The organism is Streptomyces sp. NPDC002730, from assembly GCF_042888805.1.
Lineage (GTDB): Bacteria > Actinomycetota > Actinomycetes > Streptomycetales > Streptomycetaceae > Streptomyces.
The window spans coordinates 181,482-237,582 of record NZ_JBIAQG010000005.1 but is presented as its reverse complement, the minus strand read 5'-3'; the positions used below and the strand labels follow the sequence as shown (position 1 = coordinate 237,582).

General features: G+C 68.9%; 53 protein-coding genes, 1 tRNA gene and 3 pseudogenes (1 of these 57 running past the window's edge). 34 read left to right on the top strand and 23 right to left on the bottom strand.

Translation table 11 applies throughout. The features are described 5' to 3' along the window. Positions 1–249: 249 nt before the first annotated feature. Together ACFYXH_RS14740 and ACFYXH_RS14735 are read left to right on the top strand one after the other, a co-directional pair. Positions 250–783 (top strand): peptidylprolyl isomerase, encoded by a 534-nt coding sequence (locus ACFYXH_RS14740; RefSeq protein WP_389562602.1) that lies wholly within the window; start codon positions 250–252, stop codon positions 781–783. 169 nt (positions 784–952) lie between these two features. Next, entirely contained in the window at positions 953–1,855 is a 903-nt protein-coding gene (locus ACFYXH_RS14735; RefSeq protein ID WP_389562601.1) for a rhomboid family intramembrane serine protease, read from the top strand. 259 nt (positions 1,856–2,114) lie between these two features. Here the strand turns inward: ACFYXH_RS14735 and crgA are convergent, their stop codons facing one another. Then, positions 2,115–2,372, bottom strand: coding sequence for a cell division protein CrgA (gene crgA / locus ACFYXH_RS14730; RefSeq protein WP_327324811.1), 258 nt, complete (start codon positions 2,370–2,372; stop codon positions 2,115–2,117). A 140-nt stretch (positions 2,373–2,512) separates the two neighbouring features. Here crgA and ACFYXH_RS14725 point away from each other — a divergent pair, with 140 nt between their 5' ends. The 6 genes from ACFYXH_RS14725 to ACFYXH_RS14700 are packed head-to-tail and all read left to right on the top strand — an operon-like array spanning position 2,513 to position 6,795. After that, on the top strand, positions 2,513–3,328 hold the full coding sequence (locus ACFYXH_RS14725) for a DUF881 domain-containing protein (RefSeq protein WP_389562600.1): 816 nt from the start codon (positions 2,513–2,515) through the stop codon (positions 3,326–3,328). 56 nt (positions 3,329–3,384) lie between these two features. Continuing rightward, entirely contained in the window at positions 3,385–4,071 is a 687-nt protein-coding gene (locus ACFYXH_RS14720; protein ID WP_389562599.1) for a class E sortase, read from the top strand. A gap of 56 nt (positions 4,072–4,127) precedes the next feature. Continuing rightward, the gene (locus tag ACFYXH_RS14715) at positions 4,128–4,301 is read left to right on the top strand and encodes a hypothetical protein (RefSeq protein ID WP_389562598.1); all 174 of its coding nucleotides are present in this window, start codon (positions 4,128–4,130) and stop codon (positions 4,299–4,301) included. Further along, complete coding sequence (locus ACFYXH_RS14710) at positions 4,298–4,936, top strand: aminodeoxychorismate/anthranilate synthase component II (protein WP_327324815.1); 639 nt, start codon at positions 4,298–4,300, stop codon at positions 4,934–4,936. Before ACFYXH_RS14715 ends, ACFYXH_RS14710 begins: the two co-directional genes overlap by 4 nt. After that, on the top strand, positions 4,933–6,087 hold the full coding sequence (locus ACFYXH_RS14705) for a class E sortase (protein WP_389562597.1): 1,155 nt from the start codon (positions 4,933–4,935) through the stop codon (positions 6,085–6,087). The genes ACFYXH_RS14710 and ACFYXH_RS14705 overlap by 4 nt, the downstream gene beginning before the upstream one ends. 33 nt (positions 6,088–6,120) lie before the next feature. After that, positions 6,121–6,795, top strand: coding sequence for a class E sortase (locus ACFYXH_RS14700; RefSeq protein WP_389562595.1), 675 nt, complete (start codon positions 6,121–6,123; stop codon positions 6,793–6,795). Between the two features lie 103 nt (positions 6,796–6,898). Here the strand turns inward: ACFYXH_RS14700 and ACFYXH_RS14695 are convergent, their stop codons facing one another. The 7 genes from ACFYXH_RS14695 to ACFYXH_RS14665 all read right to left on the bottom strand — a co-directional run bounded on the left by ACFYXH_RS14695 (position 6,899) and on the right by ACFYXH_RS14665 (position 16,225). Further along, positions 6,899–7,960 carry a restriction endonuclease gene (locus tag ACFYXH_RS14695; RefSeq protein WP_389562594.1) on the bottom strand — a complete coding sequence of 354 codons (1,062 nt, stop codon included), beginning with the start codon at positions 7,958–7,960 and terminating at the stop codon, positions 6,899–6,901. 209 nt (positions 7,961–8,169) lie between these two features. Further along, positions 8,170–10,149, bottom strand: a complete 1,980-nt coding sequence (gene pknB / locus ACFYXH_RS14690; protein WP_389562592.1) for a Stk1 family PASTA domain-containing Ser/Thr kinase — start codon at positions 10,147–10,149, stop codon at positions 8,170–8,172. Positions 10,150–10,317: 168 nt separating this feature from the next. Next, positions 10,318–11,781, bottom strand: a complete 1,464-nt coding sequence (locus ACFYXH_RS14685) for a peptidoglycan D,D-transpeptidase FtsI family protein (protein ID WP_389562590.1) — start codon at positions 11,779–11,781, stop codon at positions 10,318–10,320. Then, entirely contained in the window at positions 11,778–13,193 is a 1,416-nt protein-coding gene (locus ACFYXH_RS14680) for an FtsW/RodA/SpoVE family cell cycle protein (protein WP_389562589.1), read from the bottom strand. Before ACFYXH_RS14680 ends, ACFYXH_RS14685 begins: the two co-directional genes overlap by 4 nt. A gap of 25 nt (positions 13,194–13,218) precedes the next feature. Continuing rightward, the gene (locus tag ACFYXH_RS14675) at positions 13,219–14,715 is read right to left on the bottom strand and encodes a PP2C family serine/threonine-protein phosphatase (RefSeq protein WP_362677438.1); all 1,497 of its coding nucleotides are present in this window, start codon (positions 14,713–14,715) and stop codon (positions 13,219–13,221) included. Positions 14,716–14,844: 129 nt separating this feature from the next. Next, positions 14,845–15,360 (bottom strand): FHA domain-containing protein, encoded by a 516-nt coding sequence (locus tag ACFYXH_RS14670; protein WP_389562587.1) that lies wholly within the window; start codon positions 15,358–15,360, stop codon positions 14,845–14,847. 10 nt (positions 15,361–15,370) lie between these two features. Then, complete coding sequence (locus ACFYXH_RS14665; RefSeq protein WP_389562585.1) at positions 15,371–16,225, bottom strand: FhaA domain-containing protein; 855 nt, start codon at positions 16,223–16,225, stop codon at positions 15,371–15,373. Positions 16,226–16,543: 318 nt separating this feature from the next. Between ACFYXH_RS14665 and ACFYXH_RS14660 the strand changes: the two genes are divergently transcribed. Next, positions 16,544–16,627, top strand: a tRNA-Leu gene (locus ACFYXH_RS14660). A 396-nt stretch (positions 16,628–17,023) separates the two neighbouring features. On the opposite strand, the gene ACFYXH_RS14655 is transcribed toward ACFYXH_RS14660, so the two are convergent. Next, positions 17,024–18,130: an isoafricanol synthase gene (locus ACFYXH_RS14655; protein WP_389562583.1), complete on the bottom strand. Its 1,107-nt coding sequence runs from the start codon at positions 18,128–18,130 to the stop codon at positions 17,024–17,026. Between the two features lie 342 nt (positions 18,131–18,472). Between ACFYXH_RS14655 and ACFYXH_RS14650 the strand changes: the two genes are divergently transcribed. The 8 genes and pseudogenes from ACFYXH_RS14650 (at position 18,473) to ACFYXH_RS14615 (ending at position 27,651) form a co-directional block, all read left to right on the top strand. Then, positions 18,473–21,421 carry an ATP-binding protein gene (locus tag ACFYXH_RS14650; RefSeq protein ID WP_389562581.1) on the top strand — a complete coding sequence of 983 codons (2,949 nt, stop codon included), beginning with the start codon at positions 18,473–18,475 and terminating at the stop codon, positions 21,419–21,421. Beyond that, positions 21,418–21,501 (top strand): annotated as a pseudogene (locus ACFYXH_RS14645) (hypothetical protein); the annotation flags it as partial. The gene ACFYXH_RS14650 and the pseudogene ACFYXH_RS14645, both read left to right, overlap by 4 nt. Positions 21,502–21,507: 6 nt before the next feature. Beyond that, complete coding sequence (locus tag ACFYXH_RS14640; protein ID WP_389563031.1) at positions 21,508–21,678, top strand: hypothetical protein; 171 nt, start codon at positions 21,508–21,510, stop codon at positions 21,676–21,678. Then, complete coding sequence (locus ACFYXH_RS14635) at positions 21,675–21,896, top strand: hypothetical protein (protein ID WP_389562580.1); 222 nt, start codon at positions 21,675–21,677, stop codon at positions 21,894–21,896. Before ACFYXH_RS14640 ends, ACFYXH_RS14635 begins: the two co-directional genes overlap by 4 nt. 32 nt (positions 21,897–21,928) lie before the next feature. After that, the gene (locus tag ACFYXH_RS14630) at positions 21,929–22,915 is read left to right on the top strand and encodes a D-cysteine desulfhydrase family protein (protein ID WP_389562578.1); all 987 of its coding nucleotides are present in this window, start codon (positions 21,929–21,931) and stop codon (positions 22,913–22,915) included. A gap of 230 nt (positions 22,916–23,145) precedes the next feature. After that, positions 23,146–25,134 (top strand): APC family permease, encoded by a 1,989-nt coding sequence (locus ACFYXH_RS14625; RefSeq protein WP_389563007.1) that lies wholly within the window; start codon positions 23,146–23,148, stop codon positions 25,132–25,134. A gap of 126 nt (positions 25,135–25,260) precedes the next feature. Then, on the top strand, positions 25,261–26,955 hold the full coding sequence (locus ACFYXH_RS14620; RefSeq protein ID WP_389562576.1) for a sensor histidine kinase: 1,695 nt from the start codon (positions 25,261–25,263) through the stop codon (positions 26,953–26,955). A gap of 36 nt (positions 26,956–26,991) precedes the next feature. Next, positions 26,992–27,651 (top strand): response regulator transcription factor, encoded by a 660-nt coding sequence (locus tag ACFYXH_RS14615; RefSeq protein ID WP_327328406.1) that lies wholly within the window; start codon positions 26,992–26,994, stop codon positions 27,649–27,651. 204 nt (positions 27,652–27,855) lie between these two features. Here the strand turns inward: ACFYXH_RS14615 and ACFYXH_RS14610 are convergent, their stop codons facing one another. Then, a complete protein-coding gene (locus tag ACFYXH_RS14610) occupies positions 27,856–28,470 on the bottom strand; it encodes an FMN-dependent NADH-azoreductase (protein ID WP_389563005.1) in 615 nt (204 codons plus the stop codon). A 122-nt stretch (positions 28,471–28,592) separates the two neighbouring features. On the opposite strand from ACFYXH_RS14610, the gene ACFYXH_RS14605 reads away from it, so the two are divergent. From ACFYXH_RS14605 to ACFYXH_RS14590, 4 genes are all read left to right on the top strand, one after another. Continuing rightward, on the top strand, positions 28,593–28,943 hold the full coding sequence (locus ACFYXH_RS14605) for a winged helix-turn-helix transcriptional regulator (RefSeq protein WP_389563004.1): 351 nt from the start codon (positions 28,593–28,595) through the stop codon (positions 28,941–28,943). Positions 28,944–29,060: 117 nt separating this feature from the next. Then, positions 29,061–30,536 (top strand): DUF2252 domain-containing protein, encoded by a 1,476-nt coding sequence (locus ACFYXH_RS14600; RefSeq protein WP_389562574.1) that lies wholly within the window; start codon positions 29,061–29,063, stop codon positions 30,534–30,536. Positions 30,537–30,569: 33 nt separating this feature from the next. Beyond that, positions 30,570–31,403 carry a J domain-containing protein gene (locus tag ACFYXH_RS14595; protein ID WP_389562573.1) on the top strand — a complete coding sequence of 278 codons (834 nt, stop codon included), beginning with the start codon at positions 30,570–30,572 and terminating at the stop codon, positions 31,401–31,403. 65 nt (positions 31,404–31,468) lie between these two features. Further along, a complete protein-coding gene (locus ACFYXH_RS14590) occupies positions 31,469–31,813 on the top strand; it encodes a rhodanese-like domain-containing protein (protein ID WP_389562571.1) in 345 nt (114 codons plus the stop codon). A gap of 28 nt (positions 31,814–31,841) precedes the next feature. Here ACFYXH_RS14590 and ACFYXH_RS14585 read toward each other — a convergent pair whose 3' ends face one another. The 6 genes from ACFYXH_RS14585 to paaA all read right to left on the bottom strand — a co-directional run bounded on the left by ACFYXH_RS14585 (position 31,842) and on the right by paaA (position 36,763). After that, the gene (locus ACFYXH_RS14585; RefSeq protein ID WP_389563002.1) at positions 31,842–32,999 is read right to left on the bottom strand and encodes an acyl-CoA dehydrogenase family protein; all 1,158 of its coding nucleotides are present in this window, start codon (positions 32,997–32,999) and stop codon (positions 31,842–31,844) included. Positions 33,000–33,166: 167 nt separating this feature from the next. Next, complete coding sequence (locus ACFYXH_RS14580) at positions 33,167–34,222, bottom strand: 2Fe-2S iron-sulfur cluster-binding protein (protein WP_327324849.1); 1,056 nt, start codon at positions 34,220–34,222, stop codon at positions 33,167–33,169. Further along, entirely contained in the window at positions 34,223–34,717 is a 495-nt protein-coding gene (gene paaD, locus ACFYXH_RS14575; protein ID WP_389563000.1) for a 1,2-phenylacetyl-CoA epoxidase subunit PaaD, read from the bottom strand. Positions 34,718–34,797: 80 nt separating this feature from the next. After that, positions 34,798–35,514: a 1,2-phenylacetyl-CoA epoxidase subunit PaaC gene (paaC, locus tag ACFYXH_RS14570; RefSeq protein WP_389562569.1), complete on the bottom strand. Its 717-nt coding sequence runs from the start codon at positions 35,512–35,514 to the stop codon at positions 34,798–34,800. Continuing rightward, on the bottom strand, positions 35,511–35,801 hold the full coding sequence (gene paaB / locus ACFYXH_RS14565; RefSeq protein ID WP_326651202.1) for a 1,2-phenylacetyl-CoA epoxidase subunit PaaB: 291 nt from the start codon (positions 35,799–35,801) through the stop codon (positions 35,511–35,513). Before paaB ends, paaC begins: the two co-directional genes overlap by 4 nt. Then, positions 35,798–36,763, bottom strand: a complete 966-nt coding sequence (gene paaA, locus ACFYXH_RS14560) for a 1,2-phenylacetyl-CoA epoxidase subunit PaaA (RefSeq protein WP_389562566.1) — start codon at positions 36,761–36,763, stop codon at positions 35,798–35,800. The genes paaB and paaA overlap by 4 nt, the downstream gene beginning before the upstream one ends. Before the next feature lie 113 nt (positions 36,764–36,876). Here paaA and ACFYXH_RS14555 point away from each other — a divergent pair, with 113 nt between their 5' ends. Genes ACFYXH_RS14555 through ACFYXH_RS14545 form a run of 3 tightly spaced genes read left to right on the top strand, consistent with a single transcriptional unit; the run spans position 36,877 to position 39,625 of the window. Then, positions 36,877–37,758, top strand: a complete 882-nt coding sequence (locus ACFYXH_RS14555) for a DUF5819 family protein (protein WP_389562564.1) — start codon at positions 36,877–36,879, stop codon at positions 37,756–37,758. Further along, on the top strand, positions 37,755–38,951 hold the full coding sequence (locus tag ACFYXH_RS14550) for an HTTM domain-containing protein (RefSeq protein ID WP_389562562.1): 1,197 nt from the start codon (positions 37,755–37,757) through the stop codon (positions 38,949–38,951). The genes ACFYXH_RS14555 and ACFYXH_RS14550 overlap by 4 nt, the downstream gene beginning before the upstream one ends. After that, positions 38,948–39,625, top strand: a complete 678-nt coding sequence (locus tag ACFYXH_RS14545; protein WP_389562560.1) for a TrmH family RNA methyltransferase — start codon at positions 38,948–38,950, stop codon at positions 39,623–39,625. The genes ACFYXH_RS14550 and ACFYXH_RS14545 overlap by 4 nt, the downstream gene beginning before the upstream one ends. A gap of 91 nt (positions 39,626–39,716) precedes the next feature. Here ACFYXH_RS14545 and paaN read toward each other — a convergent pair whose 3' ends face one another. Further along, on the bottom strand, positions 39,717–41,378 hold the full coding sequence (paaN, locus tag ACFYXH_RS14540; RefSeq protein WP_389562558.1) for a phenylacetic acid degradation protein PaaN: 1,662 nt from the start codon (positions 41,376–41,378) through the stop codon (positions 39,717–39,719). Between the two features lie 141 nt (positions 41,379–41,519). Here paaN and ACFYXH_RS14535 point away from each other — a divergent pair, with 141 nt between their 5' ends. Together ACFYXH_RS14535 and ACFYXH_RS14530 are read left to right on the top strand one after the other, a co-directional pair. Then, a complete protein-coding gene (locus tag ACFYXH_RS14535; RefSeq protein WP_389562998.1) occupies positions 41,520–43,031 on the top strand; it encodes a 3-hydroxyacyl-CoA dehydrogenase in 1,512 nt (503 codons plus the stop codon). Then, positions 43,028–43,621 (top strand): TetR/AcrR family transcriptional regulator, encoded by a 594-nt coding sequence (locus ACFYXH_RS14530; protein WP_389562556.1) that lies wholly within the window; start codon positions 43,028–43,030, stop codon positions 43,619–43,621. Before ACFYXH_RS14535 ends, ACFYXH_RS14530 begins: the two co-directional genes overlap by 4 nt. A gap of 104 nt (positions 43,622–43,725) precedes the next feature. On the opposite strand, the gene ACFYXH_RS14525 is transcribed toward ACFYXH_RS14530, so the two are convergent. Beyond that, positions 43,726–44,253 carry an Lrp/AsnC family transcriptional regulator gene (locus ACFYXH_RS14525; RefSeq protein ID WP_389562996.1) on the bottom strand — a complete coding sequence of 176 codons (528 nt, stop codon included), beginning with the start codon at positions 44,251–44,253 and terminating at the stop codon, positions 43,726–43,728. 228 nt (positions 44,254–44,481) lie between these two features. Here ACFYXH_RS14525 and pdhA point away from each other — a divergent pair, with 228 nt between their 5' ends. The 6 genes and pseudogenes from pdhA to ACFYXH_RS14495 form a co-directional block, all read left to right on the top strand. Beyond that, entirely contained in the window at positions 44,482–45,621 is a 1,140-nt protein-coding gene (gene pdhA, locus ACFYXH_RS14520; RefSeq protein ID WP_327324857.1) for a pyruvate dehydrogenase (acetyl-transferring) E1 component subunit alpha, read from the top strand. Beyond that, positions 45,618–46,622: an alpha-ketoacid dehydrogenase subunit beta gene (locus ACFYXH_RS14515; RefSeq protein ID WP_389562554.1), complete on the top strand. Its 1,005-nt coding sequence runs from the start codon at positions 45,618–45,620 to the stop codon at positions 46,620–46,622. Before pdhA ends, ACFYXH_RS14515 begins: the two co-directional genes overlap by 4 nt. Continuing rightward, a complete protein-coding gene (locus tag ACFYXH_RS14510) occupies positions 46,622–48,022 on the top strand; it encodes a dihydrolipoamide acetyltransferase family protein (RefSeq protein ID WP_389562553.1) in 1,401 nt (466 codons plus the stop codon). Before ACFYXH_RS14515 ends, ACFYXH_RS14510 begins: the two co-directional genes overlap by 1 nt. A gap of 87 nt (positions 48,023–48,109) precedes the next feature. Next, positions 48,110–49,030 (top strand): NTP transferase domain-containing protein, encoded by a 921-nt coding sequence (locus ACFYXH_RS14505; RefSeq protein WP_389562551.1) that lies wholly within the window; start codon positions 48,110–48,112, stop codon positions 49,028–49,030. Then, complete coding sequence (locus tag ACFYXH_RS14500; protein ID WP_389562549.1) at positions 49,027–50,400, top strand: molybdopterin molybdotransferase MoeA; 1,374 nt, start codon at positions 49,027–49,029, stop codon at positions 50,398–50,400. The genes ACFYXH_RS14505 and ACFYXH_RS14500 overlap by 4 nt, the downstream gene beginning before the upstream one ends. After that, positions 50,397–50,614 (top strand): annotated as a pseudogene (locus ACFYXH_RS14495) (hypothetical protein); the annotation flags it as partial. The gene ACFYXH_RS14500 and the pseudogene ACFYXH_RS14495, both read left to right, overlap by 4 nt. 39 nt (positions 50,615–50,653) lie before the next feature. Here the strand turns inward: ACFYXH_RS14495 and ACFYXH_RS14490 are convergent. From ACFYXH_RS14490 to ACFYXH_RS14480, 3 genes are all read right to left on the bottom strand, one after another. Continuing rightward, complete coding sequence (locus tag ACFYXH_RS14490) at positions 50,654–51,646, bottom strand: potassium channel family protein (protein WP_389562993.1); 993 nt, start codon at positions 51,644–51,646, stop codon at positions 50,654–50,656. Between the two features lie 325 nt (positions 51,647–51,971). Further along, positions 51,972–52,133, bottom strand: a complete 162-nt coding sequence (locus ACFYXH_RS14485; protein WP_389562548.1) for a hypothetical protein — start codon at positions 52,131–52,133, stop codon at positions 51,972–51,974. 210 nt (positions 52,134–52,343) lie between these two features. Continuing rightward, positions 52,344–52,628, bottom strand: coding sequence for a hypothetical protein (locus ACFYXH_RS14480; protein ID WP_389562546.1), 285 nt, complete (start codon positions 52,626–52,628; stop codon positions 52,344–52,346). A gap of 230 nt (positions 52,629–52,858) precedes the next feature. Between ACFYXH_RS14480 and ACFYXH_RS14475 the strand changes: the two are divergent. Together ACFYXH_RS14475 and ACFYXH_RS14470 are read left to right on the top strand one after the other, a co-directional pair. After that, positions 52,859–53,533 (top strand): annotated as a pseudogene (locus ACFYXH_RS14475) (potassium channel family protein); the annotation flags it as partial. Between the two features lie 26 nt (positions 53,534–53,559). Then, complete coding sequence (locus tag ACFYXH_RS14470; RefSeq protein ID WP_389562544.1) at positions 53,560–54,549, top strand: NAD(P)H-quinone oxidoreductase; 990 nt, start codon at positions 53,560–53,562, stop codon at positions 54,547–54,549. Positions 54,550–54,645: 96 nt separating this feature from the next. Here ACFYXH_RS14470 and ACFYXH_RS14465 read toward each other — a convergent pair whose 3' ends face one another. Both ACFYXH_RS14465 and ACFYXH_RS14460 read right to left on the bottom strand, forming a co-directional pair. Continuing rightward, the gene (locus ACFYXH_RS14465; RefSeq protein ID WP_327324866.1) at positions 54,646–55,188 is read right to left on the bottom strand and encodes a bacterial proteasome activator family protein; all 543 of its coding nucleotides are present in this window, start codon (positions 55,186–55,188) and stop codon (positions 54,646–54,648) included. 98 nt (positions 55,189–55,286) lie between these two features. Next, positions 55,287–56,101 carry the 3' end of an FtsX-like permease family protein gene (locus ACFYXH_RS14460; protein WP_389562542.1) on the bottom strand. It continues 2,053 nt past the right edge of the window, so 815 of the gene's 2,868 nt are visible here — the last part of the coding sequence; its start codon lies beyond the right edge, outside the window — the gene reads right to left on this strand; the stop codon is at positions 55,287–55,289.

Below are 56,101 nucleotides of genomic sequence, written 5' to 3'. Positions count from 1 at the left end.
TCTGGGGTCTGGGGTTTATCCCCAGTTCGGCACAGTTTCGCCTTTCCACCCGTTTGAAAATCATGCCTGTTGAGTGCCGCCCCGGCATGTGGGGCGGGCATCCGGGTCATGTCGGGAGCTTGTGGACGACAATGCCACGGTTCGCCTCACAACGCGCCGCTCCGGCGGCGACTCGGCGGCTTTTATCCGTAGGCGTCTCTCGCGTGCGAGGATCGTTGGACGTCAGAGAAGACTTACGGAAGGCAGATCGTGGCCGAGCAGCTGTACGCCACCTTGAAGACCAACCAAGGCGACATCGAGATCCGGCTTCTGCCGAACCACGCGCCCAAGACGGTCAAGAACTTTGTCGAACTCGCCCAGGGCGAGCGTGAGTGGACCCACCCGGCGACCGGCAAGAAGTCCACGGACAAGCTGTACGACGGTACGGTCTTCCACCGCGTGATCAGCGGCTTCATGATCCAGGGCGGTGACCCGCTGGGCAACGGCACCGGCGGCCCCGGCTACGAGTTCCAGGACGAGTTCCACCCCGACCTCGCCTTCGACAAGCCGTACCTGCTCGCCATGGCCAACGCCGGCCCGGCCACCAACGGCTCGCAGTTCTTCATCACCGTGTCGCCCACCGCCTGGCTGACCCGCAAGCACACCATCTTCGGTGAGGTCAGCAACGACGCGGGCAAGAAGGTCGTGGACGCCATCGTCGGCGCCCAGACCAACCCGCGCACCGACCGCCCGCTCAACGACGTCGTGATCGAGTCGGTCGTCGTCGAGACCCGCCAGGGCTGATCACCGGGGCTTGGTCCCCGGGTGCGGTCCCAGGCGGCGTCCCGGGCTCGGTTCTGCGCTGATCCTGTGTGTGAACCCGTGCCTGGCCCCCGGGGGGAACCAATTCGCCCCGTCCGTCCGTAAGGATGGACGGGGCGGTGTGTTGAGCTAGGGAGATTGAGGGGACCTCATGGACCAGGCGCCAGGCAGTCCACAGGAGCCACAGGAGCCGCAGGCCGAACACGGCCTGCCGAGCTGCTACCGGCATCCGGGCCGCGAGACCGGCATCCGCTGCGCCCGCTGCGAGCGGCCGATCTGCACGGACTGCATGGTCAGCGCCTCGGTCGGATTCCAGTGTCCCGAATGCGTCCGTACCGGATCCGGTACGGGACACGGCCCGACGGCCAACCAGCCGCGCACGCTCGCCGGCGGTGCGGTGGCGGCCCACCCCCACCTCGTCACCAAGATCCTGCTGGTCATCAATATCGCGGTGTTCATCGCCGCGGCGGCCAGCGACCGCGTGGTCAACGAACTGGCTCTGATCGCACAGTGGCCGCCGGCGCCGTTCGTCCCGGTGGACGGTGTCGCCGAGGGCCAGTGGTACCGGCTCTTCACCTCGATGTTCCTGCACCAGCAGGTGTGGCACATCGCCTTCAACATGCTGGGCCTGTGGTGGCTCGGCGGCCCTCTGGAGCAGGCGCTGGGCCGCGTCCGCTATCTCGCGCTCTACCTGCTCTCCGGACTGGCCGGCAGCGCCTTCACGTATCTGATCGCGTCCCCTAACCAGGCCTCGCTGGGCGCCTCCGGCGCCATCTTCGGGCTGCTGGGCGCCACCGCAGTACTGATGCGCCGCCTCAACTACGACATGCGGCCGGTCATCGCGCTGCTCGCGCTGAACCTGCTCTTCACCTTCACCTGGTCGGGCATCGCCTGGGAGGCGCACGTCGGCGGCCTGATCGCGGGCATCGCCATCGCTTTCGGCCTGGTGCACGCCCCCCGCGAGCGCCGGAACCTGGTGCAGTTCGGGACCTGTGCCGCGGTCTTCCTGGCCATCGCCGTGACCGTGCTGGTCAGGACCGCTTCGCTCACCTGAGCGAGACCTTTCCCCAAGGTTGTCCACAGCGTGTGTCGGATCTTGTGCATGCTGTGGGGAACAAGCGTGCCCCTTGTCGCTGAGCTGGGCTTTTCCCAGCAGGGACAAGGGGCGGGTCGCTTCACCAACATGGCCGATGCAGTCACACCGGCGTCAATGCTGTGAGAGTTATCCACAGATCGTCTGACCTTTTCCCCCGCTTGTGGATAACGCTGGGGATAACCTCAGGGCAGGGCTTGACGGGCGGGCTGCGGAACAGCTACTTCCACTGGGTCGAGACGCCGAAGCCGGCGGCGATGAAACCGAAGCCGGCGACGATGTTCCAGTTGCCGAAGCTCTTGATCGGCAGATCGCCCTCGGTCACATAGAAGAGAACGATCCATGCGAGCCCGATGAGGAACATCGCGAGCATCACTGGTGCGACCCAGCTGCGACTCGTCAACTTGATGTTTGTCGCCTGCTTCGATGCCGGCGGCGGCGTGAAGTCGGCCTTCTTGCGGATACGTGACTTCGGCACGAGGGACTCTCCTGTCGATGCGCTGCGTGACCGCGCAGGGAACTGTGGCTGGCGCCGGGGCTGGAGCGAGGGGGACCACTGCCGCCCCCGGGCGTCCGTTAGCGTAGTGCTTCCGCGGGGCCTGAGGAGATAAGGGTACGTTGAGCAATTCTGCCGACTCCCCCCAAGGGCCGGTTCACCGCTTCGACGGAGAGGAAGAGGGGCGAAGTCCGATGAGGGGTGGTGGCTGGGTGACAGGCGGGACGGTCCGGCTGTTGACGGCTGCCGTATTCGCTCTTGCCGGGCTGATCTTCGTCACCAGCTTCAACACCGCCAAGGGCACCAATATCCGTACGGACGCCTCGCTGCTGAAGCTCTCCGACCTGATCCAGCAGCGCAGCACCAAGAACGGTGCCCTCGACGAGTCCACGGCGGCGGTACGCGCCGACGTCGACGCCCTGGCCCGGCGCGACGACGGCTCCACCAAGGCCGAGGATGTGAAGCTGAACGCCCTGGAGCAGGCCGCGGGCACCAAGAAGCTCAGCGGTCCGGCCGTCACCGTCACCCTCAACGACGCCCCGCCGAACGCACAGGCGGCCCCCGGCTACCCCGAGCCGCAGGCCAATGACCTGGTCATCCACCAGCAGGACCTGCAGGCCGTCGTCAACGCACTGTGGAAGGGCGGCGCCGAGGGCATCCAGGTCATGGACCAGCGGCTGATCTCCACCAGCGCCGTGCGGTGCGTGGGAAACACGCTGATCCTCCAGGGCCGCGTCTACTCCCCGCCGTACAAGATCACCGCTGTCGGTGACCAGAGCGCCCTCAAGAAGGCGCTCACCGCATCCCCGGCGATCCAGAACTACCAGCTGTATGTGAAGGCGTACGGCCTCGGCTGGAAAGTCGGCGAGCACGAGGCGGTGACTCTCCCCGGCTACTCGGGCACAGTGGATCTCCACTACGCGAAGCCCGTTGGGTAGTGCTGGGCAGAGCGGGGCAGGGGCTGGGCTGGGCTGGGCAGTGCTTGGGGGAGCCGGTGTCGGTGCGTCTGATCGTCAGGACCGTCAGCGAACTCTGCATCACCGTCGGCACCTTGATCGTGCTCTTTGTGGTGTACGTGCTGTTCTGGACCGGTATCAAGGCCGGTAGCGCCACGGACGGCCAGATCGATCAGCTCCAGGACACGTGGTCGCAGGGTCCGGTCGCGGCCCCCGGGCCCGGTCGCACCGCGACTCCCGTCCCGAAGGCGTACGAGGACGGAAAGCCCTTCGCGGTCATGTACATCCCCCGCTTCGGCAGGAGCTGGGACTGGCCGGTTCTGCAGGGCACCGAGGCGCGCACCCTCCACAAGGGCCTCGGCCACTACATCTCCACCGCCGCGCTCGGCGGCAGCGGCAACTTCTCGGTCGCCGGCCACCGCCGCACGTACGGCGATCCGTTCAAGGACTTCCCGAAGCTGGGGCCCGGGGACGCGGTCGTGCTGACGGACGGTACGACCTGGTTCACGTACCGCATCGACAAGAAGCCGTACCGGACCGTGCCGAGCGATGTCGGCGTCCTCGCCCCCGTCCCGAGCAAGTCCGGATTCGACGGCCCGGGCCGCTATCTGACGCTGACCACATGCGATCCGGAATGGGGCAGCAGCCACCGGCTGATCGCCTGGGCGCATCTGGACGCCACCCAGCCTGTGACCGACGGCAAACCGGAAGCTTTGCACAGCTGACCCATGTGCCCCTGCCGCCCTTTAGTCTGGTGCGGTACCGAACGGAAAGGGACAGCATGTACGGCTGGATCTGGCGGCATCTGCCGGGCAACGCATGGGTGCGGGTTTTCATCTCGCTCGTGCTCGCTCTGGCGGTCGTCTACGTGTTGTTCCAGTACGTCTTCCCGTGGGCGGAGCCGCTGCTTCCGTTCAATGATGTGACGGTCGACGGAGCGGGGGCGGCCCGATGAGCGCACGCATCCTCGTCGTCGACAACTACGACAGCTTCGTCTTCAACCTCGTCCAGTACCTGTACCAGCTCGGCGCCGAGTGCGAGGTCCGCCGCAACGACGAGGTCGAACTCGCGCACGCGCAGGACGGTTTCGACGGCGTACTGCTGTCCCCCGGTCCCGGAGCGCCCGAGCAGGCCGGTGTGTGCATCGACATGGTGCGGCACTGCGCGGACACCGGCGTTCCGGTCTTCGGCGTCTGTCTGGGGATGCAGTCGATGGCGGTGGCGTACGGCGGTGTGGTGGACCGCGCGCCCGAGCTGCTGCACGGCAAGACCTCGCTGGTCACGCACGAGGGCAAGGGCGTATTCGCCGGGCTGCCTTCGCCCTTCACCGCGACCCGCTACCACTCGCTGGCGGCCGAGCCGGCGGATCTGCCGGACGAGCTGGAGGTCACGGCGCGGACGGCGGACGGCATCATCATGGGGCTGCGCCACCGTGAACTGGCCGTCGAGGGCGTGCAGTTCCACCCCGAGTCGGTCCTCACGGAGCACGGCCATCTGATGCTCGCCAACTGGCTGGAGCAGTGCGGCGACACCGGGGCGGTCGGCCGTTCGGCGGGGCTCGCACCGGTGGTGGGCAAGGCCTTGGCGTGAGTCCCGTGGGCCCTGAGGACGAGTACGACCCGCTGACGGGCCCGCTGCCGCCGAGGGGGCACGGCTCGCCGTGGTTCCAGGCCCCGAGCGTTCCGGAGGCGGAGGAGCCGCAGCCGCAGCCTCAGGAGTGGTCCGGGTACGGCCAGTACGCCGTGGACGATCCTGAGGGCTATCAGCGGGACTGGTACGTACAGCCGGAGCCGGTTCCCGAGCCGCAACCCATGTCCGCGCCCGCGCCGATACCGGTGTCCGAGCCGATACCCGTACCGGACGACGAGACCGTCGCGCTGCGTACGTCGGACACGCGTCGCGCCGCGGAGACCCCTGCAGGTCCGGGGCGGGCCGAGCGTCGCAAGGCGGCCAAGGGCGGCCGGGGCCGTAGGCGTGCTCAGCCCGCTGCCGCCGCCTCGGCCGGGGCCGACGCCGGGCCCGCCAAGCCTCTTTCGCGCGTCGAGGCCCGCCGTGCTGCGCGTGCGCTCAAGGACAGCCCCGCCGTCATCGCCAGCCGCGCCATCGGGGAGCTCTTCATCTCCTTCGGCGTGCTGATGCTGCTGTTCGTCACGTACCAGCTCTGGTGGACGAACATACGCGCAGGTCAGGAGGCCGGCCAGGAGGCGAACAAGATCCAGGACGACTGGGCGAAGGGCCGCAAGCCCGGTGCGTTCGAGCCCGGGCAGGGTTTCGCCCTCATGTATATCCCCAAGCTGGACGTGGTCGTCCCGATCGCCGAAGGCATCAGCAAGCACAACGTCCTTGACCGCGGCATGGTCGGCCACTACGGCGAGGGCAAGCTCAAGACCGCGATGCCCGCGGACAAGTCGGGCAACTTCGCGGTTGCGGGCCATCGCAACACCCATGGCGAACCGTTCCGTTACATCAATCGTCTCAATCCGGGGGACGTGGTCGTCGTTGAGACTCAGGACGCGTACTACACGTACAAGACGGTGCGTACCCTCCCTCAGACCTCGCCGTCGAACGTGGGAGTGATCGGTCCGGTGCCGCCCGGCTCCGGATTCACCGAGCCGGGCCGGTACATCACGCTGACGACGTGTACGCCGGAATTTACGAGTACGTATCGAATGATCGTGTGGGGCAAGATGGTCGAGGAACGGCCGCGCAGCAAGGGCAAACCCGACGCGCTTGTCGGCTGAACGCTGTGGGACTTCAAGACGGGAACAGGTGCAGTGGCACGTGCGCGTAGCCGGATCGCCGGCGTCATCAGTGTCTTCGGCGAACTGCTGATCACCGCGGGCGTGGTGCTGGCGCTCTTCGTCGTCTACTCGCTGTGGTGGACGAACGTTCTCGCCGACCGTGCGGCCTCCAAGCAGGGCGACCAGATGCGCGAAGGCTGGAACGGCGCTCCTGGCGCGCTCGACACCAAGGACGGCATCGGCTTCCTCCACGTACCTGCCATGAGCAACGGCGAGGTGCTGGTGAAGAAGGGCACCGACACCAAGAGCCTCAACGACGGCATCGCGGGCTACTACGCGGACCCGATCAAGTCGGCGCTCCCCTGGGACAGCAAGGGCAACTTCACGCTGGCCGCGCACCGGGACGGGCACGGAGCGAAGTTCCACAACATCCACAAGCTGAAGAACGGCGATCCGATCGTCTTCGAGACCCGGGACACCTGGTACGTCTACAAGGTCTACAACGAGCTCAAAGAGACCTCGAAGTACAACGTGGACGTGCTGCAGCCGGTCCCGAAGGAGTCGGGGAAGTCGAAGCCGGGCCGCTACATCACACTGACGACGTGCACGCCCGTCTACACCTCGGACTACCGCTACGTCGTGTGGGGCGAGCTGGAGCGTACGGAGAAGGTCGACAAGGACCGTACGCCGCCGGCGGAGCTGCGCTGACGGACCTCCTTGAAGGAGGCCAGTCGGTCTAGGATGACTGGGGCCCGAAGTCGCAACTTACCTTTGCGACTTCGGGCCCTTCCATGCTTCTGTGCCGCGTCGGCTACCTGAGTACGTTCAGCGGCGTGCCCGCGCTCCAGGTCTCCAGCAGCCCTCGGTGTACGGCGGTGATACCGCCCTCGGCTGAGATGTTGAGGGCGTCCCTGGTGAACGGGCACGTCGCTACGTAGAGCGCGACGTCGGCCTTGTGCAGCACCTTGGCGGCCCCGAGGAACTTCTGGATGTCGGGGCTGGTCACGGAGCTGTGGGGCGCGAACCTCTTGCACTGGACGACGAGTGGGCGTCCGTCAGGGGTACGCCCTGTGATATCCACGCCTCGGTCACCATGGCCGCCGCGTACGACGACGTCGGTGCAGCCGTCGCGGCGCAGGAGGTCGGCGACGTGATCTTCGAACTCGTAACCGTTCATGGCGTCGATGGCGCCCATGACTCCGGCGAGTACCCGGTCTTTCCGTGGGCCTTCGAGCCGCCGTAGCTGAGAGTGGTGGTGGCAGAGCCTGCGCTCGACGCGCTGGATGTCCTGGCGTAGGTCGATCAGTTCCCTTCGGTGCTCGCTCGAGGTCTCGATGAGGGCGTTGAACATGGGGACGACGGCTGTGCCGAGGATGTGGGTGATGCGCCGGTCGATGCAGTCGTCGAGGGAGCTGGCGGGGGAGTCGGCGGGGTTGTGGACGGAGTTGTCCACAGGGGCGGTGCGTGCCATGTACTCCATGTCGAGGAGGTATGTACGCACCTGACGTGCGACTTCGCTGTCGCGGAGCAGCATCGCGACGTTGAGGACGGCTCGACGTGGCCAGACGGCCATGCCTGAACGGGGCTGTGGATAACTCTCAGGATAGGAACTCAGTGTGAGTTCCTTAAATTCCTGCAGCTCAGCGCCCCGCAGGACCCGTAGACCATTTACCTCGAGCTCTTCGCGGTGTCGGCTGAGAAGGTTGTTGATCACGGTCTCGGCGACCTCGAAGTAAGCGGCGACCATTGCCGTCGTCACATGCATGCCGTCCGGCAGCAGCGACAGCGTCTTGACTCTGTCAAGCACCTCTGTTCGCGCGACAACACCCTTGCGCAGCGACCTCGACTCCAGCAGTACGGCTTCGTTGATCACGTGCCCGTCCCTGTCTACTCGTGTAATTGGCGGTGCGGCCAGGGCGGAGCCTGAGTCCCCGCCCCATCCGGCCCAACGAGTCGGGACATATGAAGACACGACCGACGGTCGAGAACGTGCGCGAGGTGGTTGACGGCAAAAGCAGAGCCCCGGCACCTTTGGTTGGGTGCCGGGGCTTCTGCCTTACGGAGTGCGGGTGCGGAGGGCTGCTAGCCGCCGCCGAAGATTCCGCCGTTGCCGCCGCCGCCGTTGTTTCCGTTGCCCCCGCCGTCACCGGCGATGGTCTTCACATTGACCGGCTGATTCGGCGTCGCCGGCTGACCGGCCTGCGGGTCCTGGGCGACGACCCGGGCGTTGTCGTCGTTCGGACCGTCGACGGTGCCGAGCTGCAGTCCCGCCTGGGCGAGGAGCTGCTTGGCCTGGCCGAGTGTCTGCGTGAACAGCTGGGGCACCTGGGCGGTCTGCTGCGGTGGTCCCTTGGAGACCTTCAGCGTGACCGTGGCTCCCTTGGCGGCCTTCGAGTTGCCCGACGGGTCCTGCTCGATGACCTCGCCCAACGGCTTCTCCGAGTCGACGTCGCTCCGGACAACCACGAACCCGAGGGTTTCGAGCTGGCTCTTCGCGGCGTCGAACTGCTGGCCCACGACAGGAGGTACGTTGATCTTGGTCTGCTTGGCTACGGTGAGCGTGACCGTCGAGTTCTTTTCGGCCTGAGAGCCGCCCTGTGGGTCCTGCTTGAGGACGGTGCCCGGCTCCCGGTCGGACTCGATCTCCTTGGTCTCGACCTTGAAGACCTTGCTCACCAGGATGTCCGTCGCCTTGTCGACCGGCTTGTCGGTGACGTCGGGGACCTCGATCTTGGGGGCGCCCTCGGAGACGACGACCTCGACCGTCTCCCCCTGCTTCATCTTGCCGTCCTTGGGCGTCTGGCTGCAGATGCTGCCCTTCGGCTGGTCGCATCGGTCCTTGCCGGACTGGTGGATCTTGACGCCGGCGTTGATCACCAGCTGCTCGGCTTCCTGGTACGGCTTGCCCACGAGCAGCGGCACCGGCACGGTGCTGTTGTTGCCGTCGCTGCCGCCGAAGACCGACTTGCCGATCAGTACCGCTCCGACCAGCACCAGGATGCCCGCGAGTACCAGCAGGATCGTCGAGGTGTTCGACTTCTTCTGGCGGCGGCGGTCCGGGCGGTCGTCGAAACCGCCGAAGCCGCCGTCGTCCGGGTTCACCGGCGGGAGCATCGAGGTCTGGCCGGCCGGGTCGGCCTGGCGCAGTGCCGTGGTCGGCTGGTCGTCCGGGGCGTAGCCGCCGTAGCCGACCGCGCCCATCGCCGCCGTTGCCGCGACCGGCTGGCCGTCGAGGCAGGCCTCGATGTCGGCGCGCATCTCGTCGGCCGACTGGTAGCGGTAGTCGGGGTCCTTGACCAGCGCCTTCAGCACGATCGCGTCCATCTCGGGCGTGATCTCGGGGTCGAAGTTGCTGGGCGGCTGCGGCTCTTCCCGTACGTGCTGATAGGCGACCGCGACCGGGGAGTCCCCGACGAACGGCGGCCGGACCGTCAGCAGCTCGTAGAGCAGACAGCCGGTGGAGTAGAGGTCGGAGCGGGCGTCGACCTGCTCGCCCTTGGCCTGTTCCGGGGAGAGGTACTGGGCGGTGCCGATGACTGCCGCGGTCTGCGTCATGGTCATTCCGGAGTCGCCCATCGCGCGGGCGATGCCGAAGTCCATGACCTTGACCTGGCCGGTGCGCGTCAGCATGACGTTCGCCGGCTTGATGTCGCGGTGGACGATTCCGGCGCGGTGCGAGTACTCCAGCGCCTGGAGGATGCCGATGGTCATCTCGAGCGTGCGCTCGGGCAGAAGTCTGCGCCCGGAGTGCAGCAGCTCTCTGAGCGTGGACCCGTCGACGTACTCCATGACGATGTATGGGATCGAGACCCCGTCGACGTAGTCCTCGCCCGTGTCGTAGACCGCGACGATCGCCGGGTGGTTGAGCGAGGCGGCCGACTGGGCCTCACGGCGGAACCGGGCCTGGAAGGACGGGTCGCGGGCAAGATCGGCCCGCAGCGTCTTCACGGCGACGGTGCGGCCGAGCCGGGTGTCGTGGGCGAGGTAGACCTCCGCCATGCCACCACGGCCGAGCACCGAGCCCAGTTCGTACCGGCCGCCGAGGCGACGCGGCTCTTCCATAGCTGTTCCAGCCCTCTCCGTCAGTCCTGACCGCACCCGTGTGTGGTCCGGCGGTGTGCTGTTCGCGCATACGCTACCGGGCACGCCGTGCCTGATCCGCCCGCGACGGTCACCTGATACCCGACCGGTATCGCAATGTGCAGGTATGGACAGTGGACGTGATTCGCGTCACTTCTTGCTCTCCAGTACCGCCTGCATCACATCGCGGGCGATGGGACCGGCGAGACCGCCGCCGGTGATGTCGTCGCGAGAGATGCCGCTGGAGTCCTCGACGACGACCGCTACGGCGACCGGCGATCCGCTGTCGGTCTTCGCGTACGAGATGAACCAGGCGTACGGCCGCTTGCTGTTGTTCTCGCCGTGCTGGGCGGTACCGGTCTTGCCGCCGACCGTGGCCCCGTCGATCTTGGCCTTGCTGCCGGTGCCGTTCTCGACGACGTTCTCCATCATCTGCTGGAGGAGCTGCGCGTTCTTCTGGGAGAGCGGGCGGCTCATCTCCTCCGGCTCGTTCTTCTTGATGATGTCGAGGTTGGGCGTTTCCAGCTGGTCGATCATGTACGGCTTCATCAGCTTGCCGTCGTTGGCGATCGCCGCGGCGACCATGGCCATCTGGAGGGGGGTGGTGGCGGTGTCGAACTGGCCGATGGAGGACAGCGCGTTGCTGGAGCGGTCCATTGTCTTGTTGTAGACGGAGGCGGCCGCACGGACCGGGGTGTCGATCTCCGGGTTGTTGAAGCCGAACTTCTGCGCCGTCTCCAGCATCTTGTCCCGGCCGACCTGGTCACCGAGCTTGGCGAAGACGGAGTTGCAGGAGACCTCGAGCGCCTTCATCAGGCTGGCGTTCTTGCAGCCGTTGGCGTGGTTGACCATCGGCGTGCGGGTGTTGGGCAGGATGTACGGCTCCGGGGTGTCCGTCGCCGCGTTGATGTCGTCGACCTCGCCGTGCTCCAGCGCGGCGGCGGCGGTGACCACCTTGAAGGTGGAGCCGGGCGGGTAGACCTCGCGCAGTGCGCGGTTGAGCTTCGGCTTTTCCTTGTCCTTCTCGAGCGCGACCCATGCCTTCTCGTCCGATGCGCCGTAGCCGGCGAAGGAGGAGGGGTCGTACGACGGGGTGGAGGCCAGCGCCAGGATTTTGCCGGTCTTGGGGTCTATCGCCGCGACGGCGCCCTTCTTGTCACCGAGGCCCTTGTAGGCGGCCTTCTGAGCGGCACCGCTGAGGGTGGTGACGACGTTGCCGCCGCGCTTCTTGTCGCCGGTGAACATCGCCATGGTGCGGTCGAAGAAGAGCTGATCGGAGTTGCCGGTGAGGACGCCGTCCTCGAGCTTCTCGATCTGGTTGGCGTCGAAGGCCTGTGAGGCGTAACCGGTGACGGGGGCCCACATCTCGCCGTTGATGTAGGTGCGCTTGAACTTGTAGAACTTGTCCTTGGTCGCGGTGGAGCCGGTGATGGGCTTGCCGTCGACGATGATGTTGCCGCGCTCGTAGGCGTACCGCTCGATCTGGACGCGTTTGTTGTTCTTGTGGCTGTTGAGCTCCTCGCTCTGCACGTACTGGACCCAGTTGGTACGGATCAGCAGGGCGAGGACGAGCAGGCCGCAGAAGATCGCCACTCGGCGCAGGGGCTTGTTCACGGTCGGACCACCTGGGTCATCTCGGCGTCGGGGGACGGGGCGGGAGCCGGCGCGGGACGGCGCGCGGTGTCGCTGATCCGGATCAGGATGGCGACGAGTGCCCAGTTGGTGATGACGGAGGAACCGCCCTGTGCGAGGAACGGCATGGTCATACCGGTCAGCGGAATCAGGTTGAGGACGCCGCCTGCGACGATGAAGACCTGGAGGGCGAACGCTGAGGACAGGCCGATGGCCAGAAGCTTGCCGAAGGGGTCGCGGGCGGCGAGCGCTGTGCGCACGCCGCGCTGCACGATCAGCGCGTAGATCAGGAAGATCGCCATCATTCCGGCGAGGCCGAGCTCCTCGCCCACGGTGCCGAGGATGAAGTCGCTCTTCGCGGCGAAGTTGATCAGGTCCGAGTTGCCCTGGCCGAGGCCGGTGCCGAGCGTCCCGCCGGAGCCGAAGGCGAACAGCGCTTGCGCCGCCTGGTCGGAGATCAGGCCCTTGGGCCGCTGGTCCGGCGGCAGGAAGATGGCCATCGGGTTGAGCCAGGCCGCCACACGTGCCTTCACATGTGGCTCGAACGTCGCGACGACGACCGCGCCGACCGCTGACATCAGCAGACCGAAGACGATCCAGCTGGTCCGCTCGGTGGCCACGTAGAGCATGACCACGAACATTCCGAAGAAGAGCAGCGAGGTGCCGAGGTCGGTTTCGAAGACGAGGATGAGGATGCTGAGCATCCACACGGCGAGGATGGGGCCGAGGTCACGGCCGCGCGGCAGGTACAGGCCCATAACGCGGCGGCTGGCGAGGGCCAGGGCGTCACGCTTCACCATCAGGTATCCGGAGAAGAAGATCGCGATAATGATCTTCACGAACTCGCCGGGCTGGAGGGAGAGCGGGCCGAGGCGGATCCAGATCTTCGCACCGAAGTTGGCTGAGTCGGCGGGGAAGAACGCCGGGGCAGCGAGCAGGACCAGCGCGACCGCCATCGAGATGTACGTGAATCGCTGAAGGACGCGATGGTCCTTGAGGAACACCAGCACGGCGATGAACATGGCAACGCCCAGCGCCGACCACATCAGCTGGTTCGGTGCCGCAGAGCCCTGGTAGGCCAGTCTCGGTGACTGGTCAAGGCGCCAGATCAGCACCAGGCCGAGGCCGTTGAGCAGCGTCGCCAGCGGCAGCAGCAGCGGATCGGCGTACTTCGCGAACTTGCGGACCACGAGGTGGCCGACACCCGCGAGAAGCCCGAGGCCGAGGCCGTACGACAGCATGCCGGCCGGGAGCTCGCCGCTCAGCGCAAGGCCCACGTTGGCGTACGCGAACACCGGAATGACGACGGCGAACGCGAGCAGCATCAGCTCGGTGTTGCGGCGGCTCGGTGCTTCGATCGCGCCGATCGTGGTGGTGTTGGTGACAACGCTCATGGTGGAGAAGGCCCCCTACGGCCGATTACTGCTTTCCGCAGTTCGAGGCCAGCTTCTGCTCCTCCTCCGAGAGGGTGGGACCCGGAGACGGAGTAGCTGCGGTCGGCTTGGTCTTGGCGTTCTGGGTGGTGGGCTTGCCGGTGGTGCCACCGGCCTCGCCCTCACCGGGCGGTGGAGTGCTCGCGCGGTCGGCGGCGTCGCGGCGCTGCTCGTCCTTCTTGCAGGCAGCGGCCTGGTCGGCGAGCTCCTGGACCTTGGTTCGCGCCTTGTCGAGGCTGTCCTCGGTGATCGTCGCCTCGACCTGCTTGCGCTGGTAGGGCGGGAGGTACTTGAGTTCGATCTCGGGGTGGTCCTTCTGGACCTTCGAGAGCGAGACCCAGGCGAGGTCCTGACTGATGCCCTGGTAGAGGGCGACGTGCTCGTCCTTGGAGCCGACGAAGTACTGGGTCTGGGTCCAGCTGTAGCCGCCGTACAGACCGCCGCCGACGACCGCCAGCGCGAGCACGCTGTAGAGAGATCTCTTCAGCCACTTGCGGCCGCCGCGGGGCTTGATGAAGTCCTCGTCGGTGTATGCGCCGAAGCTGCCCTCGGGCGGCATTCCGCCGTACCCCATGCCGTCGCCGCTGCCGGGCGGGCCGAAGCCGCCGGAGGTCTGCGGCGGGACAGGGCGGCCGAGGCCGGCCGCGCGGCCCGCCGGGGTCTGCATGGCGCCGCCGTCGTTCAGCTGGAGCTGGTTCTCGGCGACCGCGCCGACGACGACCGGGGTGTCGCTGAGCTGCCCGGCCAGGGTGTCGTTGGAGTCGGTGTCGAGGACGTCCGCGACGATGCAGGTGATGTTGTCGGGGCCGCCGCCGCGCAGTGCGAGCTGGATCAGCGCCTGCACCGTCTCCTGCGGACCCTGGTAGTCGGCGAGGGTGTCCTCCATCGTCTGGTGGGAGACGACGCCGGACAGTCCGTCGGAGCAGATCAGGTACCGGTCGCCGGCGCGGACCTCGCGGATGGAGAGATCGGGCTCGACATGGTCGCCGCTGCCCAGCGCGCGCATCAGCAGGGAGCGCTGCGGGTGGGTGGTGGCTTCCTCTTCGGTGATCCGGCCCTCGTCGACCAGCCGCTGCACCCAGGTGTGGTCCTGGGTGATCTGGGTCAGTACGCCGTCGCGGAGCAGATAGGCGCGTGAGTCGCCGACGTGCACGAGGCCGAGCCGCTGGCCGGTCCAGAGCAGGGCGGTGAGCGTGGTGCCCATGCCCTCGAGCTGGGGATCCTCCTCGACCATCAGCCGCAGCTGGTCGTTGGCGCCCTGTACGGCCGTACCGAGCGAGGTGAGGATGTCCGAGCCGGGCACGTCGTCGTCGAGCGTGACGAGTGTGGAGATGACCTCCGAGGAGGCGACCTCACCGGCGGCCTGGCCGCCCATGCCGTCGGCGATGGCCAGGAGGCGGGGTCCGGCGTAGCCGGAGTCCTCGTTGCCCTCCCGGATCATGCCCTTGTGTGACCCGGCGGCGAAGCGCAGAGACAGACTCATGCGCACCTCGCCCGTCGGCTCGGGGTACAGCCGGTCTCGAGCCACACTGCCCACCCTCCGGTCGGGAGCCCGTGCCGGTCCGCTGTCGGGACCGCTGCGGCTCGCTCGCTCCGCTCGCTCATTGTCGTACTACTTCCGCAGCTCGATGACGGTCTTGCCGATGCGGATCGGCGCGCCCAGCGGAATCGGTGTCGGGGTGGTGAGTCGGGTCCGGTCGAGATATGTGCCGTTGGTGGACCCGAGATCCTCGACGATCCACTGGCCGTCACGGTCCGGGTAGATCCTGGCATGCCGGCTGGACGCATAGTCGTCGTCCAGCACGATCGTGGAGTCGTGTGCCCGGCCCAGGGTGATGGTCTGGCCCTGCAGCGCCACCGTGGTGCCCGTGAGGGTGCCCTCGGAGACGACGAGTTTGCTGGGCGCACCGCGGCGCTGGCGGCCGCCGGAGGCCTGCTGGCGCTGCTGTGGTGGCGCAGCGGCCTGGCGCGTCTGCTGCGGACGCGCGTCGGCATTGCGGCGTGAGCCGCGCTGCGTGACGCGCGTACCGAACAGGTCGCTTCGGATGACCTGAACGGCCACGATCACGAACAGCCACAGAACGGCCAGGAAACCTAGCCGCATGACCGTCAGGGTCAGCTCTGACATTGCCCCCGCTTCACCCTTCGGCTTGCCGGTAAACGATGGTGGTGCTGCCCACGACGATCCGCGAGCCGTCGCGGAGCGTAGCGCGGGTGGTGTGCTGCCCGTCTACCACGATGCCGTTGGTAGACCCGAGATCCTGGATCGTCGAGGGCGTTCCGGTCCGGATCTCACAGTGCCGGCGCGAGACGCCGGGGTCGTCGATCCGCACATCGGCGTCGGTGCTGCGACCCAGCACCAGCGTCGGGCGGGAGATCTGATGGCGGGTGCCGTTGATCTCGATCCAACGTCGTACTTGGGTGCTCGGCATCGGTCCGGGACCGGGTGCCGGGCGTCGGTCCGCGACGGGCGCGGGGCCGGGGCGGCCGGCGCCCGGAGGGGGCGCGGCCGGCATGGGAGGTGCGGCGGTGGGCGGGTAGCCGTAGCCGCCGCGGGCGCCGCCCTGGGGGGCGGCGGGGCCGGGGCCTGCCGGAGCCCGTTCCGGGGACTGTGACGTACTCGACGCGAGAGTGCGGCTGCGCACCCGGTACAGACCGGTGTCGAGGTCGTCCGCCTTCTCCAGGTGGACCTTGATGGGTCCCATGAAGGTGTAGCGCTGCTGCTTGGCGTAGTCGCGGACCAGTCCGGAGAGTTCGTCGCCGAGCTGGCCGGAGTACGGGCTCAGGCGCTCGAAGTCGGGCGCGCTGAGCTCGACGATGAAATCGTTGGGTACGACGGTTCGCTCGCGGTTCCAGATCGTCGCGTTGTTGTCGCACTCGCGCTGGAGGGCGCCGGCGATCTCGACGGGCTGGACCTCGGACTTGAACACCTTGGCGAAGGTGCCGTTGACCAGACCTTCGAGTCGCTGCTCGAACTTCTTCAGGACTCCCATGGGGCACCTCCTCCGTCGTTGCCGTCCTGGTACTGCTTACTGATCGTATCCACGCGTCGGGAAATCGGCTGGTTCCCCTTGTCTGCCCCGTCGATGAGTGTCACCTCTCACACGGATCGTAGAGGCGGCCTTATGACAGTGTCCCGCACCCAGGGTGCACCCAGAAGGAGTGGGGGGCTGCCGCCCTCCGTTCCCTCTGTTCGCCGGCCGTGTGCGCCAAACAATCGGATGTGAATCCACCCTGTGCCGCGTGCTAATCTTCTGGAAGTCGCCAGGCGCTCGCACCGAACAGGTGGGGGACGGGCGGCAACACCCAATGCGCGGGTGGCGGAATAGGCAGACGCGCTGGATTCAGGTTCCAGTGCCCGAAAGGGCGTGGGGGTTCAACTCCCCCCTCGCGCACAAAGAGAAACCGACGAAACGGGTCTCTACCAGTGACGAAAGTCCTGGTGGGGCCCGTTTCTCGTTGTTCGGAGCGCGTAACTGTCCGAGCTCGGAGCGGTTCGGGGCGTTTTTACGTGAAAGAGCCCACATCGTGGCATACCTCACGATGCGGACTCTGATCTTCAGATGATTCTCATCCGGTGCGACTGGAGCTGATCGCTGGCCGGTCGGTGCGAGGTAGCCGGTGGGGGTCAGCTGCCCGGTGGAGAAGGCGCTCGTGCCGATCGCTGCGCTGCCCCGTGGGGGTGGCGGCGCCCATCAGTTCCCTCGCAGGAAGGCGGCGGCCTCGTCGGCAGGGATGCCGCATCGGGAAGGCGTCTCAGGCTGAGGCTGCGTCGCAGCCGAAGAGGCTGCTCAACTCTCTGTCCCCGCGTTCCGCGTAACGCGTTCGGCCAAGGACTCGGCTGCCGCGGCGAGGTATGCCCAGGGCCGTTGCCGTCCGCCGCTCACGGCGGCGATCCCGGCCACGTCGTAGCGGGACGTCGCGAGCGACCAGGCGAGGTTGCCCGCCATCAGGTGACCCATGCCCTCCACATAGTGGTCGATGTGCCCGCGCACCTCCGCAGGCACACTCCGTTCGCTCAGCGTCCTGGGAAGGGTGGCGGCGAGCTGGGCGAATCGGGCTGTCCGCGCATTGGCGAGGGCGGCGATGTGCTCGACGGACCGCTCCAGGGAGCAGCCCTCCTGTTCGCGGAGGACGATGACGCTGTTGTTCACATCCCCGGCGGCCAGTTCCTTGGCGAGCGAGACGATGTCGTTGACGAAGATCACCACATCGCCGGTGATCTCACGCATCTCCCGGAGTGGGGAAGAGTCGTGCAGCTCGTCCGGCAGGGTGTATCCGCCGCACCTCTCGGTGAAGTCGAGGCAGGGCTGTACGCCTATGGAGTCCCGCCGGACCTTGAGGAGCTGCTCAACAGAAGGCAGGCGGTCGGCGTTCCGGTGGTGTGCTTCCCCTTGATAGGCGGCCATGTAGGCCTGCCAATGTGTACGGAACCGACGCTGCCAGCCGTACGGAGTCCCGCCGGTGGCCCGGCGCCAGATGTCTCGGAACCCCTGGACGAGCGGTGGGCCCGCCCTGCCGGGCACCATGGGCGTGCCATCCGCCGTCATGGTCCGTACGAGGGTGGTCACCAAATGCTCGATCGCCGCGGGCCGCATCCCCAGCCGACCGTCGAACTGATCATCGAAGATGAAGAACCATGCGTTGAAGTCGGCCGCGAGCTCAAGGTCGTTGCCTGTGGCGTCGGGATAGAAGTACGCCATCAGCCGCTCGAGCCGCAGCGCGTCGTACTCTGCCGTCTCGGCTTCCCCCGTCAGCAAGGCCGTCTCCTGCAGCCACTGCAGTGTGTGTCGTCGTGCGCGCTCCGCGTGCGGGCTGAAGCGGGCAGGGAACGGAATCCTGATGGCCGCGGTGCGCCGGGTCGGGTCCGAGGGGACCGGGTGAAGGCCGGAAGTCATCGTGTTCGCCATACGCACCCCCTGGGTGTCGCGGCGCATCCCACCGGCTCGGCGGTGCAGGTCTGACGCGTTCTCGCCGCCCTACGAGGCTAGGCGCCGCATTACCCGAGCGACCGTGAGCGACGGGTGTCATGTGGCGTGATACCGGCGTACGCGACCGCGTATGCGCCCCCTGGGGAGGCGCATACGGGAGGTTGGGGACAGAGGAACCGCCGTGCGGTTGCCGGTATTACCAGAATCCATTCGTCTCCGCGGGCAAGACCTCCGCTGAGGACTACGGAACGTCTCGGCGGGCGTACGCTTCGCATACTCGGGGACCGACACGCGGCCGAAGGAACGGATGTGGCCTACACGGGAGACCGGCCGGGGCGACCGCGCCGACTGCTACTGGAACGTGACGCGGAACTCGCGGCACTGGATGCCCTGTTGACCGACCTGGGCGCGTCGTTCACCGGGCCGGTCGCACCCTGCACGGGTGGCTTAGTGGCCTTCGCCGGGCCGGCCGGACTCGGCAAGACCACACTCCTCACCGAGGTGCGCAGGAGGGCCGTGGCCCGCGGCTGCACGGTGCTCTTCGCCTGTGGAGGAGAGCAGGAGCAGGGCGTGGCATTCCATGTCGTACGCCAGCTCGTCCAGCCCGTACTTGCGGCAGGTTCCGAGAAGGAACACCGCAAGATGCTGGGCAGTTGGTACGACATCGTCGCCCCTGCTGTGGGTTTGGTGGCGGGGAACGGCAACGTCTCCCCCGATCCGCAGGGGGTGCGGGACGGCCTGGACTGGATCGCCACCCGCTTCGCCGTGCAGCACGCGCCGCTGGTGGTCATGCTGGACGACGCCCACTGGGCCGACGCCGAGTCGCTGGCCTGGCTCACCGGCTTCGCGCCGCGGGTCACCGAACTCCCGATGCTACTCGTCGTGGCCTACCGCTCCGATGAACTCCCCGTCGATGCGGTGGCGTTCGGCAGGCTGGCCGAACGCCTTGGATCGCGCCCCTTCGACCTCATTCCGCTCACCCCCGGCGGGGTCAGCCGCATCGTCCGGGAAACTCTGGGTGAGGAAGCCGATGAGGCGTTCTGCCGTGAGACCTGGGCGGTCACCGGAGGGAACCCTTTCGAGACCGTCGAACTGGTCGCCAAGGTCGCCGATCGCGGGCTGAAGCCGCAGCTCGTACACGTTCCCGAATTGCGGGAGCTCGCCTCCGCGGTGAAGGGCGGCGGACTCGTCGAGCGGCTGGAGCGCCTCGGCACCTCCGCCGTCCGGTTCGCCTGGAGTGCCGCCGTGCTGGGCTCCGAGGCATCCCGGAGCCTGGCCGCGAGCGTCGGGGGACTGGGCGAGGCCGAGTCCGCCGACGCCGTCGCCCGGCTGCGCGAGGCCCGCATCCTCGCCGACGCGGCTCCGGACGCCGCCGAAGACGACCGTCTGGAGTTCTTCCACCCGCTGGTCGCCACCGCCGTCTACCGGGCGATTCCCGCGGCGTTCCGTGTCGCCATGCACGGCCAGGCCGCCGCGATCGTGTCGAGTGCGGGCCTCGGCGCCAGCACAGCTGCCCGGCACCTGCTGGAGATGCACCCCGAGAGCGACCCTTGGGCCGTGCGACAGCTCCGCGAAGCCGCCCGCGAGTACCTCAGGGCAGGTGCTCCCGAGGCCGCCCGGCGCTGCCTCGCCCGGGCGCTCCGCGAGCCACCCGCCCTGGAGGAGCGGGCCGACCTCCTGTTCGAACTCGGCTGCTCCGCCCTGCTGACCGAACCCGCGACCACGGTCAACCATCTGCGGGCCGCACTGGACGAGCCCGTCCTGGACCCGGCACTGCGCGAGGCAATCGTCTACCGGCTGGCACAGGCCCTCGGCCACTCGGACCGGATGGCCGAGGCCGCCGTGACGGTTGCCGAAGCTGCCCGGGGGGCCACCGACACAAGAACGCGGCTGCGCATGCAGGCGGAGCAGTTCATGTGGAACGCCTTCCGGGCCGACGAACAGGACTCGCCCGCCCGCTCGCGCAGGCTGGCCCGGCTCGCCGAGCACCTCACCGGCCGGGGCACAGCCGAGCGGTACATCCTGGGGCTGCGCGCCTGGGACGCCATGGTGCGCGGCGAGCCTGCGGCCACCGCGCTCCACTACGCGGAAGAAGCCCTCGGCGAGGGCCTCAAGTGGACCGACGAGCAGTGGGGTTTCGAGGTCCCGGTCCTGGTCGCTCTCACCTTCATGTACTGCGACCAGCCCGGACGAGCGGAGGAACTCTTCAACAGGGGCATCGCAGAATGCGAGAGCAAGGGCTGGCGCGGCGCCCATCTCTCGTTCGGTTACACGCTTCTGGGCTATATCCGCCATCGTCGCGGACGCCTTGACGAGGCCGAGACCCTGGTCCGCGCCGGACTGCGGATCGCGGACAGGGTCGGGCGCCAGGTGCCCGCACAGTACTTCGCCATCGGCATCCTCATCGAGATCCTGCTCGCCCGCGGCCGCACCCGGGACGCCCAAGAACTCGCCACCACGTACAGCTACGGCGAGGTCGTGCCCAGCGCCGTGGTGTACCCGGACTCCCAGACCGTCTACAGCGAGCTGCTGCTCGCCTTGGGCATGCGGCGGGAAGCTGAGCAGCAGCTCGTCCGGGTCGGCGAGCGGCTCGAACCGCGCGGCATGCGCAACCCCGCCTGGTGCCCCTGGCAGCTCCACCTGGCCCAGGCGCTGGAAGCTTCCGACCCGGAACGGGCTCTCGAGCTCGCCTCCGAAGGTGTTCGCAGGGCTTGCCGATTCGGTACCCAGTCCGCCATCGGGCAGGCGTTGCGTGCCATGGCGTCGGTGACCCACGGTGCGGAGCGGGTCACCCTACTGGCCGAGGCTGTCGTACACCTCGAGCGCTCCCCTTCCGGCTACGAACTGGCGTGTGCGCTGGTGGACCACGGCGTCGCACTGCGCCGTGCCGGGCTGCCGCAGGGCGCCGCCGAGCAACTTCACCGTGGACTGGAAGGCGCCGTGCAGGGCGGGGCCGACGCCCTCGCGGCGCGGGCCCGCGAGGAGCTGGACGCAGCCGGTCTGTGGCCGCTCCAGCTGCGCACCGCAGCCACGGAGTCGCTCACCGCGCAGGAGCGGACAGTGGCCGAATGGGCCGCTCGCGGGTGGTCGAACGCCCGCATCGCCGAGGCACTGGGTGCCCAGGACCAGATGGTGACCCGGCTGCTGTCGGACATCTATCGCAAGGTCGGCTCCGATCAGGCGGGACTGCCGAGGCTGATCGGGATGCAGCGGGGTCCGTCGCCGACACCGCATGGCTCGTCGGCCGCCCCAACGTGACGGGCCTGTGGTCACAGGCAGGTGCCATCGCCCGCTTCGAGCCCTCCGGTGTCCGCGAGGCGGATTGCGCACAGGGCCAGGAGCTCGTGTTCATCGGCACCGGGTTGCAGGCAAGTGCCCTGAACGCCGCGCTCACCGCTCGCCTCTGCGGGGATGACGAAGCGATCCCTGCGGAAGACCCGTTCCCCGCCTGGGGCACGTACGGCATCGACAACGCCTGCGAGCATGAGCACCCCGAACTCGAACGGCTGACGTGAAGACTCCGGGTTGGGCAGTGGTCGCAGCCACGGCACTGTCCAACCCGGTAGACGTGCTGGCGCTCAGCGGGCGGGCGCCTCGCTGCACCGACCTGAGAACGTACGGTGAAGATGAAGAGGGACTTCTCGAGTCGGCCAACGCCGGGCACGACCGGGAAACCCTCGGGCGCAGCGCCGAGCACGCCTTCTCACTCCTCACCCGTTCCGCACCGGTGTGAGCCCAGGAGCATCGCGGAAAAGGTTGGTGACGATGACCTCCGACAGCCGAACCCCGCAACGGGCCACGCTCGGCACGTGGCCGACCCCGCTCGAACCCATGCCGCGGCTGGCCGGTGCACTCGGCCTCAACCCGGACGACCTGTCGATCAAACGCGACGACCTCACCGGCCTGGGCGGCGGCGGAAACAAGATCCGCAAACTTGAGTGGCTCTGCGGCGCGGCACTGGCCGACGGCGCGACGACCCTTGTGACCACCGGCGCGCCGCAGAGCAACCACGCGCGGCTGACCGCGGCAGCCGGCGCCCGGCTGGGGCTCGACGTCGTACTCGTGCTCGCAGGCTCACCCGGCTCGTCGGCCTCCGGCAACCTTGCCCTCGACGGGCTCTTCGGCGCCACGGTTGTGTGGGCCGGTGCCGTCGACGCCGCGGCTCTCCGCTCCGCCGCCCAGCAGGTGGCGGAGCAGTTGCGACGGCGCGGCGCTGTCCCCGCGCTCATCCCCTTCGGTGGTTCGAGCGTGCTCGGTGCGCGCGGGTACGTTGAATGCGGACGCGAACTCCTCACCCAAGCTCCCGACTTGGCGACCGTGGTCGTCGCGGTCGGCTCCGGTGGCACCATGGCCGGCCTGGTCGACGTGCTGGGTCCCGCGCGCGTCCTCGGCGTCCACTGCGGTGCCGTAACCGACCCTGCCCGGACCGTGTCCGAACTGGCCTCCGGCCTGTCCGGCATGCACCGCGCGCCGGAGGAACTCAGGCTCCGGCTCGACCAGGTCGGCGACGGTTACGGTGTTTTGACCGAGCGGGTCATGGCCGCGATGACGCTGGCCGCACGCACCGAAGGCATCGTGCTCGATCCGATCTACACCGGACGCGCGATGGCCGGCCTGATCGCAGCGACCGAAGACGGCGACATCGTTCCTGGACAGCGCACGATCCTTCTGCACTCGGGCGGCCTGCCCGGACTCTTCGGCCACCCGGCGACGCTCACGCAGGCGGAAGCCGCACTCACCGTCGGAGGCTAGTTCTCCCGGGCTTCTCGCAAGGCATTGACGGCCGGTCGCCCGCGACTCCCTGCCCCGGGCGGTCGCCGTGGGATCAATTGCGCCATATGTACGCAGTGGTAGGGAATCCTAACGAGTTCTTGATGCCTGTCCCCCTATCGGAGTCGTGCTGTTGAGCAGGTGGCGCGGCTTACGCTCGCGCCGTGTTCAACGTGACAGGGATTCTCAAGCGGCTGGTCATCGGCCGGGCCATGCGCAGTGAGGAGCTGGGCGGGACGCTGCTGCCCAAGCGCCTCGCCCTGCCGATCTTCGCTTCCGACCCGCTGTCCTCGGTGGCTTATGCCACCCAGGAGATCCTGCTGGTGCTCACCCTCGGCGGGCTGGCCTATCTGCATTTCACGCCGTGGATCGCGGCCGCGGTCGTCGCGCTGATGACGGTGGTGGTGCTCTCCTACCGCCAGGTCGTGCACGCCTATCCGAGCGGCGGCGGATCGTACGAAGTCGCCTCGACGAACCTGGGCCCCTCCGCCGGCCTGGTGGTCGCCGCCTCGCTGCTGGTCGACTACGTGATGACCGTGGCCGTCTCGGTCGCCTCCGGGGTCGACAACATCATCTCGGCCGTGCCCGCCCTGGTCGACCATCGGGTACTGATGGCGCTCATCTTCGTCGCCGCCCTGACCGCGATGAACCTGCGCGGGGTGCGCGAATCCGGCCAGGCGTTCGCCGCTCCGACGTATCTGTTCATCGGCGGCGTGCTGATCATGGTCGGCACCGGCCTGCTCCGCTACCTGCTCGGCGACGCACCGGTGGCCGAGAGCGCCGCGTACGGCATCAAGCCGGAGCCCGGGGACGCGAACCTGGCGGGACTGGCCCTGGTGATGCTCGTCCTGCGCGCGTTCTCCAGCGGCTGTACGGCACTGACCGGTGTGGAGGCGATCTCCAACGGTGTGCCGGCGTTCCGCAAGCCCAAGTCACACAACGCGGCGGCCACCCTGGCCGCGATGGGCATCATCGCCATCACCATGTTCGTCGGCGTCACCACCCTCGCCATCGTCGCCAAGGTGCACATCACCGACGATGCCTGCCGGCTCACCGGTCTGACCGGCGACTGCTCCTCGTACACCCAGCGCACCGTCATCGCCCAGCTCGCGGCCTCCGTCTTCGGCGGTGAGAACAGCGTCGGCTTCTACTTCATCCAGGCAGCCACCGCCCTGGTCCTGATCCTCGCCGCGAACACCGCCTTCAACGGCTTCCCGCTGCTCGCCTCGATCCTCGCCCAGCACCGCTATCTGCCGCGCCAGTTGCACAACCGCGGCGACCGGCTCGCCTTCTCCAACGGAATCCTGGCCCTGGCGATTGTGGCCGGTCTGCTGCTGTGGGCGTACAAGGCGAATGTCACCAGCCTCATCCACCTCTACATCCTGGGCGTGTTCACCTCCTTCACGCTCTCCCAGACCGGCATGGTCCGGCACTGGAACCGTGAACTGCGCACCGAGCCCGACCCCGCCACGCGCCGTCGGCACCAGATGGCCAGGATCATCAACGCCACCGGCGCGGTCATCACCTGCCTGGTCCTGGTCATCGTGCTGGCCACCAAGTTCACCCAGGGCGCCTGGCTGGCGGTGCTCGCCGCGATCGTCCTGTTCGTGATGATGCGGGGCATCCGACGTCACTACGACGCCATCGCGGCCGAACTGGCGGTCACCGACCCGCGCAGTGAGATGAAGCCGCCCTCCCGCGTGGTGGCCATCGTGCTGGTCTCCACCATCCACAAGCCCACCCTGCGGGCACTGGCCTACGCCCGCGCCTTCAGGCCGGACCACCTGGAAGCACTCACCGTCGCGGTCGACCGCGAGCAGGCCAACGCGCTCCAACGCCAGTGGGAGGACTACGAAATCCCGGTGCCGCTCAAGGTCCTCGACTCCCCGTACCGAGAGATCACGCGGTCGGTCGTGGAGTACGTCCGTTCCATCCGGCGCGACAGCCCGCGGGACGTCGTCGCGGTCTTCATCCCCGAGTACGTCGTCGGCCGCTGGTGGGAGGCCCTGCTGCACAACCAGTCCGCACTGTGGCTCAAGAGCCGGCTGCTCTTCACCCCCGGAGTCATGGTCACCAGCGTTCCCTGGCAGCTCACCTCCTCCGCGCACGCCGACCACCCGGCCGCCCGTGCTCCTGGCTCGGTCCGCCGCGGAGAACCCACCAAGCCCCCCGAGAGCGAAGACGTCAGCGCACATCAGTAACCGGGCAGGCATCAGTAACCGAGCCGCACCAGCAACCGGGCAGGCATCGGCTGAGCGACGTTCGTCGCTGCCGCGTGCGACGAAAGTAGGCCGTGGACGGCGGGGTTCGCTGCTTAGGGTTCGGGCGTGGACGCGTCATCGAAGTTCCGGGCCGGTTGGCAGTGGCTGGCGGCGCCCGAGTTGTGGTCGCGGCGGCGGACCGCCGGCGAGGCGGTGCTCGCGCTGGTGCTCGGCCTCATGGCGGCAGGGACCGAGGAACTGCTGGGCAGCGAGGGACTGCGGCTGCTCGCCGTGGGAGTGGCGGCCGCGGTGCTGTCGCTGCTGCGGCGGCGGATGCCCGCGCCGGTGCTGGTGGTGACGAGTGCGCTGGCGTCGCTGCTGAGCGGCTTCGCCCCCCTGCTGATGGTCGTGGGGTGGTCGGCGGGTCGCAGGATCGTGGGCGCCGGACGGACGCTGGCGGCGTTCACCATCGCGTACGTCCTCTTTGACGCCATCGTCCTCCTGGACTCCTGGTCGCAGCAGCCACCGATGAGCCTCGTGCTGTTCACCACCCTGTACTTCCTGGCGACGACGGTCGTACCGGGTCTGGCCAGCCGGTACTGGACGCAGCGCAGGACCCTGCTGCATGCGCTGCAGGAGCGCAATGCCCAGCTGCTGCGTGAGCACGCGATGGTGGCGGGGCAGGCGCGGCTGCGTGAGCGGCAGCGGATCGCGCAGGACATGCACGACAGCCTCGGGCACCAGCTGGCGCTGATATCCGTGCACACCGGGGCGCTGGAGGTGGACCCCGAGCTGACGCTGCGGCAGCGGGAGGCGGTCGGGGTGCTGCGGGGCGCCTCGGTGACCGCGATGCACGAGCTGCGTGAGGTCGTCGGAATTCTGCGGGACGGGGTCGAAGGGCCCCCGCCGGTGGACGAGTCGGGGCGGTCCGCGCGCGGGACGGCCGGGATCGATGGGCTCGTCGAGGCGGCGCGGGTGGCGGGGAACACGGTGGAGCTGCGGCGTACGGGCGAGGTGCGGCCGCTCGCCGCGGCGGCCGACCACGCGGCGTACCGCATTGCGCAGGAGGCGCTGACCAATGCGTACAAGCACTCTCCCGGCGCGCCGATCGGTGTCGAGCTGCGGTATGAGCCGGACTCGTTCGTCGTCGAGATCATCAATGGGGCGGCTGGGGGCGTGGCGCCGGGCGAGGTGGTCAGCGGCGGGCAGGGGCTGACCGGGCTGCGTGAGCGGGCGCGGCTGGTCGGCGGCATGGTGCATGCGGGGCCGGCTCACGGCGGGGGTTTCCGGGTGGCGGGGGTGCTGCCGTACGGGGTGGTGGAGGCGGCGCCGTTCGTTGCCGCGGAGGACGACTTCCGCCAGCAGTCGCCGAAGGCCGCTCTCGGGAACGGTGCTCCGGTCATGGACTGGAGTGTCTCCGAGCGGGAGCTGGCGATGGCCGGCCGCGACCGGAGCAGGGGCGGCGGAATCGCGCTGGGGTGCGGAATCGCGCTGGCGGCCCTGCTGGTGCTGGTGGTTGCCGGTATCTTCGGGCTGTTCTTCCTGGTGGGGGCGGCAAACAACGGGATGATCGACCCGGAAGAGTACGAGCGAGTGCAGATCGGGGCGGACGAGGACGAGGTCCGCGACCAGCTGCCGAGCGGGGACACGATCGCGACGACCGGGCTGGCCGGGTCGGGTCCGAAGGAGCCGGCGGGCTCTGAGTGCCTGGTGCTGATGTCCTCGGAGGTGGGGGACAACTTCGACACCGAGCCGGTGTTCCGGTTCTGCTTCAAGGGCGGCAAGCTGATCGAGAAGAAGACCTACGAGGTCAGCCGGTAGGCGGGGCGAGGCGCAGGGGTGGAAGTGGGGGTGGATGTGACGGGGTCGCCGATACGGGTCGTCGTCGCTGATGACGAGCCGCTGATCAGGGCCGGGATCCGGATGATCCTCACCTCGGACCGCGGGATCGAGGTCGTGGCGGAGGCGGCGAACGGCCGTGAGGCGATCGATCTGGCCCGTTCGCACAGCGCCGATGTGGTGCTGCTCGACATTCAGATGCCGGTGATGGACGGGCTCACCGCGCTGGGGGAGCTGCGCAGGGCTCTCCCCGCGGCACGGGTGATCGTACTGACGACCTTCGGTGAGCGGGAGAACGTACTGCGGGCGCTGGAGTGCGGGGGCGCGGGTTTTCTGCTGAAGGACACGGCGCCCGCGGAACTGATCCGAGCGGTACGGGCGGCGGCTGCGGGCGATGCCTATCTCTCCCCCGGCGCGACCCGGCATGTGGTGGACCAGCTGGCCTCGGGGCGGGCGGCGGCGCGCGGTGAGGAGGCACGGGCGCGGGTGGCAGGGCTGAGCGGGCGTGAGCGGGAGGTGCTGGCGCTGCTCGGGGAGGGACTGTCCAACGCGGACGCCGGTCGGCGGCTGCATATGAGCGAGGCCACGGTGAAGACGTACGTGAGCCGGATCCTGGCGAAGCTGGAGTGCGAGAACCGGGTGCAGGCGGCGCTGCTGGCGCGCGACGCGGGGCTATGAGTACTGGTTCGCGACGCGGTACGGGGCGGTGAGCCGGGGAGGCTGATCAGGGGACGCTGATTGCCGGATGCTCATCGCCGGATGCCGATCGGGCGATCGTGAACGACGTTTCACGTGGAACATGCGTGTTCGCTGCTTCACGCGAAACGCCCGCGGAGGTGTATCCGTCCATCCCCCGCGGGCGCGCGTGCTCGGTCTGCGCGATCAGGCGGCGAGGCGCGCGGCCAGTTCCTTGCCCTTCTGGGCGGCCTCGTCCAGTGCCTTGGTGCGGGAGGCGTCGGCGAGCGGGATGAGCTCGGCCATCTCCGGCCTGGAGCGAGCCATCGTCAGTTCGGGGACGATGAAGTCGACCTCGGCACCGAGCATGCCGGTGAACACCTTCTCCAGGTAGTTCTGGACGAACTCGAAGTCCTCGCGCGGGGTACCGGGGGCGTATGAGCCGCCGCGGCTGGCGACGATGGTCACCGGGGTGCCGGCCACCGGGCCGTCGGGGACGCCCGCGTTGTGACCGACGACGATCACCTGGTCCAGCCATGCCTTGAGGGTCGACGGGATCGTGAAGTTGTACATCGGTGCGCCGATCAGAACGGCGTCTGCCGCGTTGAGCTCGGCGGCGAGCTCGGCGCGCAGTGCGTCGTCGACGCCCGCTGAGGCGGCGGCGAAGTCCAGGTGGGGCACGGGGGCGGCGGCGAGGTCGCGGTAGACGACCTTGCCGTCGGGGTGCTGCTCCTGCCAGGCCTGGACGAAGGCTGCGGTGGTGTCGCGGGAGGCCGAGCCCTGAGGGAAGACGGCAGAGTCGAGATGCAGCAGCGTGGCCATGAGGTGCTCCAGGGGGGTGCGTGTCACTGAAATTCCGTATGCACCTATGGATAGCATAGTCACTTATTTTTTGTAAGTCCCTTGTGCTGGCGCAGTACTCTGGGGTTATGGCTGAACGGGGCATGGCTGAACACAGCGAGGAAGCGTGCAAGAAGGTCGACGGGGGCATCACCCGCGTCTTCGAGCTGCTCGGCAAGCGCTGGACCGGGCCGATCGTCTCGGTGCTGATGCAGCACGCGGTGCACTTCGCGGAGCTGAGGCGGGCTATTCCGGGCATCAGCGAGCGCATGCTCTCGGACCGGCTGACCGAGCTGGGGGCGGCGGGGCTGGTTGTGCGGGAGGTCGACGAAGGGCCACCGCTGAGGGTCGCGTACCGGCTGACCGAGGCCGGGGCTGCGATGGAGCCCGCGCTCAAGGAGCTGGCGCTGTGGGCGGAGACGCATCTGGGGCACCCCGGCGAGAACGGCTGCTGAGCGCGATCGGAGCTGCTCCCCACGTTGTCCACAGGGGGAGACGGTTGTCGGCCGGCAGCGGTACGGTCTTTGGCAGTTGATGTTGATGTCGTACGACTACGGGGGAGGCAGCGCTTCATGAGCGAGGCTGAGGCGGTGACGCCGGTGCAGCAACCGGAGTCGGGCGGTGTTGGGGCCGATGGCGGGCGCATTCCGACGGTGGCCGGCTTTGCGCGGCGTACGGCGGCGGGGACGGCCGGCGCTCCAGGTGCTGTGCAGTCGCCGAAGGAGAAGGGCAAGGTGCTGCGGGACCGGATCCCGCGGTCCTCGCACGACTCGCTGGTGCTGGCCGTGGAGCGGCCCGGCGCGATCCAGGCCGTCGAGGAGTCCAGCCGGGGCCGGGTGCCGGAGCTCACACCGATACGGGTGGGCCGGATGGCCGCCACGCCCTTCGCCTTTCTGCGCGGCTCGGCCGGGCTGATGGCCCATGACCTGGTGGGCACGCCGGTCACCGGGGTGAGCGCGCAGATCTGCGGTGATGCGCACGCGGCGAACTTCGGGCTGTACGGCGACGCGCGCGGCCGCCTCGTCATGGACCTGAACGACTTCGACGAGACCGTCGTCGGCCCGTGGGAGTGGGACCTCAAGCGGCTCGCGGTCTCACTGGTGCTGGCAGGGCGTGTGGCGGGTGCGGACGAAACCGTCTGCCGGGCGGCCGCGTTCGACGCTGTGGGCGCGTACCGGCGCACCATGCGGCTGCTGGCAAAGCTGCCGGCGCTCGACGCATGGAACGCCATCGCCGACGAGGAGCTCGTTTCCCACACGGACGCGCGGGATCTGCTCGGCACCCTGGAGCGGGTCTCGGCGAAGGCCCGTAACAACACGAGTGCGCGCTTCGCCGCCAAAGCGACGGAGGAGTGCGGCGACGGCGGACGGCGCTTCGTGGACGCGCCACCGGTGCTGAGGCGGGTGCCGGACGCGGAGGCGGCGGCTGTTGCCTCCGCACTCGAGGAGTACCTGGCCACCGTGTCGGAGGACCGGCAGCCGCTGCTCGCGCGCTACACGGTTCATGACGTGGCCTTCCGGGTGGTGGGGACCGGGAGCGTCGGCACCAGGTCGTATGTGGTGCTGCTGCTCGACCACCGGGGAGAGGCGCTGGTGCTCCAGGTGAAGGAGGCGCGGGCCTCGGCACTGCTGCCCTATCTGCCGGCCGCCGGGTTCGCGGTCGCGGATGTGGAGCACGAGGGGCGCCGGGTGGTGCTCGGCCAGAAGCGGATGCAGGTGGTCAGCGACATCCTGCTGGGCTGGACGACGGTGGACGGACGGCCGTTCCAGGTACGGCAGTTCAGGAACCGCAAGGGCAGTGTGGACCCGGCGGCGATCGCGCCGGACCAGGTCGACGACTACGGGCGGATGACCGGCGCGCTGCTCGCCAGGGCGCATGCGCACAGCGCCGACCCGCGGCTGATCGCCGGGTACTGCGGCAAGAACGAGGAGTTCGACGAGGCGGTGGCCGGCTTCGCCATGACCTACGCGGACCGTACGGAAGCGGACCACGAGGAGCTTCTGGCGGCGGTCAAGAACGGTCGGATAGCCGCTGAGCTGGGGGTGTGACGGGGTGCTCCGCTGCGCCCGTAGGCTGGACGGGTGACCCAGGATGCACCCGGGGGGCCGACGACCCGGAACGACGAAGAGCAGGACGCGCAGACGCGGCCCGAGGCCCGGCTGGCGAAAGCGGTGCGCGCGGCCGAGCAGGCGCTGATCGAGTTCGAGATCGCACTGGAGACGTTCCGGGTGGAGGTGGAGAACTTCTCCCGACTGCATCACCAGAGGCTCGGTCCGATGTATGCGCGCCTGGACGAGCTGGACGCCCAGATCGCGGAGGCCCGGGCCGCCGCCACCGGCGACCCGGAGGATCTGCGCAAGGCGCAGGAGGCGCGGGCCATGGTGATGCCCATGCCCGGTGTCGACGAGCTCTTCCACGACTGGATGGATTCCGACGGCCTGTCCCCCGAGGCTGCCGCGATGCTGAACGATCAGCCCGTACGGGCGCCGAAGCGGGTGCGGCCGAGCGAGGAGGCACGCAAGCTCTACCGCGAGCTGGCGCGCAAGGCGCATCCGGATCTGGCCCAGGACGAGACGGAGCGGGCGCGGCGTGATGAGTTCATCACGCGGGTGAACGCCGCATACGCGCTCGGGGACGCGGCGATGCTGAAGGAGCTGGCCGAGGAGTGGGCGGCCGGGCCCGTGCCTCCGGAGCAGCAACTCAGCGAGAGTGAGGAGCTCTACGCCCGGCTCGAGTGGCTGTCGCAGCGCAAGGAGCTGCTGACCGCGGTCGCCCAGGAGCTGGAAGAGAGCGCGATCGGCGCCATGCTGCGGATGGCGCCGGACGACCCGGACCGGCTGCTGGAGGAGATCGCCGAGCAGCTGCTGGCACAGGTCGCCGAGCGTGTGGCGGAACTGTCCGGACTGGTGGAGTAGGTTGCCTGAGGCTTTCCAGAAAGCCTCAGGACCCTGCAGCGTACGTACGAGAGAAGGCATGACCCATGAATTTCGCCCCGCTGCCCTCGGTGGACGTCGCGGCGGTACCGTCCGGCGGACTGGTGCTGGACGTCCGGGAGGACGACGAGTGGGCGGCCGGGCACGTCGAAGGCGCGCTGCACGTCCCGATGAGCGACTTCGTGGCCCGCTTCGGTGAAGTGACCGAGGTGGTTGCCGACGGCCGCCGGGCGTATGTGATGTGCCGCGTCGGCGGCCGGTCCGCGCAGGTCACGCAGTATCTGGTGCAGCAGGGCATTGACGCCGTGAACATCGACGGCGGCATGCTCGCCTGGGAGGGCGCCGGGCGCCCGATGGTCACCGACAACGGCGGCCCGGCTTCCGTCCTCTGAGATTCCCAGCTCGTACGCCGGTGAGCCGCTAGCCGAGGGGGTGGGCGGCCAGCAGGTCGCCGAGGGCCTCCTCATGCGCCGCGGCCGGACCGAGTGAGAGCTCGAGCTGCTTGGCCCATGCGTGGTAGCGGTGCAGTGGATAGTCGGTGTCCGCGCCGAAGCCGCCGTGCAGATGCTGTGCGGTCTGGACGACACGGCGTACGCCCTCCGAGGCCCAGATCTTCGCCACCGCGACATCGCCGGCCACAGGCAGCGGGCCGCCGACCCCCGGGCCATGGGGCGACGGGGCCAATCTCCAGGCCGCCTGCCAGAGGGTCGCTTCCATCGAGCGGAGATCTATATAGCGGTCGGCTGCCTGGACGGCGACGGCCTGGAACGTCGCGACCGGGAAGCCGAACTGCTCGCGCTTGCCGGTGTATGCACTCGTCATGGAGAGCACGCCCTCGCCGAGTCCGAGCGCGAGTGCGCAGGTCCCGGTGGCGAGGAGCTGGCGCAGCCATTCCCAGGCGCCTTCGGCGTCGATCAGTTCGCTGCTGTCGATCCGCACGAAGTCCAGGCTGACCTCGGCAAAGCGCTCGCCGCTTGTGGAGATCTGCTCGGCGAGAGCGAGGCCTTCCCGGTCCCGGGGGACCAGGGCGAGCACGGCATGGCCCTCATCGGTGTGTGCCGGCACAGCGATCCGGTCCGCGGACTGCGCCCAGGGCACGCCTGTCTGCACGCCGTCGAGGACCCAGCCGTCCCTGTGCTCGCTGTCCGGGCGTGCGGTGACGGCGAGCTCGGCGGGGTCATGGCCGGTGCGGCCGTTGGCGCCGACGGTGAGCACCAGCTCGCCGCGGCCGATCCGGGGGAGTATCTCGTCGCTCAACTCCGCCCTGCCGTAACGCTCTACGGCCATGGCGACCGCGCTCGTCTCCAGCAACGGCACCCGTGCCAGCACCTTCGCGGACTCCCGCAGCACCAGGCAGAGCGCTATGGGGTCCAGGCCGGCCCCGCCGTGTTCCGGCGACAGAACCAGACTCAGCAGATCGGTGTCCGCGAGCCTGGCCCACAGAGGCCTGTCGAACTCCTCGGCCACCGCGCCCGGAGTGAGGGCGGGGCTCGGCACTCCGTCCGGCGCGACGCCCGAGAAGACCGCCTTGGCCGCCTCGACGGCCGCCTGCTGCTCCTCGGTGAAGGTGAAGTCCACTGCCTGTCCTCCCATGCACCGGCGCTGCCCGAATCCCTACCTGACGGACCGTCAAGATAGAACACGTTCTTGAAAAAGAAAACAGCCCGGAAAGGACAGCCCGGAAAAGGACAGGGCCTCAAAGTGAACGACAGCGAGGTCAGAGGCTCAGTGGTTGTCGGTCGTCGTCAGCGGTCGAAGTCCAACTCCACTTCCGGTGTGGCCGGATGGGACTGGCAGGCCAGTACATAGCCTGCGTCGGTCTCCTCCGGCTCCAGCGCGAAATTGCGGTCCATGCGCACCTCGCCCGAAACCAGGAAGGCTCGGCAAGTGCCGCAGACCCCTCCCTTGCACGCGTACGGCGCGTCCGAGCGGCTGCGCAGCACTGTCTCCAGCAGCGATTCGCCTTCCTGTACCGGCCACTTGCCGGACCGGCCGTCGAGGGTGGCGGTGAGTGAGGCGCGGGCCGGGGCGGTCACCGACGCCGGAGCGGGCGCCGAGCCGTCGTCGACATGGAAGATCTCCTCGTGGATACGGCTCCGGTCCACGCCGAGCCCGCGCAGCGCGCGCTCGGCGCCCTGGACCAGGCCGAATGGGCCGCACAGGAACCAGCCGTCCACGTCCGCCACCGGAAGCAGGGCCGGCAGCAGCCCGGTCAGCCGCTCCTGGTCCAGCCGTCCGGACGGCAGACCTGACTGCTGTTCCTCCCGGGAGAGCACAGTGACCAGCTGAAAGCGGTCCGGGAAGCGGTCCTTCAGATCGGCGACCTCATCCAGGAACATCGTGGACGCCGCGGTGCGGTCGCTTCGTATCAGACAGAACCGCGCCTCCGGCTCCCGCGCCAGCAGCGTCGCCGCCATCGACAGCACCGGGGTGATGCCGCTGCCGCCGACGACCGCGGCGAAGTGCCCGGGACGCGGCGCGAGGAGGAACCGGCCCATCGGGGGCATCACCTCGACGGTGTCGCCCACGACGAGCTCCTTGAGCGCATACGTCGAGAACTCGCCGCCGTCGACCAGCCGGATGCCCACGCGCAGTACCGGATCGCTGCCGGCCGGGGCGGCCGGAGCGCAGATGGAGTACGTACGACGGATCTCCTGGCCCTGCACAAGCCTGCGCAGAGCGAGATGCTGACCGGGGGTGTGGCGGAAGGTCTCCCGCAGCTCGGGCGGCACCTGGAGCGTGACAGCGACCGAGTCGTCCGTGAGCTGTTCGACCTCGCTGACCCGGAGCGGATGGAACATCTACAACTCCTTGAAGTGGTCGAAGGGTTCGCGGCAGGCGACACAGCGGCGCAGTGCCTTGCAGGCGGTGGAGGAGAACCTGCTCAGCAGCTCGGTGTCAGTCGATCCGCAGTGCGGGCAGCGCACGGAGAGAGTGAGCGGCACCGGTCCCTCCGCCGCGTGTGAGCGGGGTGGGGCTATTCCGAACTCGGCGAGCTTGCGCCGTCCTTCCGCGCTGATGTCATCCGTGGACCAGGCCGGGGAGAGGACCTTGATCACCGAAACATCCGGTATCCCGTGGCTGTGCAGCACCTGCTCGATGTCCGAGGTCATGGCCTCGATCGCCGGGCAGCCGGTGTACGTGGGGGTCAGCTCGACCTCTACCCTGCCGGGTCCGAGGATCTGGACTCCGCGGAGCACGCCGAGCTCCTCCAGTGTCAGCACCGGCAGCTCCGGGTCGGGCACGGAGCCGGCGAGCCTGAGCAGCTCGGCCTCGAGCCGCGTATCGGTCCCGATCGGGGTCCTGGTTGTGGTCCCGGTCGAGGTTGCGGTTGTGGCCCCTGTCGCGGTCCCGGTCTCAGCTGCGGTCATCTCGGTCACCATGACGCCCCCGGATGGCTGCGGTGCAGATGCTGCATCTCGGCAAGCATCCGCCCGAAGGACTCGGTGTGCAGACCCTGCCGTCCGGCGCCCGCCGACCATCCGCCGGACCGCGGCCCGTCGGGCACGGTCAGTGTCGCGCGCTCCAGGACCGCGGTGACGGTCTCGAGCCAGCTGTCCTGCAACGACTGCCAGCCGATGTCCAGCCCGTCGACCGGCTGGAACATCTCGCCGGTGAACCGCCACAGCGCGTCGCACGCCTGCTGCATCCGCTCATGGCTCTCGTCGGTGCCGTCACCGAGCCGCTCGGTCCAGTGCTCGGCGTGGTCCTGGTGGTACGCGACCTCCTTGACCGCCTTCGCCGCGAGCCCGGCGAACTCACTGTCCCCGGTCGCCAGCCGTCCGTACAGCAGGCGCTGGTAGACGGAGAAGTAGAGCTGGCGGGCGATGGTGTGTGCGAAGTCGCCGTTCGGCTGCTCGACCAGCTGGAGATTGCGGAAGGCCCGCTCCTCGCGCAGATACGCCAGCTCGTCCTCGTCCCCGACGAGGGAGAGCAGCACCCGCGCCTGGCCCAGCAGGTCCAGCGCGATATTGGCGAGGGCGACCTCCTCCTCCAGCACGGGCGCATGGCCCGCCCACTCCCCCAGCCGGTGCGAGAGCACCAGCGCGTCGTCGCCGAGAGCGAGTGCCGCGGCATTCACCGTCGTGGTCACAGGTGCTTCACCCCTTCCGGGATCTCGTAGAAGGTCGGGTGCCGGTAGGGCTTGTCGCCGGCCGGCTCGAAGAACGAGTCCTTCTCGTCCGGCGAGGAGGCCGTGATCTCCGTGGACGGCACCACCCAGATCGAGACGCCTTCGTTCCGCCGGGTGTAGAGATCGCGGGCGTTGCGCAGGGCCATCTCCGCGTCCGGGGCGTGCAGGCTTCCCGCGTGGGTGTGGGACAGCCCCCTGCGTGAGCGGACAAAGACCTCCCACAGCGGCCAGTCGGTCGAGCTGCTCATGCCGTCGCCTCCCCGGGCTTCACGTGCTGTGCTTGGTGCTTCGTGGCGTACGCCGCGGCCGCGTCCCGAACCCAGGTGCCCTCTTCGTGCGCCTGGCGGCGCTGGGTGATCCGCTGTTCGTTGCAGGGCCCGTTGCCCTTGAGGACTTCCTGGAACTCGGCCCAGTCGATCGCGCCGAAGTCGTGGTGTCCCCGCTCCTCGTTCCACCGCAGATCGGGGTCGGGGAGGGTGAGGCCCAGGGCTTCGGCCTGCGGGACGCAGATGTCGACGAAGCGCTGGCGCAGCTCGTCGTTGGAATGCCGCTTGATCTTCCACGCCATGGACTGCGTCGAATGCGCCGACTCGTCGTCCGGCGGGCCGAACATCATCAGCGACGGCCACCACCAGCGGTCCACCGCGTCCTGCGCCATCTCGTGCTGCGCGGGCGTCCCGCGGGAGAGGGTGAGCAGCAGCTCGTACCCCTGCCGCTGGTGGAAGGACTCCTCCTTGCAGATCCGGACCATGGCGCGGGCGTACGGGCCGTAGGAGCAGCGGCAGAGCGGCACCTGGTTGGTGATCGCCGCGCCGTCCACCAGCCACCCGATCGCGCCGACATCGGCCCAGGTCAGCGTGGGGTAGTTGAAGATCGAGGAGTATCTCTGGCGGCCGGCGTGGAGCTTGTCGAGCAGCTCCTCGCGGCTCGTGCCCAGGGTCTCGGCGGCGCTGTACAGGTACAGCCCGTGGCCCGCTTCGTCCTGCACCTTGGCCATCAGGATCGCCTTGCGGCGAAGCGAGGGCGCCCGGGTGATCCAGTTCGCCTCGGGCTGCATTCCGATGATCTCGGAGTGGGCGTGCTGCGCCATCTGGCGCACCAGCGTGGCCCGGTACGCGTCCGGCATCCAGTCGCGTGGCTCGATGCGCTCGTCGGCGGCCACGGCGGCGTCAAAAACCGCCTCGTACGTATCCGCAGTCACTGCCGTCATCCGGGCCCCCTACCGACCGATCGTTCGGTTCATTGGCTTCAATGGTGAGTCGACGGCCCGTAGGGTGTCAACCCTGTGGATAACTGAGGTGGACCGATGGAGATCGGGGCGGGATGGACTCCTACGAGGACGAGGACGTCAAACGCGCCAGAAGCCTGAGCTCCGGGCCGCCGTCCGGAGACGCTCCCGAGCCCGCTGACCAGCCCGAATCCCTGACTGAGTCCGAGCCGGAGCCGGAGTCCGAGCCCGAGCCCGGGCCCGGGCCGCAACCTCGGTCCGAGTCCCAGCCCCAGTTCGAGTCCCGGCTCCAGTCCGAGCCCGAGCCCGCCCCCACGAGTGGCATGGCGGCGCTCTCCCTCCCCTACCAGGTGGCCGCCGCCGTCTCGCTCGCGATCATCGGCGCCCTCGCCTGCGTCCACCTGGTCATGGTGTTTCTGCATGTCGCCCCTTCCAACACCGTGACCAAGCAGTACGGCGAGGCGGTCGACGGCTGGGTCTATCCCGAGTTCGAGCAGAACTGGAAGCTCTTCGCCCCCAATCCGCTCCAGCAGAACGTCGCCGTGCAGGTCAGAGCCGAGGTCACCGTTTCCGACGGCAGCCGCAGGAGCAGCGACTGGATCGACCTCACCGCCGAGGACGGCGAGGCGATCCGCGGCAACCTCCTCCCCAGCCATGTCCAGCAGAACGAGCTGCGCCGGGCCTGGGACTTCTACGTCAATTCGCACGACAGCGAGAACCGCCCCAACGGTCTGCGCGGCCAGCTCTCCGAGAGCTACGTCCGCCGCATCGTGATGCAGCGACTGGATGCGCATGATCTGGGCGGCCCCGTCGAGCGGATCCAGCTCAGGTCCTCCACCCGCTCGGTCAAGGCCCCGGAGTGGAGCGACGAGAAGATAGACACCCGCCCCGCCCATCGGGTCCTGCCCTGGTGGACGGTGACTGCCGCGGATCTCCCCGGCGGAGTCCGTAACGGTCGTACGGAGGCGGGCACGTGAACAAAACCGTCGACGGCCGGCTCGCCCGCACCGTCCAGCGCGTCACCTCCACCGCCCTCGGTCCGTACCAGAGCGCGACCATACGGATCGGCTTCGCCGCCGGCTGGCTGCTCTTCCTCCTGCGCGAATTGCCCAACCGCCATGAGATGTACGGGCCCAATGGTCCGTGGAGCTGGGAGATGTCGCGGCAGCTCATCGCGGGCAATGAAGCCTTCACCGCGCTCATGTGGTCGGACAACACCCTCTGGTTCGAGATCGTGTACGGCGTCGCTGTGCTGTCCAGCGTGCTGCTGATGCTCGGCTGGCGTACCCGCACCATGTCCGTGCTCTTCATGATCGGCGTACTGTCACTGCAGAACCGCTCCATCTTCATGGGTGACGGCGGCGACAACGTCATCCACCTGATGGCGATCTATCTTGTCCTGACGCGCTGCGGACAGGTCTGGTCCCTGGACGCACGCCGAGCCGTCCGGGCAGCAGCGGCGGCCGTCCCGGGCCTGCCGCCCCGCGACCGGGTCGGCCCCGCGCTCTGGGTGGTGCTGGGATTCGGCCTGGTCGTCGCCACCTTCCTGAACCAGACCGGCTCCTTGGTACTGCTGCTTCTCTGGGGACTATGGGTGGTGCAGGGGCTCTGGTGGATGGTGAGCCGGTACGCCTCGTCCAGCGAGCCGCGAACCCTGCTGGATGTTCTCGCCAACCTTGCGCACAACGCCGCGCTCGTCGTGATCATGGCCGAGGTCTGTCTGATCTATGCGACGGCCGGCTGGTACAAGATCCAGGGCTCGCGCTGGCAGGACGGCACCGCGCTCTACTACCCGCTCAAGCTGGACTACTTCACGCCGTGGCCGGCCCTGTCCGACCTCCTGGGCTCCAGCGGCGTGATGGTGATGGTGCTGACGTACGGCACGGTCATCGTGCAGGTCGCCTTCCCCTTCACGCTCTTCAACCGGCGCGTCAAGAACGTCCTGCTGGCGGCCATGATGATGGAGCACGCCGCGATCGCCGTGCTGCTCGGACTGCCGTTCTTCTCGCTCGCGATGATCGCCGCCGACGCGGTCTTCCTGCCGACCGCCTTCCTGGTCTGGCTCGGCGGCCGGGCCGTGCGGGGGCGGGACCGGCTGTTCTCTCGGGTGGACGTGGCGCCGCGGCAGCGGCAGGGAAGCCAGGAGCAGCCCCGTACGCTCGTTGGGTGAGTACCACCGAAGAACCGATTCAGTACGACGAGGCCGCCTTCTTCCCGGGCAAGCAGAGCGTCCCGGACGAGGTCGGCGTCGGGCCGCACCCGAGGCCGTGGCCGCAGGACGCGCGGTATGACCCCGAGCTACTGGCCGAGGGCGACCGGCGCAACGTTGTCGACGAGTACCGGTACTGGACGCGCGAGGCAATCGTCGCCGACCTGGACACACGCCGGCACGACTTCCATGTGGCCGTGGAGAACTGGGGTCACGACTTCAACATCGGTTCTGTGGTGCGTACCGCCAACGCTTTCCTGGCGAAGGAGATCCACATCGTCGGCCGGCGACGCTGGAACCGGCGCGGGGCCATGGTCACCGACCGGTACCAGCACGTGCGGCACCACCCGGACACCGAGTCGCTGACCGCCTGGGCGGCGGCCAAGGGTCTGCCGATCATCGGGATCGACAATCTGCCGGGGTCGGTGCCGCTGGAGCGGACCGAGCTGCCACGGCGGTGTGTGCTGCTCTTCGGACAGGAGGGGCCCGGGCTGACGGAGGAGGCGCGCAAGCACGCGGCGATGGTGTGCTCGATCGCGCAGTTCGGCTCGACCCGCTCGATCAACGCGGGCGCGGCGGCGGCGATCGCGATGCATGCGTGGGTGCAGCGGTACGCGAAGATCCCGTCACCGTAGGGGCATGTGTGAGCGGAGGCGAGGCGGTGACCCGTACCCGTCCAACGGGTCACCGCCTGTCCTGCCGTCACGCCCGCCGTTACGCCCGTCGTCACGCCTGGCGGCGGACCTCCACCACACGGAATCGGTTCGAGACGAAAGCTCCGTCACACAGTGCCGCGTTCGCCGCCGGGTTGCCGCCCGAGCCGTGGAAGTCGGAGAACGCCGCGGTCTGGTTGACGTACACCCCGCCCGTCAGATTCAGCGAGAGCTGAGCCGACTCCTCCAGGCAGATGTCCTCGATCGCGCGCTCCGTCTCCGCCGAGGTGGTGTACGCGCCGACCGTCATCGCGCCCTTGTCACGGACCGTGCGCCGCAGCAGCTCCAGCGCGTCCGCCGTCGAGTCCACGGCAACCGCGAACGACACCGGGCCGAAGCACTCCGACAGATACACCGATTCGGCGTCTGGCTTGGCGCCGTCGAGCTTGACCACGACCGGCGTACGGACGACGGCATCCGGGAACTCGGGGTTGGCGATCTTCCGTGAGGGCAGAGCCACTTCGCCCAGTCCGGAGGCCGCCTCCAGGCGCCCCTTCACATCAGGGTTGACCAGCGCACCCAGCAGGGCGTTCGCCCGGGCGTCGTCGCCGAGCAGACCGCCCACCGAGGCCGCGATATCGGCGACCACCTCGTCGTACGACTTGGGTCCGACGTCCGTCGTGATGCCGTCCCTCGGGATGAGGAGGTTCTGCGGGGTGGTGCACATCTGGCCGCTGTACAGCGACAGCGAGAAGGCCAGGTTGGAGAGCATCCCCTTGTAGTTGTCGGTGGAGTCGATGACGACGGTGTTGACGCCGGCCTTCTCGGTGTAGACCTGCGCCTGGCGGGCATTGGCCTCCAGCCAGTCGCCGAACCCGGTCGACCCCGTGTAGTCAATGATCTTGATCTCGGGGCGTACCGCGAGGGTCTTGGCGATCCCCTCGCCCGGACGCTCGGCGGCCAGGCAGACCAGGTTCGGATCGAACCCCGCTTCGGAGAGCACCTCGCGGGCCACGCGCACCGTGAGCGCGAGCGGCAGCACCGCGCGGGGGTGCGGCTTGACCAGGACAGGGTTGCCGGTGGCCAGGGAGGCGAACAGCCCCGGGTAGCCGTTCCACGTCGGGAACGTGTTGCAGCCGATCAGCAGGGAGATGCCGCGACCCGCGGTGGTGAAGGTCTTCCGCAGCTCCAGGGGGTCGCGCTTGCCCTGCGGCTTGGACCACTCGGCGGCGGCCGGCGTGCGGGTCTGCTCGGCGTAGGCGTATGCGACGGCCTCCAGGCCGCGGTCCTGGGCGTGCGGGCCGCCCGCCTGGAAGGCCATCATGAAGGCCTGACCGCTGGTGTGCATCACCGCGTGCGCGAATTCATGGGTGCGGGCGCTGATGCGGGACAGGATCTCCACGCAGACCAGAGCCCGCATCTCGGGGCCGGCCTCGCGCCAGGCGCCCATGCCCGCGCGCATCGCGGGCAGCAGTACATCCAGGTCCGGGTGCGGATACTCGATGCCCAACTCCGGTCCGTACGGCGAGACTTCGCCGCCCGTCCAGTCGTCCGTGCCCGGCTGGTCCAGCTCGAAGCGGGAGCCGCGCAGGGCCTCGAAGGCCGCGAGCCCGTCGGCCGGCGCGCTGTCGCCGTACGCCTTGGGGTGCTCGGGATGCGGGGACCAGTACGCGCGGGTGCGGATCGCTTCGAGGGCCTGGTCGAGCGTGGGCCGGTGGGTCTCGGTCAGCTGCATGAAGGACCAACTCCTCGTCGAGCTGGGCAGGGAAGGAATGACAGAGTTAGAGTAACCGAACGATCGGTCGGTACAAGGGGGCCTGTCAAACCTGTGGACAACTCATCGGGGAGGATCACTCCCATGACCGCCATCGAGCCCATCGACGCCATCGACGAGAGCCGTACCGTCGCCGTCGTCGGCACCGGCACCATGGGGCAGGGCATTGCCCAGGTCGCCCTTGTCGCCGGCCATCCCGTACGTCTCTACGACGCCGTTCCCGGGCGGGCGGGCCAGGCCGCGGAAGCCATCGGCGCGCGCCTCGACCGACTGGTCGAGAAGGGCCGGATGGACGCCGTCGAGCGCGACGCCGCCCGCGGGCGGCTGCTGCCGGCCGCCGATCTTGACGAGCTCGCCGACGCGGCGCTCGTCGTCGAGGCGGTCCTCGAGCAACTCGCGGTCAAGCAGGAGCTGTTCACGGCGCTGGAGAAGATCGTCGCGGACGACTGCCTGCTCGCCACCAACACCTCCTCGCTCTCTGTCACGGCCGTCGCGGGCGCTCTGGAGCGCCCCGGCCGCTTCGTCGGACTGCACTTCTTCAATCCGGCGCCCCTGCTCCCCCTCGTCGAGGTCGTCAGCGGCCATGCGACCGACGAGGAGGCGGCCACGCGCGCGTGGGCGACGGCAGCGGCCTGGGGCAAGACTCCGGTGCGCTGTGCCGACACCCCCGGTTTCATCGTCAACCGCGTCGCCCGCCCCTTCTACGCGGAAGCCTTCGCGGTGTACGAGGAGCAGGGCGCCGATCCGGCCACCATCGACGCGGTGCTCAGAGAGTCCGGCGGCTTCAGAATGGGCCCCTTCGAGCTCACCGATCTGATCGGCCAGGACGTCAACGAGGCCGTCACACGTTCCGTCTGGGAGTCCTTCTTCCACAGCCCCAAGTTCCTCCCTTCCCTCGCGCAGCGCCGTCTTGTCGAGTCGCGCCGCCTGGGCCGGAAGTCCGGCCACGGCTGGTTCTCGCACGCGAAAGAGGCGACGAAGCCCGCGCCGCACACCGCGGAGCCGGCGGACGCCCCCGAGTCCGTCGTGGTCGAGGGTGATCTGGGGCCCGCCGGGGAGCTGATCGCGATGATCAGGGAAGCGGGCATCACGGTGCGGCACGAGGACGACGACAAGGGAACGCGGCTGGTCCTGCCCAGCGGAGGCCAGCTGGTCCTCGCCGACGGCCAGACGTCCGCCGAATTCCGCGATGTCGTCTACTTCGATCTGGCACTCGACTACCGGTCCGCGACCCGGATCGCCCTGTCCGCCGCCGACAGCGTCGAGGAGCAAACACTCAAACAGGCGACCGGCCTCTTCCAGGCGCTCGGCAAACAGGTCAGCGTCATCGGTGACATACCGGGCATGATCGTCGCCCGTACCGTCGCGATGCTCGGCGACCTGGCGCTGGACGCGGTCGCCAAGGGGGTCGCGACCAGGGAGGACATCGACACGGCGATGCGCCTCGGGGTCAGCTACCCCCTTGGGCCGGTCGAATGGAACGAAAGACTCGGACGTGACTGGGCGTGGGAACTGCTCGGCAACCTTCATGAGAGCGTCCCGACCGGACGCTACGCCCGGTCCCTCGCGCTCCATCAGTGGTCCTACGAGACCTCACAGGAGGACGCCTCATGACCACCGCCAAGCGCGATACGTACACCCCCGAGACGCTGCTGACCGTCGCCGTCCGGATCTTCAACGAGCGCGGGTACGACGGCACGTCCATGGAGCACCTCTCCAAGGCGGCCGGCATCTCCAAGTCCTCGATCTACCACCATGTCGCGGGCAAGGAGGAGCTGCTGCGCCGTGCGGTCAGCCGGGCGCTCGACTCGCTCTTCGCGATCCTTGACGAGCCGGGCGCCGTACGGGGACGGGCCATCGAGCGGGTCGAGTATGTGACCCGGCGCACCGTGGAGGTGCTGATGGCCGAGCTGCCCTATGTGACGCTGCTGCTGCGCGTACGGGGCAACACAAAGACCGAGCGGTGGGCGATGGAGCGGCGCCGCGAGTTCGACCAGCGGGTTGCCGATCTGCTCAAGGCTGCCGCGGCGGACGGTGATCTCCGCGCGGACATGGACATCCGGCTGGCGACCCGGCTGCTCTTCGGCATGGTGAACTCCCTGGTGGAGTGGTACCGGCCGCATGCGGGTGGCGGCTACGACGGCGATCAGGTCGCCGAGGCGGTCGTGCGACTGGCCTTCGACGGGCTGCGGACGGGCTTCTAGAGCCGACTGAGCCGGCGCGCGGCCGGCGGGGCCGCCTGGGCCGACTGGAGCCACGGCTCATTGAGCCGACCGGGCCCACTGAACCGACCGATCCCCAGCCGGGCCTACAGGAGCGGCTCGGCGTCCGGGGGCGGCTCCGCGATCTGCCCCGGGCCCGGATCGAGATCCGTCTCCTCGAAGACCAGCAGCGTGCGCGTGGACAGCACTTCCGGGATGGACTGGAGCCTTGTCAGGACGAGCTCGCGCAGCGTGCGGTTGTCCGGGGTGTGCACCAACAGGAGTACGTCGAAGTCTCCGCTGACCAGCGCGATATGGGTGGCGCCGGGCAGCGCCTGCAGCTGCTCGCGCACCGTGCGCCAGGAGTTCTGCACGATCTTGAGCGTGATGTAGGCGGAGGCACCCTGACCTGCCCGCTCATGGTTGACGCGCGCGCTGAAGCCGCGGATCACACCGTCGTCGATGAGCCTGTTGATACGGGCGTAGGCATTCGCGCGGGAGACATGGACCCGTTCAGCCACGGAGCGGATCGAGGCGCGACCGTCCGATTGCAGGATGCGCAGGATGTCTCGGTCGATGGCGTCGAGGGGTCGCGCTGGAGGGGCCTGCTCCGCGCGGTCACCGCCCTCGGCCATTTGTTCAGCTGCCATATCCCCCCGCCTCCCTGGCATGGACGACCTGTCTCCATCTCAGGCTGTGGAGAACCGTTTGTCCACAGGCTGAAGGCGCCTGTAGCCAAAATGCGTCCTCGACCGAACAATCGGTAGGTGAGGCGCGACACACTCGCGCCACTTCGTCATTGCTTTCGTCATTGCTTTCGTCGTCGCTCCCACGAGGAGGTGCTCGCGTTGAGAAAGAGCAGCATGACGGTCCAAGAGCTGCCCGGTGCCGCTGACGCCTACCGGCCCACCCCGCCCCCGGCGTGGAAGCCCCGGACCGACCCCGCACCACTGCTCCCGGACCCGGAGCCGTACCGCGTGCTCGGCACGGATGCCGCAGCCGGTGCCGACCCCGAGCTGCTGCTGCGGCTGTACGCGCAGCTGGTGCGCGGCCGCAGGTACAACGTCCAGGCGACCGCCCTGACCAAGCAGGGCCGGCTGGCCGTCTACCCGTCGAGCACCGGGCAGGAGGCGTGCGAGGTGGCGGCTGCGCTGGCGCTGGAGGAGCGGGACTGGCTCTTCCCCAGCTACCGCGACACCCTCGCGGCCGTGGCGCGCGGCCTCGACCCCGTACAGGCGCTGACGCTGCTGCGCGGCGACTGGCACACCGGATACGACCCGCGTGAGCACCGCATAGCGCCCCTGTGCACGCCCCTCGCCACGCAGCTGCCGCACGCCGTGGGCCTGGCGCACGCCGCCCGGCTCAAGGGCGACGACGTCGTCGCGCTCGCCATGGTCGGCGACGGCGGCACCAGCGAGGGCGACTTCCACGAGGCGCTGAACTTCGCCGCCGTATGGCGGGCCCCCGTCGTCTTCCTCGTCCAGAACAACGGCTTCGCCATCTCGGTCCCGCTGGCCAAGCAGACCGCGGCCCCTTCGCTGGCCCACAAGGCCGTGGGGTACGGAATGCCCGGCCGGCTCGTCGACGGCAACGACGCGGCCGCGGTGCACGAGGTGCTCGGCGAGGCCGTGGCGCGGGCCAGGCGCGGTGGCGGTCCGACGCTGATCGAGGCCGTGACGTACCGCATCGACGCCCATACGAACGCCGACGACGCGACCCGCTACCGGGGCGAGAGCGAGGTCGAGACCTGGCGTGCACACGATCCGATCCGGCTGCTGGAGCGGGAGTTGACGGAGCGAGGGCTGCTCGACGAGGACGGCATACGGGCGGCTGCCGAGGCGGCCGAGACGATGGCCGCGGATCTGCGCGAGCGGATGAACGCAGACCCGGTACTCGACCCGATGGACCTTTTCGAGCATGTCTACGCCGAGCAGACGAGCCAGCTGCGGGAGCAGTCGGCACAGCTGCGGGCCGAGCTGGACGCGGAGGGAGAGGCGCGATGACCACGGCCGCGGTGAAGCCCGCTTCCATGGCTCAGGCCTTGCAGCGCGCGATGCGCGACGCGATGGCCGAGGACCCGGCCGTTCATGTGCTGGGGGAGGACGTCGGCACGCTCGGCGGGGTCTTCCGGGTCACGGACGGGCTCGCCAAAGAGTTCGGCGAGGACCGCTGTACCGACACCCCGCTCGCGGAGGCGGGCATCCTCGGCACCGCTGTCGGCATGGCGATGTACGGGCTGCGGCCGGTCGTCGAGATGCAGTTCGACGCCTTCGCCTATCCGGCGTTCGAGCAGCTGATCAGCCATGTGGCGCGGATGCGGAACCGCACCCGGGGCGGGATGCCGCTGCCGATCACCGTGCGCGTGCCGTACGGCGGCGGAATCGGCGGCGTCGAGCACCACAGCGACTCGTCCGAGGCGTACTACATGGCGACTCCGGGGCTCCATGTCGTCACGCCGTCCACGGTCGACGACGCGTACGGGCTGCTGCGGGCCGCGATCGCCTCCGACGACCCGGTGGTCTTCCTGGAGCCGAAGCGGCTGTACTGGTCGAAGGCGCAGTGGTCGCCGGAAGCGCCGTCCGTGGTCGAACCGATAGGCCGGGCCGTCGTCCGGCGTCCCGGGCGCAGCGCCACGCTCATCACGTACGGGCCGTCCGTGCCGGTCTGCATGGAGGCGGCGGAGGCCGCCGCGGCCGAGGGCTGGGACCTGGAAGTGGTCGATCTGCGCTCGCTGGTGCCCTTCGACGACGAGACTGTCTGCGCGTCCGTGCGGCGCACGGGCCGGGCGGTCGTCGTCCACGAGTCCACCGGCTTCGGCGGTCCCGGAGGGGAGATCGCCGCGCGGGTGACGGAGCGCTGCTTCCACCATCTGGAGGCGCCGGTGCTGCGGGTCGCAGGGTTCGACATTCCGTATCCGCCGCCGATGCTCGAACGGCATCATCTGCCGGGAGTGGACCGAGTGCTGGACGCGGTGGCGCGGCTGCAGTGGGAGGCGGGGAGCTGATGGCCCAGGTGCTCGAATTCAAGCTCCCGGACCTCGGGGAGGGGCTGACCGAGGCGGAGATCGTCCGCTGGCTGGTGGCCGTGGGCGATGTCGTTGCGATCGACCAGCCGGTCGTCGAGGTCGAGACGGCCAAGGCGATGGTGGAGGTGCCGTGCCCGTACGGGGGTGTGGTGACCGCGCGCTTCGGCGAGGAGGGCACGGAACTGCCGGTCGGGGCGCCCCTGCTGACAGTCGCGGTCGGTGCGATGGAATCGGATGGTTCCGCGGGAGCTTCGGGCTCGTCCGACTCCTCGGGATCCGCCGGCGAATCGTCCGGCAATGTGCTGGTCGGCTATGGGACGGGGGCGCCGGCTGCGCGCAGGCGCCGTATCCGGCCTGCCGCGCCGACTGCCGCCGCGCCTGTCACAGCTCCGGCGGCCGCCTCGGCTCAGGCGCCTGTTGAGGCGCCCGTCGAGGCTCCGGTGCCCGTTGAGGCGCCCGTCGAGGCTCCGGTGCCCGTTGAGGGCGTGACGCAGGGCGGGCCCGTGCCCGTCATCTCGCCGCTCGTCCGCAGGCTCGCCCGTGAACACGGTCTCGATCTGCGCCGGTTGACCGGGTCGGGGCCGGACGGTCTGATCCTGCGTGCCGATGTCGAGCACGCCATGCGGGCCGCTGAGACCACTGCCGCGCCGGAGCCCGCCGTGGCCGCCACCGCGGCAGCCTCCGGAACGCGCGGTGAGCGTGTACCGCTGCGTGGCATCCGCGGGGTCGTGGCCGACAAGCTGTCCCGCAGCCGGCGCGAGATACCGGACGCCACCTGCTGGGTCGACGCTGACGCGACCGAGCTGATGGCCGCGCGAGCCTCGATGAACGCCGCGGGCGGTCCGAAGATCTCGCTTCTGGCGCTGCTCGCCCGGATCTGTACCGCCGCGCTCGCCCGCCACCCGGAGCTCAACTCCACAGTGGACATGGAGGCCAGGGAGATTGTGCGCCTGCCCGAGGTGCACCTCGGGTTCGCGGCGCAAACCGAGCGAGGCTTGGTCGTCCCCGTCGTACGGGATGCGCACAGCCGCTCGGCCGAGTCGCTGACCGCGGAGTTCGGGCGTCTGACGGATGCTGCCAGGGACGGGACGCTGACTCCGGCGGATCTGACCGGCGGGACGTTCACGCTGAACAACTACGGGGTCTTCGGCGTCGACGGCTCCACGCCGATCATCAATCACCCGGAGGCGGCCATGCTCGGCGTCGGCCGGATCGTGCCGAAGCCATGGGTGCACCAGGGCGAGCTGGCTGTCCGCCAGGTCGTCCAGCTCTCGCTGACCTTCGACCACCGGGTCTGCGACGGCGGCACGGCAGGCGGTTTCCTTCGGTATGTGGCCGACTGCGTGGAGCATCCGGCGGTGCTGCTGCGCAGCCTGTAGATCCACCGGACGGTCCACCCCGTCCACATACCAAGAGAGATCCAAACGGGGCTCCCCGCCCAAGCGATCGCGGCCCATACTTCAGGGATGACCGCGTATGACGCCATCGTGCTCGCCGGAGGTGCCGCGAAGCGGCTGGGCGGGGCCGACAAGCCTGCCGTGAGCGTGGGCGGGCGGGCCCTGCTCGACCGTGTGCTCGGGGTGTGCCGCGACGCGGGGCGCACCGTTGTCGTCGGGGGACGCCGGGTCACCGCGCGCCCCGTGGTCTGGGCGCGCGAGGAGCCTCCGGGCGGTGGGCCGCTCGCCGCACTGGACGCCGGCGTGCGGCAGATCGGGGCACCGGCCGTCCTGGTGCTCTCCGCCGATCTGCCGTTCCTGGGGGAGCGGACGGTGCGGCAGCTGATCGAGGCCCTCGACACGAGCGGGCGGGAGGCGGCCCTGCTCACCGATCCCGGCGGCCGTGACCAGCCCCTCGTCGCGGCGTACCGCACCGAACCGCTGCGCCGTGAACTCGCGCTCCTCGCCACCGAGCACGGGAGTCTGGCCGGGCTGCCATTGCGTCTGCTGACGCAGGAATTGGACCTCGCCCGGATCGCCGCGGAGCCGCTCGCCTCCTTTGATTGCGACACCTGGGAGGACATCTCCGCAGCCCGGGCCCGTATCAGGGAGCATGGGAACGTGCTGGACGAATGGATCACCGCAGTCAAGGACGAACTCGGCATCGAACTCGACGTCGACACCGGCGTCCTGCTCGACCTCGCCCGGGACGCCGCGCATGGCGTCGCGCGTCCCGCCGCACCGCTCACCACCTTCCTGGTGGGCTACGCAGCCGCCAGGGCGGGCGGCGGCCCGGAGGCGGTCGCCCAGGCCGCCCGCAAGGCCGCCGCGCTGGCTGCGCGCTGGGCCGACGAGGCCGATCAGGCCACCCCTGGCACCGCGGCCGGTCCGGCCGCCTCCGGTGGGAAGCCCGACAAGCCCCCCAAGACCGACGAGGCCGACGCCGGATGACCGGTCAGGACCACGAGGCCGACGCCGCTTACAGAGCCGTGGACGAGCCCGATACGGACGGCGTCGAGGAGGCCCTCGCGCTGGTCGGCCGCCGGACCCGGCAGAAGTCGGCGCCCGTCCCCGGCACGGCCCGGCACCGTGCCGCACCCTGGCCCGACGCCCGCGCTCTCGCCGCCCGCCTCGGACGGGCCGCTCCGCCGCGCACCCAGCGCGTGCCTCTCGATCAGGCCCTCGGCCGGGTTCTCGCCGAGCCGCTCACCGCGCTCTGCGATCTGCCCCCCTTCGACACCTCCGCAATGGACGGCTGGGCCGTCGCGGGGCCCGGTCCATGGACCGTTCAGGGCGACGACTCGATCCTCGCCGGGCACGCCGACGCCCCGCCGCTCCCCGACGGAGCGGCCGTACGGATCGCCACCGGTGCCCGTATTCCGCCCGAGGCCACCGCGGTGATCCGCACTGAGCACTCCCGTACCGACACGGACAAGGGCCAGCTGTACGCCGAGCGCGAGGTGGCCCCCGGTCAGGACATCCGGCCGCGTGGACAGGAGTGTCGCTCCGGCGACCAACTGCTGCCTGCCGCATCCCTGGTGACCCCGGCGGTACTCGGCCTCGCCGCGGCCGCCGGCTACGACGAGCTGCTCACGGTCCCCCGGCCCCGCGTCGAGGTCCTTGTCCTCGGCGATGAGCTCCTCACCGCCGGACTCCCCCACGATGGCCTGATCCGCGATGCCCTGGGGCCGATGATCGGTCCCTGGCTGCGCGCTCTCGGTGTCGAGGTCATCGCCACGCGCCACCTCGGTGACGACGCCGAAGCCCTCCATGAGGCCGTCACCACCTCCGATGCCGACCTCCTCCTGACCACCGGTGGCACGGCTGCGGGTCCGGTCGACCATGTCCACCCGGTGCTGCGGAAGGCGGGTGCGGAGCTGCTGGTCGACGGAGTCGCCGTACGCCCAGGCCATCCGATGCTGCTGGCCCGGCTCGCCGCCGACCCGCACCGGCCGGACGGATCCCGGGACAGATATCTGGTGGGCCTGCCCGGCAATCCACTCGCTGCCGTCTCCGGGCTCCTCACCCTCGCCGAGCCGCTGTTGCGTGCGCTCGCGGCCCGGCCAGCCCCTGCCCCGTATCGCGCCCCCGTACGTGACGAGGTGCACGGGCACCCGTACGACACCCGCCTTGTGCCCTTCGTCCACCGCGCCGACCAGCTGGTCCCGCTGCACTACAACGGACCGGCCATGCTCCGCGGTATCGCCGCCGCCGATGGTCTTGCCGTCGTGCCGCCGGGCGGCGCGCGTGCCGGTGACGAGCTGGAGGTCCTCGATCTGCCCTGGGCGCCATCGAACGCCCAGGATGGGTGTTTCACGTGAAACTTCCCGGTCGTGACGCCATTGCCCGCGATGCCGACGAGCACCTGGTACCAGCCGGGTGAAACTCCCCCGCCGTATCGTCGAGCGCCCGCTCCGCCAGGTCGCCAAGCGGGGGATGACGCCGCTGCGTGTGCTCTTTCTGATCATCCTGGTCGGTATCACTCTCGAGGTCCTCACGGAGCGGACCCGGGAGGAGTGGCGGCTGAACCGCTGGAGTCAACCGTTCGCCGGATGCGCCACAAGTAGAGCCTGGTCAGCCGTGTGACTTCGCCCGCGTCACCGTGATCACCCGATCGCCGGGCCGGAGCGTCGCGGCGTCTGGGTGGTCGTAGCCCAGAATCTCGCGCCTGCGCACGACAGCGACGACCAGGTCCGTGCACTCGCGGGCTGATCGGCCCACTTCTTCGTCCGTCACCGGCCGCTCAGACAAATCAAGCCCGCTGCCATAAGTCATCAACTCGTCCAACACCGTGCCCACATAAGGCTTGGTGGTGGAGAGCCCGAGCAGCCGTCCGGCCGAACTGGAGCTGGTTACTACGGCATCGGCTCCACTCTGCTTGATCAGCGGTACGTTCTCCTCTTCCCGGACAGCCGCGACGATGGAGGCCCGCCTGTTGAGCTGTCTCGCGGTGAGCGTGACCAAAGTGGCTGTGTCGTCCCGCTGGGGAGCGATGATCACTCGTGCGGCGCGCGGCAACTCTGCACGAAGCAGTGTTTCGGAGCGGGTTGCGTCCCCGTGGACAGCCACGAAGCCGTCACTACTGGCGGCATCCACTGCCTTCCTTTGTGGATCGATGACAACGACCTTGTCCTTGGGGGTTCCCTGGCCTAGCAGCGTCGCGATGGCGTGACGACCCTTGGTGCCGTAGCCGACGACGACCACGTGATCTCGGGTGCGGCTCTTCCAACGGTGAACACGAGCCTGCTGCCGCGTTCGTTCGGTGAGCACTTCGAGTGTGGTGCCCACCAAGATGATCAGGAAGAGCACACGCAACGGGGTGATCAGAAGGATGTTGGTCAGGCGTGCGCTGTCGCTGTGCGGAACGATGTCGCCGTATCCGGTGGTGGAGAGGGTGACCGTCGCGTAGTAAAAGGCGTCGAGAAGATCGACCGAGTTGTTGGCATTGTCGTGGTAGCCGTCGCGATCGAGGTAGACGATAGCCACTGTCGCCAGCAGTACGCCCAGGGCCATGGTGACGCGTCGTAGGACTTGCTGAAGTGGAGGCACCACGCCCACGACCGGCATGACGACGGTGCGGGCAGCGTCGGCGTCGACCTGGCCGGCAGTCCGCGTGCCGGACCAGAGAGACCGGAAAACCGAGGGCCTTGCTGTCCCGGCCGACTGCGTCTCGTCTTTCATGACCGGCCCTCGCGTGCAGTGATCCGTTCATTCAGCATGCCGACCATGCTTGCGTACAGGACCGGGGAATGGTGTGTATCCGGGAGGCTTGATCTCGGCTCGCCATGGCTTTAGGAGCAGAGTCTCATCGCCCTACCCTCACTGCGAGGTGTGATTTTTCATCCGAGTTGTCCCGATCGAACGGGCAGGGGGGCACGTCGACCGGCCATCTCTAGACGGCGAGCAGCCCGGCGAGCATCAAAGCCGCCACCGCAAAGAAGACCCGCGGCTTGCTCCAGCCCGGTCCCGAACCCTGGCGGGTCAGCTCCCAGATGCCCACCAGACCGCCACCAAGGCCCAGCGCGCTCCGCGGCAGGAAAACGGTGGTGTGCACAGGGAAGCCTCCAGGGACCTTCGAACGGACGGGAAGGCTACCCCTGGCGGTGGTCGCGTGGATGGCCAGCCCCAGTTTGGAGGACGAGTGACACGGATGTGGCGCCTGACCTTGTCATTCGCTGACCTGGGTCTGAGCTATGTCGTAGCCGTTGTTCTCCGTGAGTCCCCGTCGCTTCCCGTCGGATCGGGCACGTAACGGGTACGGCTGCTACTCGCCATGGGGTACGCGCACGAAGCCTTCCGTCCACGTGTCCTCGTCCACGCCATAAGGGACGATCACGAAGCACTCCGGCTCATCCTTGAATCCGGGAAGCAGCCGAGCGCGGCGCTTGCTCTCCTCCGCCTTGTCCTGACTGGAGTAGATACCCAGGAACTTGACGTCGTCGCCGTCTTGCTCGTCGATATAAACACCCCCGTCGTCTGTGTGCACTGTTGTGCCACTGTCACCAGCCTCGTTCTGGTGGCCGACATGCCACAGGGGATAGACGATCACGGCCTCAGGCTACTCATAAGCCGGTGAACCATACAGTCTCTGCAGTGCAGGGAATCGCCTCGGTGGATCACTGTTGGGTAGTCGCGGGCCCACCTCTCCGCGGCGCGCTAACGTGCGGGCGTCGTGGAGAGACTTGGGAGCTCACTAAAGTCTCGTGAGGGCCGCCGGACCCAGCCATGTGCCCGCTTCACGAGATCATCGGTCATGCTCTTGGGTTACTTTCGGAACACCGCTGGAGGCTTCGCTTGCGTGAGCACACGGTCATCGTCGGCTTCGGCACCAAGGGGCGGTCCGTGATTCAGACGCTGACCGCGACAGGCCTGAAGAAGGCCCAGATCATCGTCGTCGACCCCAGCGCCAAGGTGATCGAGGCCGCCCATGCCGAGGGCCTTGTGGGGGTGATCGGCGATGCGACCCGCAGCGATGTGCTGATCCGCGCCGAGGTTCAGAAGGCCCGCCAGATCGTCATCGCGACACAGCGCGACGACACTGCGGTTCTGGTCGCGCTGACTGCGCGCCAGCTCAACCGGGGCGCGAAGATCGTCGCCGCGGTCCGCGAGGAGGAGAACGCGCCGTTGCTGCGCCAGTCCGGCGCGGATGCGGTGATCACCAGCGCGAGCGCGGCCGGCCGGCTGCTGGGCCTGTCCGTGCTCAGCCCCAGCGCGGGCACGGTGATGGAGGACCTGATCAAGCAGGGCAGCGGCCTCGACCTCATCGAACGGCCGGTGATAAAGGCCGAGGTGGGCCGCAGTGTGCGGGAGACCGGCGATCTGGTGGTGAGCGTGCTGCGCGGGCACCGGCTGATCGGCTACGACGACCCGGCGGCGAGTCCGCTGCAGTTGACGGATCGCCTGATCACGATCGTGCGTGCGTCGAACGTCCAGCCCCTCAACCCGCCTGAGTAGGCCCACTCCGGAGTAGCCTCGCGGCCATGCATGCGATCACGATTCCCGAACCTGGCGGTCCCGAGGCGCTTGTGTGGGCCGAAGTGCCCGATCCCGTACCCGGCGAGGGAGAAGTCCTCGTCGAGGTCGTCGCGAGCGCCGTCAACCGTGCCGATCTGCTGCAGCGGCAGGGCTTCTACGACCCGCCGCCCGGCTCGTCCCCGTACCCCGGCCTCGAGTGCTCGGGCCGGATCTCGGCGCTCGGGCCGGGTGTCTCGGGGTGGGCCGTGGGCGACGAGGTGTGTGCGTTGCTGGCAGGCGGCGGTTACGCGGAGAAGGTCGCCGTGCCGGCGGGGCAGCTGCTGCCGGTGCCGGAGGGGCTGGATCTTGTCACGGCCGCGGCGCTGCCCGAAGTAACGGCCACGGTGTGGTCGAACGTGTTCATGATCGCGCACCTGCGGCCGGGTGAGACGCTGCTGGTCCATGGTGGTGCGAGCGGTATCGGCACGATGGCGATCCAGCTTGCGAAGGCCGTGGGCGCGCGGGTGGTGGTCACCGCGGGCGGGCCCGAGAAGCTGGCGCGCTGTGCGGAGCTGGGCGCGGACATCCTGATCGACTACCGCGAGCAGGACTTCGTGGAGGAGCTGCGGAAGGCGACGGACGGGGCGGGCGCGGACGTCATCCTCGACATCGTCGGCGCGAAGTATCTGGACCGGAATGTGAAGGCGCTGGCGGTCAACGGCCGCCTTGCCGTGATCGGCCTGCAGGGCGGCGTCAAGGGCGAGCTGAACCTGGCGATGCTGCTCGGCAAGCGGGCCGCCATCGCGGCGACGTCGCTGCGGGGCCGCCCGCTCGGTGAGAAGGCGTCGATCATGGCGGCTGTACGGGAGCATGTGTGGCCGCTGATCGAGGGGGGCCTGGTCCATCCGGTGGTGGACCGCACGGTTTCGCTGCCGGACGCGGCGGAGGCGCATCGGGTGCTGGAGTCGGGCGCGAATGTCGGCAAGGTGTTGTTGGTGGCGCCTACGGCGGGCTGACCCAACTCGCCCTTGGGTGTGGGGGGTACCGAAGCACCCCCCACACCCCTGAGCGCCATGCAACAGCAGTCTCGGACCCCGTCAGGCTGGGCGACCCTACAAGTACGGCCCCGAGCGGATTGCGCCGTGGGGGCCCTCTTCGTCGGCCTCGTGGGAGGCGCCGGGCGGGAGGGCGCGGCGCATCTGCTCGAGTTGGGCGCGGGCCGCCATCTGCTGCGCGAACAGCGCCGTCTGGATTCCGTGGAAGAGACCCTCCAGCCAGCCCACCAACTGGGCCTGCGCAATACGCAGTTCGGCCTCGGATGGGATCGCCTCGTCGGTGAAGGGGAGGCTGAGGCGCTCGAGTTCCTCAACAAGCTCCGGGGCCAGGCCGTCCTCCAGCTCCTTCACCGAGCTGGCGTGGATCTCCTTGAGCCGGACCCGGCTCGCCTCGTCCAGAGGTGCTGCCCTGACTTCCTCCAGCAGCTGCTTGATCATGCTTCCGATGCGCATGACCTTCGCAGGCTGTTCGACCATCTCTGTCACCGGGACCTCGCGCGACTCGTCGTCACCGTCACCGCCGCCGAGTGCCATCCCGTCCTGTCCCACAACGAGGACGTGGGGGCTCTCCTGCGACCGTTCATTCCTCGGCATCTCCATGCCGCCATTCTCTCGCATCGGTGCCTCACCACACGGTGTGCCCCCGTACGAGGGTGATCCACCCTCGTACGGGGGCACAAAACCCCAGGTTGTACCCGTCAGGTCGCCTCGCGGCGGGACAGCGCCCCGCGGGAGCGGGTGACCACTGCCGCCAGGAGCGCGGCGCCCAGCGGAACGGCTATGAGCAGCGCGGCCAGGGTCGCCCAGGGCACGATGATCGGTACATACGGCGTCGAATTGAACGAGCCGAAGCCCTGGTCCAGCGCCTGCTCGTAGAACTTCATCTGCTGGCGCTTCTCGGTGAGCCGCAGCCCGACCGCCGGGAGCACGCCCGCCGCCGAGCCCAGCAGCACACCCATCGCAGCCACCACGCCGCACTGGAACCCGCTGAGCGTCCTGCGGACCCGGGGCGGCGCGCCGACCGCGGCGAGCGTCTTCAGATCGGCCTCGGCATCCGCCTGGGCGAGGCCCGTGGCGATACCGGCCGCACCGATGGTGATCAGTCCGGCGAAGACGGTCAGCGCCAGCAGGATGATGCTGTTCTCGCTGGTGTAGCCCTCTTCGATATACAGGTTGATGTCGGAGCCGGTCTTGTCGAGCTCTCCGTCCAGCCGCTGGCGCTGCTCACCGCTCGGCATCTTGTCGGTGGAGTAGTACGCGCCGAGCGGGACGGTGTTCATACCGGAGGCCTTGGCCGCGGCAGTCGGCACGATCATCGAGAGGCCGTACGAGGTGGGCTCACCGGCGACCTGGTGCGCAGTGAACGTCTTGATCTCGCCGGGTGCCTCCTTGCCCTTCTCCGCGGCCGCGTCGGCCTTCTTGGTATCGGTGACCAGACGGATGCTGATCTTTCCCTTGGTGTCGAGGTTGCGCTTGTCGAACGAGAGGATCTGTCCGGCAGCCAGTGCCTTCC

Coding starts and splice junctions, on each gene's coding strand:
- ACFYXH_RS14735 (WP_389562601.1), top strand. CDS start 953: ATGGACCAGGCGCCAGGCAGTCCACAGGAGCCACAGGAGCCGCAGGCC.
- ACFYXH_RS14715 (WP_389562598.1), top strand. CDS start 4,128: ATGTACGGCTGGATCTGGCGGCATCTGCCGGGCAACGCATGGGTGCGG.
- ACFYXH_RS14710 (WP_327324815.1), top strand. CDS start 4,298: ATGAGCGCACGCATCCTCGTCGTCGACAACTACGACAGCTTCGTCTTC.
- pknB (WP_389562592.1), bottom strand. CDS start 10,149: ATGGAAGAGCCGCGTCGCCTCGGCGGCCGGTACGAACTGGGCTCGGTG.
- ACFYXH_RS14680 (WP_389562589.1), bottom strand. CDS start 13,193: ATGAGCGTTGTCACCAACACCACCACGATCGGCGCGATCGAAGCACCG.
- ACFYXH_RS14675 (WP_362677438.1), bottom strand. CDS start 14,715: ATGAGTCTGTCTCTGCGCTTCGCCGCCGGGTCACACAAGGGCATGATC.
- ACFYXH_RS14670 (WP_389562587.1), bottom strand. CDS start 15,360: ATGTCAGAGCTGACCCTGACGGTCATGCGGCTAGGTTTCCTGGCCGTT.
- ACFYXH_RS14665 (WP_389562585.1), bottom strand. CDS start 16,225: ATGGGAGTCCTGAAGAAGTTCGAGCAGCGACTCGAAGGTCTGGTCAAC.
- ACFYXH_RS14655 (WP_389562583.1), bottom strand. CDS start 18,130: ATGACTTCCGGCCTTCACCCGGTCCCCTCGGACCCGACCCGGCGCACC.
- ACFYXH_RS14630 (WP_389562578.1), top strand. CDS start 21,929: ATGACCTCCGACAGCCGAACCCCGCAACGGGCCACGCTCGGCACGTGG.
- ACFYXH_RS14625 (WP_389563007.1), top strand. CDS start 23,146: ATGCGCAGTGAGGAGCTGGGCGGGACGCTGCTGCCCAAGCGCCTCGCC.
- ACFYXH_RS14610 (WP_389563005.1), bottom strand. CDS start 28,470: ATGGCCACGCTGCTGCATCTCGACTCTGCCGTCTTCCCTCAGGGCTCG.
- ACFYXH_RS14605 (WP_389563004.1), top strand. CDS start 28,593: ATGGCTGAACACAGCGAGGAAGCGTGCAAGAAGGTCGACGGGGGCATC.
- ACFYXH_RS14600 (WP_389562574.1), top strand. CDS start 29,061: ATGAGCGAGGCTGAGGCGGTGACGCCGGTGCAGCAACCGGAGTCGGGC.
- ACFYXH_RS14590 (WP_389562571.1), top strand. CDS start 31,469: ATGAATTTCGCCCCGCTGCCCTCGGTGGACGTCGCGGCGGTACCGTCC.
- ACFYXH_RS14580 (WP_327324849.1), bottom strand. CDS start 34,222: ATGTTCCATCCGCTCCGGGTCAGCGAGGTCGAACAGCTCACGGACGAC.
- paaB (WP_326651202.1), bottom strand. CDS start 35,801: ATGAGCAGCTCGACCGACTGGCCGCTGTGGGAGGTCTTTGTCCGCTCA.
- paaA (WP_389562566.1), bottom strand. CDS start 36,763: ATGACGGCAGTGACTGCGGATACGTACGAGGCGGTTTTTGACGCCGCC.
- ACFYXH_RS14555 (WP_389562564.1), top strand. CDS start 36,877: ATGGACTCCTACGAGGACGAGGACGTCAAACGCGCCAGAAGCCTGAGC.
- paaN (WP_389562558.1), bottom strand. CDS start 41,378: ATGCAGCTGACCGAGACCCACCGGCCCACGCTCGACCAGGCCCTCGAA.
- ACFYXH_RS14530 (WP_389562556.1), top strand. CDS start 43,028: ATGACCACCGCCAAGCGCGATACGTACACCCCCGAGACGCTGCTGACC.
- ACFYXH_RS14525 (WP_389562996.1), bottom strand. CDS start 44,253: ATGGCCGAGGGCGGTGACCGCGCGGAGCAGGCCCCTCCAGCGCGACCC.
- pdhA (WP_327324857.1), top strand. CDS start 44,482: ATGACGGTCCAAGAGCTGCCCGGTGCCGCTGACGCCTACCGGCCCACC.
- ACFYXH_RS14515 (WP_389562554.1), top strand. CDS start 45,618: ATGACCACGGCCGCGGTGAAGCCCGCTTCCATGGCTCAGGCCTTGCAG.
- ACFYXH_RS14510 (WP_389562553.1), top strand. CDS start 46,622: ATGGCCCAGGTGCTCGAATTCAAGCTCCCGGACCTCGGGGAGGGGCTG.
- ACFYXH_RS14505 (WP_389562551.1), top strand. CDS start 48,110: ATGACCGCGTATGACGCCATCGTGCTCGCCGGAGGTGCCGCGAAGCGG.
- ACFYXH_RS14500 (WP_389562549.1), top strand. CDS start 49,027: ATGACCGGTCAGGACCACGAGGCCGACGCCGCTTACAGAGCCGTGGAC.
- ACFYXH_RS14490 (WP_389562993.1), bottom strand. CDS start 51,646: ATGCCGGTCGTGGGCGTGGTGCCTCCACTTCAGCAAGTCCTACGACGC.
- ACFYXH_RS14470 (WP_389562544.1), top strand. CDS start 53,560: ATGCATGCGATCACGATTCCCGAACCTGGCGGTCCCGAGGCGCTTGTG.
- ACFYXH_RS14465 (WP_327324866.1), bottom strand. CDS start 55,188: ATGGAGATGCCGAGGAATGAACGGTCGCAGGAGAGCCCCCACGTCCTC.